General features: G+C 66.7%; 51 protein-coding genes and 2 pseudogenes (2 of these 53 cut by a window edge). 21 read left to right on the top strand and 32 right to left on the bottom strand.

Annotation, left to right across the window (positions count from 1 at the left end; translation table 11 throughout):
* The 9 genes from epsI to AC1DTW_RS02810 all read right to left on the bottom strand — a co-directional run.
* Positions 1–377, bottom strand: the 5' portion of a protein-coding gene (gene epsI, locus AC1DTW_RS02850) for an exosortase-associated protein EpsI, B-type (RefSeq protein WP_477978919.1). 325 nt of this gene lie to the left of the window's left edge; only the first 377 of its 702 coding nucleotides appear in the window; it begins with the start codon at positions 375–377; the stop codon falls past the left edge of the window.
* A gap of 113 nt (positions 378–490) precedes the next feature.
* The gene (locus tag AC1DTW_RS02845; protein ID WP_477978917.1) at positions 491–1,363 is read right to left on the bottom strand and encodes a hypothetical protein; all 873 of its coding nucleotides are present in this window, start codon (positions 1,361–1,363) and stop codon (positions 491–493) included.
* A gap of 26 nt (positions 1,364–1,389) precedes the next feature.
* A complete protein-coding gene (locus tag AC1DTW_RS02840) occupies positions 1,390–2,463 on the bottom strand; it encodes a Gfo/Idh/MocA family protein (RefSeq protein WP_477978915.1) in 1,074 nt (357 codons plus the stop codon).
* Positions 2,460–3,227 carry a WecB/TagA/CpsF family glycosyltransferase gene (locus AC1DTW_RS02835; protein WP_477978913.1) on the bottom strand — a complete coding sequence of 256 codons (768 nt, stop codon included), beginning with the start codon at positions 3,225–3,227 and terminating at the stop codon, positions 2,460–2,462. The genes AC1DTW_RS02840 and AC1DTW_RS02835 overlap by 4 nt, the downstream gene beginning before the upstream one ends.
* Before the next feature lie 68 nt (positions 3,228–3,295).
* Positions 3,296–4,222 carry a glycosyltransferase family 2 protein gene (locus AC1DTW_RS02830; RefSeq protein WP_477978911.1) on the bottom strand — a complete coding sequence of 309 codons (927 nt, stop codon included), beginning with the start codon at positions 4,220–4,222 and terminating at the stop codon, positions 3,296–3,298.
* 183 nt (positions 4,223–4,405) lie between these two features.
* Positions 4,406–5,617, bottom strand: a complete 1,212-nt coding sequence (locus AC1DTW_RS02825) for a glycosyltransferase family 4 protein (RefSeq protein ID WP_477978909.1) — start codon at positions 5,615–5,617, stop codon at positions 4,406–4,408.
* An 18-nt stretch (positions 5,618–5,635) separates the two neighbouring features.
* Complete coding sequence (locus AC1DTW_RS02820) at positions 5,636–6,664, bottom strand: glycosyltransferase (RefSeq protein WP_477978907.1); 1,029 nt, start codon at positions 6,662–6,664, stop codon at positions 5,636–5,638.
* The gene (locus AC1DTW_RS02815) at positions 6,651–7,661 is read right to left on the bottom strand and encodes an acyltransferase family protein (RefSeq protein WP_477978905.1); all 1,011 of its coding nucleotides are present in this window, start codon (positions 7,659–7,661) and stop codon (positions 6,651–6,653) included. Before AC1DTW_RS02815 ends, AC1DTW_RS02820 begins: the two co-directional genes overlap by 14 nt.
* Before the next feature lie 14 nt (positions 7,662–7,675).
* Entirely contained in the window at positions 7,676–9,034 is a 1,359-nt protein-coding gene (locus AC1DTW_RS02810) for an oligosaccharide flippase family protein (RefSeq protein ID WP_477978903.1), read from the bottom strand.
* Between the two features lie 145 nt (positions 9,035–9,179).
* On the opposite strand from AC1DTW_RS02810, the gene AC1DTW_RS02805 reads away from it, so the two are divergent.
* Positions 9,180–10,733, top strand: a complete 1,554-nt coding sequence (locus tag AC1DTW_RS02805; RefSeq protein ID WP_477978901.1) for an O-antigen ligase family protein — start codon at positions 9,180–9,182, stop codon at positions 10,731–10,733.
* Between the two features lie 111 nt (positions 10,734–10,844).
* On the top strand, positions 10,845–11,840 hold the full coding sequence (locus AC1DTW_RS02800) for a glycosyltransferase family 2 protein (protein ID WP_477978899.1): 996 nt from the start codon (positions 10,845–10,847) through the stop codon (positions 11,838–11,840).
* 47 nt (positions 11,841–11,887) lie between these two features.
* On the opposite strand, the gene AC1DTW_RS02795 is transcribed toward AC1DTW_RS02800, so the two are convergent.
* Together AC1DTW_RS02795 and AC1DTW_RS02790 are read right to left on the bottom strand one after the other, a co-directional pair.
* Entirely contained in the window at positions 11,888–12,610 is a 723-nt protein-coding gene (locus AC1DTW_RS02795; protein WP_477978897.1) for a class I SAM-dependent methyltransferase, read from the bottom strand.
* Between the two features lie 33 nt (positions 12,611–12,643).
* A complete protein-coding gene (locus tag AC1DTW_RS02790) occupies positions 12,644–13,801 on the bottom strand; it encodes an acyltransferase family protein (protein WP_477978895.1) in 1,158 nt (385 codons plus the stop codon).
* 411 nt (positions 13,802–14,212) lie between these two features.
* On the opposite strand from AC1DTW_RS02790, the pseudogene AC1DTW_RS02785 reads away from it, so the two are divergent.
* Positions 14,213–15,410, top strand: a pseudogene (locus tag AC1DTW_RS02785) (IS256 family transposase).
* Between the two features lie 60 nt (positions 15,411–15,470).
* Here AC1DTW_RS02785 and AC1DTW_RS02780 read toward each other — a convergent pair.
* The 12 genes and pseudogenes from AC1DTW_RS02780 to AC1DTW_RS02725 all read right to left on the bottom strand — a co-directional run.
* Positions 15,471–15,727: pseudogene (locus tag AC1DTW_RS02780) on the bottom strand (hypothetical protein); the annotation flags it as partial.
* A 21-nt stretch (positions 15,728–15,748) separates the two neighbouring features.
* Positions 15,749–17,440: a right-handed parallel beta-helix repeat-containing protein gene (locus AC1DTW_RS02775; RefSeq protein WP_477978893.1), complete on the bottom strand. Its 1,692-nt coding sequence runs from the start codon at positions 17,438–17,440 to the stop codon at positions 15,749–15,751.
* Complete coding sequence (locus tag AC1DTW_RS02770; RefSeq protein WP_477978891.1) at positions 17,437–17,910, bottom strand: fibronectin type III domain-containing protein; 474 nt, start codon at positions 17,908–17,910, stop codon at positions 17,437–17,439. The genes AC1DTW_RS02775 and AC1DTW_RS02770 overlap by 4 nt, the downstream gene beginning before the upstream one ends.
* A gap of 665 nt (positions 17,911–18,575) precedes the next feature.
* Complete coding sequence (gene rfbA / locus AC1DTW_RS02765) at positions 18,576–19,466, bottom strand: glucose-1-phosphate thymidylyltransferase RfbA (RefSeq protein ID WP_477978889.1); 891 nt, start codon at positions 19,464–19,466, stop codon at positions 18,576–18,578.
* Positions 19,467–19,492: 26 nt separating this feature from the next.
* On the bottom strand, positions 19,493–20,389 hold the full coding sequence (gene rfbD / locus AC1DTW_RS02760; protein ID WP_477978887.1) for a dTDP-4-dehydrorhamnose reductase: 897 nt from the start codon (positions 20,387–20,389) through the stop codon (positions 19,493–19,495).
* A complete protein-coding gene (gene rfbB, locus AC1DTW_RS02755; protein ID WP_477978885.1) occupies positions 20,386–21,465 on the bottom strand; it encodes a dTDP-glucose 4,6-dehydratase in 1,080 nt (359 codons plus the stop codon). Before rfbB ends, rfbD begins: the two co-directional genes overlap by 4 nt.
* Positions 21,462–22,409 (bottom strand): VirK/YbjX family protein, encoded by a 948-nt coding sequence (locus tag AC1DTW_RS02750; RefSeq protein WP_477978883.1) that lies wholly within the window; start codon positions 22,407–22,409, stop codon positions 21,462–21,464. The genes rfbB and AC1DTW_RS02750 overlap by 4 nt, the downstream gene beginning before the upstream one ends.
* 20 nt (positions 22,410–22,429) lie before the next feature.
* The gene (locus AC1DTW_RS02745) at positions 22,430–23,710 is read right to left on the bottom strand and encodes a nucleotide sugar dehydrogenase (protein ID WP_477978881.1); all 1,281 of its coding nucleotides are present in this window, start codon (positions 23,708–23,710) and stop codon (positions 22,430–22,432) included.
* 41 nt (positions 23,711–23,751) lie between these two features.
* Positions 23,752–25,206, bottom strand: a complete 1,455-nt coding sequence (locus AC1DTW_RS02740; protein ID WP_477978879.1) for a mannose-1-phosphate guanylyltransferase/mannose-6-phosphate isomerase — start codon at positions 25,204–25,206, stop codon at positions 23,752–23,754.
* 29 nt (positions 25,207–25,235) lie between these two features.
* A complete protein-coding gene (gene galE, locus AC1DTW_RS02735; RefSeq protein WP_477978877.1) occupies positions 25,236–26,261 on the bottom strand; it encodes a UDP-glucose 4-epimerase GalE in 1,026 nt (341 codons plus the stop codon).
* Positions 26,258–27,517 carry a porin family protein gene (locus AC1DTW_RS02730; protein WP_477978875.1) on the bottom strand — a complete coding sequence of 420 codons (1,260 nt, stop codon included), beginning with the start codon at positions 27,515–27,517 and terminating at the stop codon, positions 26,258–26,260. Before AC1DTW_RS02730 ends, galE begins: the two co-directional genes overlap by 4 nt.
* Before the next feature lie 69 nt (positions 27,518–27,586).
* On the bottom strand, positions 27,587–28,981 hold the full coding sequence (locus AC1DTW_RS02725; RefSeq protein ID WP_477978873.1) for an undecaprenyl-phosphate glucose phosphotransferase: 1,395 nt from the start codon (positions 28,979–28,981) through the stop codon (positions 27,587–27,589).
* A 182-nt stretch (positions 28,982–29,163) separates the two neighbouring features.
* Between AC1DTW_RS02725 and AC1DTW_RS02720 the strand changes: the two genes are divergently transcribed.
* The 8 genes from AC1DTW_RS02720 (at position 29,164) to clsB (ending at position 37,022) form a co-directional block, all read left to right on the top strand.
* Positions 29,164–29,679: a hypothetical protein gene (locus AC1DTW_RS02720; RefSeq protein ID WP_477978871.1), complete on the top strand. Its 516-nt coding sequence runs from the start codon at positions 29,164–29,166 to the stop codon at positions 29,677–29,679.
* Between the two features lies 1 nt (position 29,680).
* Complete coding sequence (ubiB, locus tag AC1DTW_RS02715) at positions 29,681–31,228, top strand: ubiquinone biosynthesis regulatory protein kinase UbiB (RefSeq protein ID WP_477978869.1); 1,548 nt, start codon at positions 29,681–29,683, stop codon at positions 31,226–31,228.
* An 89-nt stretch (positions 31,229–31,317) separates the two neighbouring features.
* Complete coding sequence (locus AC1DTW_RS02710) at positions 31,318–31,686, top strand: FmdB family zinc ribbon protein (protein WP_477978867.1); 369 nt, start codon at positions 31,318–31,320, stop codon at positions 31,684–31,686.
* 25 nt (positions 31,687–31,711) lie between these two features.
* Entirely contained in the window at positions 31,712–32,377 is a 666-nt protein-coding gene (locus AC1DTW_RS02705) for a DUF502 domain-containing protein (RefSeq protein ID WP_477978865.1), read from the top strand.
* Positions 32,378–32,532: 155 nt separating this feature from the next.
* Entirely contained in the window at positions 32,533–34,326 is a 1,794-nt protein-coding gene (aspS, locus tag AC1DTW_RS02700; protein ID WP_477978863.1) for an aspartate--tRNA ligase, read from the top strand.
* A gap of 81 nt (positions 34,327–34,407) precedes the next feature.
* Complete coding sequence (nudB, locus tag AC1DTW_RS02695) at positions 34,408–34,869, top strand: dihydroneopterin triphosphate diphosphatase (protein ID WP_477978861.1); 462 nt, start codon at positions 34,408–34,410, stop codon at positions 34,867–34,869.
* A gap of 10 nt (positions 34,870–34,879) precedes the next feature.
* Positions 34,880–35,689 carry an endonuclease/exonuclease/phosphatase family protein gene (locus AC1DTW_RS02690; RefSeq protein WP_477979165.1) on the top strand — a complete coding sequence of 270 codons (810 nt, stop codon included), beginning with the start codon at positions 34,880–34,882 and terminating at the stop codon, positions 35,687–35,689.
* A gap of 70 nt (positions 35,690–35,759) precedes the next feature.
* Positions 35,760–37,022 (top strand): cardiolipin synthase ClsB, encoded by a 1,263-nt coding sequence (clsB, locus tag AC1DTW_RS02685; RefSeq protein WP_477978859.1) that lies wholly within the window; start codon positions 35,760–35,762, stop codon positions 37,020–37,022.
* A 6-nt stretch (positions 37,023–37,028) separates the two neighbouring features.
* Here the strand turns inward: clsB and AC1DTW_RS02680 are convergent, their stop codons facing one another.
* Complete coding sequence (locus tag AC1DTW_RS02680; RefSeq protein ID WP_477978857.1) at positions 37,029–37,430, bottom strand: DUF805 domain-containing protein; 402 nt, start codon at positions 37,428–37,430, stop codon at positions 37,029–37,031.
* 39 nt (positions 37,431–37,469) lie between these two features.
* On the opposite strand from AC1DTW_RS02680, the gene AC1DTW_RS02675 reads away from it, so the two are divergent.
* The gene (locus AC1DTW_RS02675; protein ID WP_477978855.1) at positions 37,470–38,522 is read left to right on the top strand and encodes a ligase-associated DNA damage response exonuclease; all 1,053 of its coding nucleotides are present in this window, start codon (positions 37,470–37,472) and stop codon (positions 38,520–38,522) included.
* Positions 38,519–40,225, top strand: a complete 1,707-nt coding sequence (locus AC1DTW_RS02670) for an ATP-dependent DNA ligase (RefSeq protein WP_477978853.1) — start codon at positions 38,519–38,521, stop codon at positions 40,223–40,225. The genes AC1DTW_RS02675 and AC1DTW_RS02670 overlap by 4 nt, the downstream gene beginning before the upstream one ends.
* A gap of 6 nt (positions 40,226–40,231) precedes the next feature.
* On the opposite strand, the gene AC1DTW_RS02665 is transcribed toward AC1DTW_RS02670, so the two are convergent.
* Both AC1DTW_RS02665 and AC1DTW_RS02660 read right to left on the bottom strand, forming a co-directional pair.
* The gene (locus AC1DTW_RS02665; RefSeq protein ID WP_477978851.1) at positions 40,232–41,266 is read right to left on the bottom strand and encodes an asparaginase; all 1,035 of its coding nucleotides are present in this window, start codon (positions 41,264–41,266) and stop codon (positions 40,232–40,234) included.
* Positions 41,266–42,762, bottom strand: a complete 1,497-nt coding sequence (locus AC1DTW_RS02660) for a S10 family peptidase (protein WP_477978849.1) — start codon at positions 42,760–42,762, stop codon at positions 41,266–41,268. Before AC1DTW_RS02660 ends, AC1DTW_RS02665 begins: the two co-directional genes overlap by 1 nt.
* A gap of 80 nt (positions 42,763–42,842) precedes the next feature.
* On the opposite strand from AC1DTW_RS02660, the gene AC1DTW_RS02655 reads away from it, so the two are divergent.
* From AC1DTW_RS02655 to AC1DTW_RS02645, 3 genes are read left to right on the top strand one after another with little or no spacing between them, the layout of a single operon-like run.
* A complete protein-coding gene (locus AC1DTW_RS02655) occupies positions 42,843–43,655 on the top strand; it encodes a DUF429 domain-containing protein (protein WP_477978847.1) in 813 nt (270 codons plus the stop codon).
* A gap of 11 nt (positions 43,656–43,666) precedes the next feature.
* Positions 43,667–45,133, top strand: a complete 1,467-nt coding sequence (locus AC1DTW_RS02650) for a potassium/proton antiporter (RefSeq protein WP_477978845.1) — start codon at positions 43,667–43,669, stop codon at positions 45,131–45,133.
* Positions 45,130–47,610, top strand: coding sequence for a ligase-associated DNA damage response DEXH box helicase (locus AC1DTW_RS02645; protein WP_477978843.1), 2,481 nt, complete (start codon positions 45,130–45,132; stop codon positions 47,608–47,610). The genes AC1DTW_RS02650 and AC1DTW_RS02645 overlap by 4 nt, the downstream gene beginning before the upstream one ends.
* Before the next feature lie 21 nt (positions 47,611–47,631).
* On the opposite strand, the gene rocF is transcribed toward AC1DTW_RS02645, so the two are convergent.
* From rocF to AC1DTW_RS02625, 4 genes are read right to left on the bottom strand one after another with little or no spacing between them, the layout of a single operon-like run.
* Positions 47,632–48,549, bottom strand: a complete 918-nt coding sequence (gene rocF, locus AC1DTW_RS02640) for an arginase (RefSeq protein WP_477978841.1) — start codon at positions 48,547–48,549, stop codon at positions 47,632–47,634.
* 31 nt (positions 48,550–48,580) lie between these two features.
* Positions 48,581–49,489: an LOG family protein gene (locus AC1DTW_RS02635; protein ID WP_477978839.1), complete on the bottom strand. Its 909-nt coding sequence runs from the start codon at positions 49,487–49,489 to the stop codon at positions 48,581–48,583.
* A gap of 40 nt (positions 49,490–49,529) precedes the next feature.
* Positions 49,530–50,339 carry an inositol monophosphatase family protein gene (locus AC1DTW_RS02630; protein WP_477978837.1) on the bottom strand — a complete coding sequence of 270 codons (810 nt, stop codon included), beginning with the start codon at positions 50,337–50,339 and terminating at the stop codon, positions 49,530–49,532.
* 6 nt (positions 50,340–50,345) lie between these two features.
* On the bottom strand, positions 50,346–51,128 hold the full coding sequence (locus tag AC1DTW_RS02625) for a GntR family transcriptional regulator (protein ID WP_477978835.1): 783 nt from the start codon (positions 51,126–51,128) through the stop codon (positions 50,346–50,348).
* 125 nt (positions 51,129–51,253) lie between these two features.
* On the opposite strand from AC1DTW_RS02625, the gene AC1DTW_RS02620 reads away from it, so the two are divergent.
* The 5 genes from AC1DTW_RS02620 to AC1DTW_RS02600 all read left to right on the top strand — a co-directional run bounded on the left by AC1DTW_RS02620 (position 51,254) and on the right by AC1DTW_RS02600 (position 55,728).
* The gene (locus tag AC1DTW_RS02620) at positions 51,254–51,535 is read left to right on the top strand and encodes a UxaA family hydrolase (RefSeq protein WP_477978833.1); all 282 of its coding nucleotides are present in this window, start codon (positions 51,254–51,256) and stop codon (positions 51,533–51,535) included.
* Positions 51,536–51,549: 14 nt separating this feature from the next.
* Positions 51,550–52,725, top strand: a complete 1,176-nt coding sequence (locus tag AC1DTW_RS02615; protein ID WP_477978831.1) for a UxaA family hydrolase — start codon at positions 51,550–51,552, stop codon at positions 52,723–52,725.
* Between the two features lies 1 nt (position 52,726).
* Positions 52,727–53,653, top strand: a complete 927-nt coding sequence (locus AC1DTW_RS02610; RefSeq protein WP_477978829.1) for a hydroxyacid dehydrogenase — start codon at positions 52,727–52,729, stop codon at positions 53,651–53,653.
* Complete coding sequence (locus tag AC1DTW_RS02605; protein ID WP_477978827.1) at positions 53,653–54,660, top strand: Ldh family oxidoreductase; 1,008 nt, start codon at positions 53,653–53,655, stop codon at positions 54,658–54,660. The genes AC1DTW_RS02610 and AC1DTW_RS02605 overlap by 1 nt, the downstream gene beginning before the upstream one ends.
* Before the next feature lie 90 nt (positions 54,661–54,750).
* Positions 54,751–55,728, top strand: coding sequence for a Bug family tripartite tricarboxylate transporter substrate binding protein (locus AC1DTW_RS02600; RefSeq protein WP_477978825.1), 978 nt, complete (start codon positions 54,751–54,753; stop codon positions 55,726–55,728).
* A gap of 33 nt (positions 55,729–55,761) precedes the next feature.
* On the opposite strand, the gene AC1DTW_RS02595 is transcribed toward AC1DTW_RS02600, so the two are convergent.
* Together AC1DTW_RS02595 and AC1DTW_RS02590 are read right to left on the bottom strand one after the other, a co-directional pair.
* Positions 55,762–56,523: a HesA/MoeB/ThiF family protein gene (locus tag AC1DTW_RS02595; protein WP_477978823.1), complete on the bottom strand. Its 762-nt coding sequence runs from the start codon at positions 56,521–56,523 to the stop codon at positions 55,762–55,764.
* A gap of 84 nt (positions 56,524–56,607) precedes the next feature.
* Positions 56,608–57,021 carry the 3' end of a S41 family peptidase gene (locus AC1DTW_RS02590; RefSeq protein ID WP_477978821.1) on the bottom strand. The gene runs 1,032 nt beyond the window's last position, so the window shows 414 of its 1,446 coding nt (coding positions 1,033–1,446); its start codon lies off the right edge, out of view — the gene reads right to left on this strand; it ends in the stop codon at positions 56,608–56,610.

Here is a 57,021-nt window from a genome sequence, read left to right as displayed (position 1 = left end):
GGGCCGTCCTCGACCTTGCCAAGCTTGAACCCCTGCGCTGGATAGCAGACTTCGGGTCGATGCGCCTGCAGACCGCCGCGCTGATCGTCGCCATAGGCCATCGACAGCATGATGCGATAGCCCTGCTTGTTCACATAGGTACGCGTCAGCAACTGGCTGTAGAGCTTGTCGAGCAGTTCCTTGGTTTGCGGGTTGACGACCTGAGCGTTCTGCTCCCGAAGCTCGGTCCATTCGCCGAATCCCCTGGGCACCATCGTCTCCAAGGAAACGGCATTGCCATTGTCGGCTGCCTTGGTGCTCGGCCGCGCTGCGATGCCGCCCACAGATGCAGCGCACATCAACACCGCCAGAGTCAGGGCTGTGGAGTTTGCTTTCATGAGATTCTCATGCGATGGCCACTGTCAAGTGAGATTGTGCTGGTTTTTTTGGCTGCGTTCCAAACCCGCTCGGCGCAGGATCTATTCCAGATGCGGAACAGCTCGGCTCCGGATCACGCAGGTACGCGCACGCTCATTTCATCGATCAGCGCCTTCGTCTGCCGGATGTTCGACCGACTCGACGCACCGAAGACGATGGCTTCGATCCTGGCTTGGCCGCACACGTACTCGATCGCCTCGCGCGGCGCGATCGCACCCGATGCGAGCACCGACATCGCCACTGGCCGAAAATGACGCTTCGCGATCGTCTCTTCGTACAGCGCCACGCCGCCGCACATGCGGAAGCCGATCTTGTTGATGTTCGCGCACACGATCGGGTTGTCGATGCCCAGAGCGTCCAGTACATCCAGCAGCCGCGGCACGTTCATCGTGATGTAGCCCGGCTCGGCGCCGTACTTGTTGCGCACGTGATCGTGGAACATGCGGAACGTGTCGTTCATCCTCAGCCCGAGCAGCAAGTCGGTGATCACGTTCTGCATGAAGACGACCGGCGTCGCCAAGCCATGGAACATCTTCATCTCGGCGTCGATCAGCAATTGCATGATCGCCTCGACGTCTTTGTTCGCGAGCGCCACGCCTCCCTTGAGCATCGCGCCGATCGCGCCATCGTGCGGGAGAAACAGGCGCAGCGCCTCGATCATGCCGTGCTCGGTGACCGCGTTCGCATACTTGTGCGCGTACGGCATGCATGGGTAGAACATGTAGTCCGGATACTTGCCAGCGTTAGCGCGAAAGTGATCGCAAACCTCGCTCATCCGGTCGTGCGTGGTGCACATGAAGGTGCGAATGCCCTCTTGGTACGCGGCGTCGAGCACGTCGATGATGGCCTGGGTATTCTGAAAGCGCATCGACTGGGCGCGCGCCTTCTCTTCAGACATGTGGTTGACACCGAAAAACTGGTTGTCACCGAAAAGGACTCGATCCATGAACGTGGTTCCTCGGGTCTGCGCCATCACTTGAACATCCGCGACAGCACGCTTCTGCGCGCCGGCTGGGCATTCGGCGGCAGGTTGCCGGCCGTCTGGCCGACGATCATCGAAACCAGGCGATCGGCATCGAGTGCCGAACGAAAGGTGTTCTCGCCGTCGATGCGCCGGGCCTCGACGCTCTCGGCGAAGTAGTCGATCTGCGCCGAATACTCCTCGCCGCGCAAGTAGTACCAGACCTCTTCGGTCAGGTCGGTCGTATAGCGGATCGTCCAGCCCTTATCCACACCGGGCAGTGCGGCATGTGGCTCGCGCAGGTAGATCTGGCATTCCTGGCGGTCGGCGGTGATGCGGCCATTCGTACCCCACACCGAAATTCTGGTCGACATCTTGCGAAAGCTCTCATCGCTCCAGTTCACGCTCAGCTGGCCGCTAGCACCGTCGGCGTAGCGCAGCGTGCAGTAGATCTCGTCGTCCACGTCCTGCGAAAACACGCCGTGGCGCACCACGCCGTCCACCGCGATGGGTGCGCCGACGACGAAATTGACGAGGTCGATCGCGTGGCAGGCGTAGTCGTACAGGGCTCCGCCACCCTCACTCTTCGCGGAACGCCAGGTGCTGCCCTTAGGCCGCAGCACGACCGGTCCGAAGGCTTCGGCGCGCACGTGGTGGACTCGGCCCAGCGCTCCCGACTTGACGACGCGCGCCGCTTCCTTGAATGCGCCGACGAAGCGGTAGTGATAACCAACCTGGTTCACAAGGCCCTTGCTCTCGGCCAATGACACCAGCTTCTCGCCATCGCTTACGTCGAGCACGAACGGCTTCTCGCAGAACACATGCAGGCCGCGATTCAACGCCTTTTCGACCATCGCCGCATGCAGCTTCGACGGCGTGGCTACCACCAGCGCGTCCAGTGGCTCCTGCTCGAGCATCCGGTCGAAGTTGTCGTAGCACTTCAGGCCCGAATATTTGGTCAGGATGTCGGTGAGGTAGGCGGTCGAGTCGCAGCCCGCTACCAGTTCCAGGCTCGGGTGGGCGCGCAGGATCGCCAAGTGCGACAGCCCCATCTTGCCCAGGCCAATCATGGCGGTACGAATCATCGAATAGGTCCTCTCGAATCGGCAACGGACTCGGCTTGCATCGGCGAGCGGTACAGCCCCGCAGCGTCGAGCAGAAGCAGCCAGAAATACTCCATGTCGCGCAGGTAGCGGCGCCAGTAGCGGCGCGGCTCGGTGGTAATCCGATACAGCCACTCGAGGCCGATGCGCGTCATCCAGCGTGGTGCCCGCTTCACCGCGCCGGCTTCGTAGTCGATCGTCGCGCCCACGCCCATGTAGACCTTCACGTTCGGCATTGCATGGCGGTACTTGACGATCCAAATCTCTTGTTTCGGAGCGCCCAGGCCGATGATCAGGCAGGTGGCGCCGCTGTCATTGATGATGCGGATGACCTCATGGATCTCCTGTTCGTCTTTCACGAACTCCATCGACGGCGAATGCGCGCCCACAACCACCTCACGCCCGACGCGGGCGTTGATGCTCTGCATCGCCTTCTGTGCAATGCCCGGCGCCGCGCCGAGCATGAAGACCTTCACCGCGGGGTTGTCGCGGTGATGGGCGCAGTAAGCGGGCACGATGTCGGAGCCCGAGACCTTCTCCTGAATGCGCCGGCCGACCCAGCCCAGCCCCCAGTACACATACTTGCTGTCCGAGGTGATGAAGTCGGCCTGCCGGTAGGCGTCATAGAAGGCGCGGTTGCGCTGCAGGTGATACAGGTGATCGGGGTTCAACGTGAAGACCACGCCCTCGTCGAGCTCGGCCATCAGCTGCGTCATGGTCAGGTTGTCGACCCACACGTTGAGCATGCGCGAGCGGGGCCAGGGCGCGGCGGGCGGTTGCGGTACCGCTGCGTTGTCCGGTATGGCGGTGTCTTTCATGTTTGGGGGTTGGCGATCGTCGGCGTGCTGCGCTCACGCAGTACCTCATCCACCGCCCGCTGCTTGCCCACCAGTAGGGCGCGCCATTGCCAGTGGCGCAGGAAGCGGCGGAACTCAAGGTTGTCGTAGCGTGGCTTGCGCTGCAACCAGCTCCAGACGTAGCCCCACCACATCGCCAGGCCGGCAATCACGTAAGGCTTTTCCGTGAACCGGTTGACCGCATTCGCCAGCATATAGATCGGGCTCGTGCCCATAAAATACTGCCCGAATCCATGGCGCATCCGGCCGGTGACCCAGCCCTTGTGGCTCGTGCCCTGCGGGCGCAAGTGGGTGAAGCGCAGCTCGGGCACGTCCCAGCTGCAGGCCTGCCAGCCCATCATGCGGCAGCGATGCACGTCGATACCGTCCCACATCACCTCGCGCACGAAGCCGCCGAGTTGCTGGAAGCGGTCGCGGCGATAGAACTTGGTGGCGCCGATCGAGGTCTCGTCGCCGTGTCGCTCGCTCACGAACTCGCCGCCTTCGTGGATGTACGACTTGCCGCTGCAGGTGGCGATGCGCGGGTCGGCCTCCATTCGTTGCATCAGCGTTTCGAAGTAGAGCGGCGGCAGGATCAGGTCGAGGTCGAGCTTGCACAGGTATTCGTAGTCTTCGGGTCGGATGGTCTCGTAGCCGGCGTAGAAGGCCTCGATCACGCCCGGCCCTACTGCACGGGTGCCGCGGTCCTTGCGGGTGACGATGCGGATCCAGTCGTGCTTCGCGGCGTACTCAGCCAGGATTGCCGGAGACTCATCAGTGGACCCGTCGTCCACGATCACCCACAAGGCCGGACGAACGCTTTGTGCGATGACGCTGTCCAACGTCTGGCGCATGTACCGCGCCTCGTTGCGGCCGGGGGAGATGAGTAGGTAGTCGCGGTTCATTGGCGGCGGGAACTGCCGAAGACATTCGTTGGATGGTCACATTCGGCGCGTATGAACCAAAAGCCCGTGACCGTGGACCGCGGAGGATACAACGCCAGTCGTTGATTCTGCCGTGCCTCTTGTCCCCGGAACCCGCCGTCTCGGGAACAATGCGCACCGGTGCCGCCAGTGTTTGGCCGGCTATCAGGCCGGGGGCTCGCGTGACATCAATGCCAGCAGCTTTCCTGCCTCCATGTCCACGTCGTGTGCGGTCCATACGGACCGGTAAGCCCGGTCCCCCATCGCCGCCAGGGTGTCAGGTTTAGTGGCCAGACACGCCTCGATCGCCGTGGCCAAAGCCGCGACGTCACTGGCGGGATACAACCAGCCCGTCTCCCCCTGAATTACCAATTCCGGGATGCCCGAGAGAAACGGTGCAATCACTGGCCTGCGATGCGCCATCGCCTCCATGATGACCACCGGCAGGCCTTCGGAGAGGCTTGGAACCACGAGTGCACGTGCCTGACGCAATTCGCGTTCGATGCCTTGCGCATCGAGCCATCCGGTCATCCGCACCTGCGTTGCCAATCCGCGCTGCAGGATCAGGCGTTCAACCTCCGCACGCATCGGGCCGTCACCGACCAACGTGACTTCCACGATGACTCCGACCGAAAGCAGCCGAGCCGCCGCTTCGATCATCAGCAGTTGCCCCTTCTCCTTCGAGAGCCGACCCACGCATAAGAGGCGCTTGTGCTGGGCACCCGGCGCGACGGAATCAGCACCATACCCAGCCTGCAGGCCACATCTGACCACGGCAACTTTCGGCCACATGGCGTGTGGTATCCAGCGGTAGAACTGGTTGCGACCGAACGAGGACACCGCAGCCACGAAACTCGCGTGCATGACCTTGTCCGCAAGCGCCATCTGGGCCGGTCGGTCCATGATGTCCGAGCCATGCGCCGTGAAGCTGTATGGCGGACCCCCCAATGCGTGGACGAGCAGCGCGACCTCGGCGGGGTTGGTGGCGAAATGGGCGTGCAGATGGGTCACGCCGGCGTCCCCAAGCCACCCTCGCAGTACGCAGGCCTCGAGCAAATAGACCAGGTGAACAGCGAAGCTACGGTCCGAGTCGCGACTCATGCGCAGTGCCAGGCCTGCTGCACGCCAGAGCGAGCGCGGCCTCGTCAGCGCACAGTGCACCAGCGCCTTCAAGAGCCCCACGCCGCGTTCCCGCAGCACGTAGCGCGTGCGTTCGAGTTCGATGCGGTCCTCCACATCGACCAGCTCGTCTTGCCAGCCTCGCAGCGCGTATCGCGTCACCGTGACACCGCGCCGTTCCAGCGCCAGGATCTCGCGCTTGATGAAGGTGTGACTGACTGCCGGATACTGGTTCACCAGATAGGCGACGTGAAGCAACTTTGCCGCTCCCGCTTCTTAGGACTTGTAGTCAAACGACGCCGAAGCAGCCCGTGACCACCGGCTCTTCAAGAACTGCAATTGCCCAGCCAACTCAGGCAGCTTGCCCAGCATCAGAAAAAAACCGCGTTCGGCGCGCGCACGCCATGGTCCGTGAGCTGCCAGTGTGTTGCGCATCACGAGGGCCGGGTACACCGCCAGCATCATCAAGGCCGGTCTGCCCCAACAGCCGAAGGCGATGCCCGTGAGAGAGGGCAACACGACGCACCAGAGCCATGGGCGCACCACCCGGCGAAGATCACCCAACCTGTCGTCACCCAGACGCATGGCCAGGGTATTGGCGTAGCCGAATCCCGTTCGCTTCGCGCGAATCCACCACTGGTGGAATCGGTACATCGCTGCATCGTGCAAGGCCATCGGCGTGGAAAGTCGTGACACGACCCCCCCCTTGGCGCGCAGCCTCGCACAAAGCTCTGCCTCTTCGCCGGCGGCGATGTCGCTGCGGAACCCACCCACCGACTCGAACAGATCTGCGCGCATCATCGCAACGCCGCCGCACGAGGCCGTGTCGCCCGCCGGCCTGGCCCATTCGGCGTCGCACAATCGGTTGTAGACCGATCGATCCGGAAACCGTTCTCTCAGCCGTCCGCAGACGCATGCCACTCGCGGATTTGCTTTGAGGTTGGCGCATGCCGCAGGCAGCCACCCGTCGATGATCTCGCAGTCGCCATCGACAAACTGTACGAATGCCACGTCCGGCCAGCGCTGCCGCAGGCGCTCGAAGCCTCTGTTGCGAGCCCGTGCAGCCGTGAAGGGCATGCTCAAATCCAGCGCGAGGGCTTCGATGCCCCTGGAGGCAGCCATGTCCAACGAGCCATCGGACGAACCGGAATCCACATAGACGATGCGTGAGGTCTTGCCAACGATCGAGTCAAGGCACACGCGCAGGCGGTCGCCCTCGTTCCGGCCGATTACCACCACGCCGAGCGCGCCATCCGGCCCGGGCGCGTCACGTGTGGAACTGCGCACCGCATCATCGTGCAACACGAGCCACCTTTCGCCTCTTGAGCTTGTCTGAGAGTTGTTTGCCTTGTTGGATCCACCAATGCTCGAAATAGAACGTCGACACGTGGGCCAGAGCGAAGGTCAGTAGAAACAGTAAGGGCCGTTTGAGGTACCTCACCCACCGTTCACCCTCAAGCAGCCACGTGAACATGAAGAGGTGGTGAATCACGTACAGGGCATACGATATCGTGGCGACGTATCCGAGGGCACGGCTGTGCAACACCACAAGCAGGCGTGCCGGTGGGTTCAACAGCGTGGTGCCAACCAGAGCCGCTGCGATGTAGGGTCGAAGGTAGTTGGCGAACCCGGTCGATGGATGGCTGGCCACTGCGAGCAATGCCAAGAGGACGTAGGCGTTCAAACCCGCCACAAGCTTCCGAGGGCGGTCGCCGAATTTGCCGGCATGGATCAGGGCTAGAGTGCCCCCGGCCAGAATTTCGTCAACCCGGCGCCAGGTCACGATGTCGACGAGCGCGCCCATCGCCACCCTGTGAAGGGTGATCGCGATACAGACGACGGGCAGCAAGTAGAGCCCCCGCCGACCCCACACGGCCGCCACGATGGCGACGGCCACATAGAACTGCATCTCGACGCACAGGCTCCAAAAGTGACTTGCGATGTCGGTCAGGTGCTGGGGCGGCAGATTCGCATAGAAGAGAAAGTTCGGCAGGTAGTCCGCAGCCATGGTACTGGTGTATGGCAGGGCCACTGCCAATGCCAGCCATGCCAACGGAACAATGCGAAAGAAGCGCCGGATAAGGAAGTCAGGGATGCTCGCGTGAGTCAGCAAAAACCGCGTGATCAGAAATCCGGAGAGCGTGAAGAACAACGCCATGCCCATTGGCCCGGCGGTCTCGTTGACGCGCCAGCTCTTGGGACCAAGGGGCAATAGGTGGGTCGCCAGGACCAGCAGAATGCTGATGCCGCGCCAGCCATCCAAAACAGCGAGATGGTCCGGGACCTTGGAGGGGGAGTTCAAGGAATTGCTTCTGCTCAGACTGCATGCCGAAGCACGAAGGCTACTGCCCAGCCCACAAGAAGTCCAACTGTGAAGATGGGCAAGGCAAGCAGTTCACATCTCAGGTCAAGAAGCCCAAGCCGGTGTTGTAGGGTCAACGCTGCGAGCATGTTGACAAGCGAACTGGCGGCAACGGCAACAACCGCACCGTGAGTCCCTTGCAATAAGTAGCCTGCCGGCACCAAGCAACACAAGGTGACCAGACGAATCCCGTTGAGAACACTCAGCAGTTTGACGCGGCCTGCGGCGATTAGGCACTGGTCGAAGACATCGGTCCGCGTTGCGACAAGTGTCAGTGTGAGCACGCTCAGCATCCAACCTGCTGGTTCGTAACGAGGGTCATATAGCAGCCCAATGATGGGCTCACCCAACATTACCAGCGCTCCCGACACTAGTAAGCACACCAGATCAAGAGGTTTGCGGATGCGGTAGATGGTCTTCCGCAGATCTGCAGGCCTGTCGCGAAATACCTCGCTCAGTGCTGGCAGAACTGTGTAGCCAACCACACGGCCTACCGCCGTCTGAATAGCGCCAGTAATGAGCAGCGCAATCGTGTAAAAACCCATCGACCTGCCGTCAAGCATGCCACCGAGCATCAACCGGTCGCCATTGGCTAGCAGAAAAGTGAAAGACGAGGATAGGAACACCCACTTTCCGAAGAGGAGGATTTCTTGGAACGCCGCACGCTCCCACTCGAACCGATTCGCGGGGCCCGGCAAGATCGCGTGAGTCAGAACTGTTTGCACCAACGCCCCAAAGATCAAGCCTCCGGCGAGCGCCCACACGGTCGGGGAAATCCATGCCCAGACCAGGACGAAGATCGTGCCCGAGAGTTGACTGGTCACCTGGATCTTCACGAAGGTCGCCAGAGACAGTCTTCGGCGGGCCCACCAGGCCTTGGTTGACTCGAAGCCTTCAATCAGCGCACTTACGGAGATCACGGCCACCAGCGGCGGCACCCTGGGGTCAGCATAGACCGAAGTGGCGGGCAACCAGTCGACATCGGAGGCAAACTTCAGTCCGGCCGCTAGCGCGAGGCTGGCGATCATGACGAGGACGCCGCGCCCGATTTGCATCACCCAGCCAACATTCAGAAAGGTTGGCTCGTCACCCCGAGCGCTACGCGTTGCGCCGGCGTTCAGCCCGATGTCGGAGAACATGTGCAGGCCCGTCATGACGACATAGCCGACCGCCATCACGCCGTACAGTTCCGGCGCAAGCAGTCGCGTCAGGATCAGGTTGCTGCCGAGCCGCAGCACTTGCATAAGGCCGTGACCAAAAAGCAGCCAGCCTGCGGCGCGCACAAACCGCTCCTTCAATGCGCTATTGCTCACGTGGACGTACGATTCGCGGTGTAAAGTCTTGCGGCTGTTGATGGATGCCCCGCCTTTTGTGCCTGTTAGCCAGCGAGCAATTGCTGGACGCAACCGAGGGCCCTTTTAAGTCTAGCAGGCCACATGCGCCTTTGAGATCAGCCTGATGTCATTCATCTATAAAGCCCTCGCGGTCGTGATGCTGGTCACGCTGATTTCGTTCATGGTGTTCAAGCCGGCATTCGCGCGCTTTATGTCCGCGGAAGACTTCGCCAGACGTCGAAATCTGTGGCTCTGGTTGTGCGCCACATCGTTCTTGGCGCCAAGCATTTGGCTCTTTGTGCTCCTGGCCGCGCCGGCGATCTTCTTCGCGAGCAGGAGAGACCCAAACCCGGTCGCGATGTACCTCTTCATCCTGCTCGCAGTACCACCGGTGCGGGTCGCCGTTCCCACTTTCGGCTTGGTCGGGCAGGTCTTCCCAATGGACTACCTTCGCCTGCTCTCGTTGACCCTGCTGTTGCCGCTGGCGGTTCGGCTCGTTGGACAGCCCAGGCTAACAGTGCCGGGCGCAGCAGTCTCCGGCAAGAGCATGCTCACCGTCGTCGATGTGCTCTTGTTGAGCTTTCTGGGGCTACAACTTGTCTTGTCGTTTCCGTATGACTCGGCGACGAACATCATCAGACGCGGCTTGCTGATGTTTATAGATGTCGTGCTGCCGTATTTTGTCGTGAGCCGGGCCTGTCGCGGACGCGCCATGATCGCCGAGGCGATGGCCAGTCTCGTCATCGGGGTGGCCGTGCTGGCTCCGTTTTGTGTGTTCGAGTTTTTCAAGGGATGGATGCTCTTCGCGGGCATCGAAACCCAGTGGGCTCAGGGCGAACCAGGCCGCCTGTTTTTCCCGCTGTACCGTGGGCCGTTTCTGCGCGCGCAGACGACGGCCGGTCACTCCATCTTCATGGGCTATTTCATGGCCATGGCTTTCGGGATGTGGCTCTACCTGCAGGGACGCATCGATGCAAGGGGCTGGCGCTGGCTGAGTCTGCTGGCGCTGATGGCTGGCTTGGTGACGGCATTGGCACGTGGGCCCTGGGTGGGTGCGGCGGCGGCCCTGATCACCTACCTCGTCCTGGGACCCAACGCAACTCGGCGTGCGTTCAAGGGGATCGTACTAACCGTGGTTGTGGGCGCTGCGGTGATCGTCTCGCCCTGGCGCGATCAGGTCATTGATTACCTGCCGTTCATAGGCACGGTGGATTCGCAGACCGTGATCGCGCGCCAGGAGCTTGCGGTGGGCTCCTGGTTGCTGATCCAACAGAACCCGTTTTTCGGCTCGCCGTCGTTCTTGGCATACATGGAAGAGTTTCGAACCGGGGAGGGCATCATCGATCTCGTGAACACCTACGCCGTCGTTGCGCTGTCATGGGGGCTTGTGGGCATGGTCCTGTTTGTCGGGGTGTTCCTGGCGTCGATCTGGCGGGTCTTCGCCGTGGTTCGACGCCTGTCCGCAACTGATCCAGATACCGCGCAGATGGGGGTGGCGCTGATTGCCTGCCTCATAGGCACCTTGGTGGTCATCGGCACTACGTCGTTCCTGCACGCAATGCCCTACATGGTCTTTGCGATGACAGGGCTGACCTTCGCCTATGTTCGGCTTGCCGCTGAAGAACCCTTGGGAAGCCACGCCACGCTTGCTGCGGTGCCGCAGGCGCACCGCGCGTAAGTGAGGGGTCCTTATCGTCGCGGCTCAGCGTTAGCGCGCAAAAACCGGAGTCCGGAGAAGAACATCGATCGCACCATCGCAAGTACGGAACGACCTGTTCGAGTGCTCGTCGTGATCGTCAACTACAGAACCGCGGCGTTGACGATCGCGTGCCTGCGATCGCTGGCGCCCGAGGTTGCTGCCGACTCGTCCATCCGAGTCAATGTGGTCGAGAACGATTCGGGGGAGGGCGAAACGATCCGCGCTGCGATCAATCGTCACGGCTGGAGCAGTTGGGCCGAGCTGACCTTAGCGGAACGAAATGGCGGGTTCTCATACGGAAACAATCGCGGCATCGAGCCGGCGCTGCGGTGGCCGGTGCCACCGGCCTATTTCATGCTACTGAATCCGGACACTGAAGTTCGCCCCGGCGCTGTCCGTGCCTTGGTCGAGTTCATGGATGCTCATCCAAAGGTGGGCATTGCCGGCAGCAGTTTCGAGAATCAGGACGGAGCCGATTGGCCCATCGCATTCCGATTTCCGACGCTGGGCGGCCAGTTCGTGCAAGGAATCAGGTCACGCCTCGTGACTCGTTTGATGCCCGGCCAGGTCACGGCCATGAGGATGGGCCGCGAAGCGGTCGACGTTGACTGGGTGTCGGGCGCCAGCATGATCATGCGGCGTCAACTCCTCGATGACATCGGATTGATGGACGAGGGCTATTTTCTCTACTTTGAGGAGGTTGATTTTTGCTTACGAGCCTGGCGTGTCGGTTGGTCTTGCTGGTACGTGCCGCAAAGCCGTGTCATGCACATCTCGGGTCAGAGCACCGGTGTCGCGGCGCCGAACAGAAAGCCAAAACGCATGCCGCTCTACTGGTTCGCTTCGCGTAGCCGCTACTTTGTGAAAAATCATGGCTTGGCATACGCTCGCCTCGCCGACTTGGCGTTTGGGTTGGGGCGATCGCTCTGGACGCTGCGCCGAATGCTACTGAGGCGACCGCCCGAAGATCCGCCGTGGATGCTGGCTGACTTCTGGCGGACGAGTGTTTTGTTCCGGCGTCGGAGCGTTGTAAATCTGTGGATCGACGCACGTCACCAACCGAAACCCTCAAACAAACTGCCTTGACGTGAATACCTATTTTGGATTTTGACGGCTGACCGTTGACATTTAACTCATGGCTGCCGTCGTAGCACGTACAGCAGGTCGGCATGCCGGTCAGAGTATGTTCCGAATGAAAATATACTGACAGCTCGGGTTGTGAAGCCGATCAGCGCTCGCATGATCTTGTTGCGGGGCCCGTCCGTTGCAAACGCGTACTCGGCCTCGACGCGCAAGTTATTCTTGTTGCCGAACGCGTACATGCCTTCCCTAGAAATCACCGGATCAAAATAGGTGCGGTAAGGGCCGTAACCGATGTGCCCGGCGGTCTTGATACCCAGAACGAACCGATAGTAGAAAACATGAAACCAATGCGGGCTTATTCTCGTGATAAGGCCCTTGACGGAGGCGGGGTCGGGAATCTCAATAATAATAATACCATTCGGTTTCAACCACTCCGTCATTCTCAGCAGCACATCCTCGGCCCCCAAGATGTGTTCCAGCACGAACGCGCTGTAGATTACATCGAACCTGCGATCCCCAAAGTTGATCGTTCTCAAATCACCATGGATGGCTTCATCAAGATCCTTCCGGACGTTCTTCCGGATCTCGAGGGCATCTTTGTCGAGATCGACGCCGGTAAGAAGGAACTTCTTTCCGTCAAGCTTCAGGAGCCATCGCTGGCCACAGCCCGCTTCCAGGATATCGATTGAAGACTCGGCGTCGCCTTGCTTGCGAACCATCTCTCCCAGAAATGGCACCTTTTTATTGGAGGCAAGAATCTCAAGCTTGTGCATGTTTGGTGATTTCCATTCTTCAGGTCGCGTAGTCTACGGTTTTGGCGCCGCGGCCCCATGGCTTGATGCCTTGTTCGGCGCCCCCGGCTGCAAGGCGGAATCGCGGGGCGCCGCAAACACGAGCCGCCGGATCGACTGGCTGACGCGGTCTTTCAACTGCAGCGCCCGCTGTTCTATCAAGTGCCACGACAACATGGCCAGCGCCAGTGTGGCACTGCCCGAAATCAACACCATCGACAACACCGATATGCCGGGAACGAGTGCAGCGGTTAGTTGCTGGATGGGGAACGCGTAGATGTACGTTCCATAGGAATAGTCGCCAACTCGGTTGAAGCGACGAACGGCTCCGGCAGGAACATAGGCAAGCCATAGCAGCAGGTAGGCGAAAGTCGCGCAATACGCCACGAAGAACGCCTCGCGGCTCACTAAAGACACGCACAACGCAAGTAGCGCCGCACCCGCCCACCGATGCGACAGGACGACGTGGCGTCGCAGCACATAAAAGGCCGCTCCGGAGAAGAACATGAACGAAAGCCGCAAGCCCGCCTCCGCGGCATCGGGCCTCAGGAAGTGCACCGCGATGTGCGCTATTGCGGCGGCCGCGAATACTGCGAGGACGAGCTGGCCCCAAAGTACTGGTCGCCGCCGCCCCGCCAACTTGGCGAAGAACCACAGCGCCAGCAGCAGCAGGTACATGCGCAATTCCCATGGCATCGACCACAGCGAGCCATTGACGGCTGATCTGTATGGGTTGCTTTCGAACACGCCCGGCAGGACATAGGCGACTCCGAACACCAGAGTCGCATCTTGCACAAGGTACTTGAATGTGCTCAGGTGGGTCAGGTACTCGGCGGCCGGAAGTCGGGTTAGGGCGGTCCCGAGTACAAAGACGGTCAGCCCGAGCATCACCAGCAGCGCTGGGTAGACGCGCAGCACGCGCGCACAAGCGAAATCGAGCGCACTCTTCCTTCTCGCCAGGCTTGCGGCGACGAGAAAGCCGCTGGTGATGAAGAACGCGTCGACTGCAAAGTCGCCGAGGGTCATGCCAAGCCAGTTCCTCAGCGGCTCCATCTTCGGATCACCGGCCGTCAACACAAAGCTGTGCGTGACCATGACGGCCAGCGCCGCGATCAACCGTATCAGGTTGAAATTGTTGTCCTTACCCTCCGCAGCTTCGATGAGTAGTCTCATATGTGGGGAGCGCGCGGGAAGGATTCGTCAGATATTTTTACAGCAGAGAAGTCGGGATCGGTCTGCGGATCCGCTGCTGAGTCTATCGTGGTCTTGCCCCTATGTTCCAGGTCTATTCGCGAAGCACCAGAGGGCGGCTCGCCTGGACTGAGGTGCTGAGTTGTGGTGCCGGCTCGACCCACGCCGGCGCGACGCCTTCGGCCACCCGCAACCCTTTGGCCGCTATCACGCGGTACACACGCCTGGTTGATGTCCCAGGAAGTGGTGTAAGTCTTTCGTCGCGGCAAGGCGCGTAGGGCGTAGCCCGAAGCGGCTTGCCGCGCGGCGACGGCGATCCCGGTCGGGGTGGCCATCGTGGTCCCGGATATGGTTGAGGTGCGACCCACCAACCTGTCCAAGGAGATTTCCACGATGACCACCGCCACTATGGCATTGACCGAGCTGGCCGAGAAGGGAGCTGACGTCGACGTGCTGCGCCAGATGGTTCAGTTCATGGCCCAGCGCCTGATGGAGCTTGACGTCGAGGGGCGCTGTGGCGCTGGCTACGACGAGAAGACGCCTGAGCGCATCAACAGCCGCAACGGCTACCGCGAGCGCACCTGGGACACGCGCGCCGGCAGCGTCGAGCTGAAGATCCCCAAGCTGCGCCAGGGCAGCTACTTCCCCGAGTTCCTGGAGCCGCGGCGCACGGCCGAGAAGGCGCTCACCGCTGTCATCCAGGAGGCCTATGTGCAAGGGCATCTCCACCCGCTCGGTGGACGAGCTGGTCAAGGCGCTGGGCATGAGCGGCGTCTCCAAGAGCCAGGTCAGCCGCCTGTGCGGCGAACTCGACGAGCGCGTGGGCGCGTTCCTGAACCGCCAGATCGAGGGCGACTGGCCGTACCTGTGGATCGACGCCACGTACGTGAAGACGCGCGAGGCCGGGCGCATCGTGAGCGTCGCGGTGATAGTCGCTGTGGGCGTCAATACCGAGGGCCAGCGCGAGGTGCTCGGGCTGAAGGTCGGCGCTTCGGAAGCAGAGCCCTTCTGGACCGAGTTCCTGCGCAGCCTGAACCGCCGTGGCCTGCGTGGCGTCAAGCTCGTGATTAGCGACAGCCACGAAGGCATCAAGGCCGCTGCAGCCAAGGTCCTGAAGGCCACCTGGCAGCGTTGCCGCGTGCACTTCATGCGCAATGCTCTGGCGCACGCCGGCAAGACGCAGCGGCGCATGGTCTCGGCAGCGATCGGCACGGTGTTCGTGCAGGACTCGGCCGATGCGGCACGGGCGCAGTGGCGCTCAGTTGCTGACCAGCTGCGAGGCAAGTTCCCCAAGCTCGGCACGCTGATGGACGACGCCGAGAACGATGTGCTCGCGTTCATGACCTTCCCACGCGCGCACTGGACGCAGATCTATTCGACCAATCCACTGGAGCGACTGAACGCTGAGATCAAGCGGCGTACCAACGTCGTGGGCATCTTCCCCAACGACGCGTCGATCACGCGACTCGTCGGCGCCATGATGCTCGAGCAGAACGACGAGTGGTCACTCAACCGGCGCTACATGCAGCTTGAGGGCCTGCAAACGCTCAGCGATACTGTTCCCACTCGGCTGTCCGCTGTGGCTCGCTGAGTACCGCGTGTCTCAGCCTGTCCGGGCTGTGGACCTACACCACGCGATGGGACACGACCCACGCCTGGCGCTCACACGCGGCGTTGCGGCGCTCGCGCGGTGTCGATTGACCAGCGCACGGGCGCGCCGATAGCCGCAACCTGGCAGCTCGGTGATCTGCGCTCGGATTTCCACGGCTTCACCCACAGATACCGCCATCAATGCGCCTTGTCGTTCGAACTGCGCCACTGGAGCAGCGGGCCGCAAGGGACGAGGGACCAGCGCTTGCGGCGCTGGTCCCTCGTGACTACTTCGATCGTCGCTGTATGTCTAGCGATGCCCCGCGCAATCCGCTGGTGCTATTGGATGCCCATCCCGGTCGGCGAGCTCGGCACAACGGCGGTTGCCCCTCGCTGAAGTGCGCCAATATCCGACACAGTACTACGCCTCACGCCACCGATGCCGAATGCGGAACTCCGCAACGGGTGGCCAGCAGCAATGCTCGGTGAATTGCTTGCCATGACGATCGAAAATTGTGGGGCAACGGGCACACTGATGAGTGGGTCCACAGCTTTCGAGTGAAGGTCGAATCCGGCTGCTTGTTGCGCTGCCATCGTCGTCCGCGTTGAGTCCCAAATGCCGGCGGTCGCAGCGTAGAAGCACAAGTTGTAGTCGAATGCGCTGAATGCTGAGGTCGCCAAGCCTCCCGTGATGAAGCACGAAGTGGCGGAGGTGCTGCCCGTTCCGAAGTAAATCAGATTCGACGCCACGACATGGTTAGTGCCGTCGCGGCTGACGCGAATACCTACGCTGCTAGCGTTCGGGTTCTTGAGGTAGATCGTATTGTTGCGAACAGTCAACTTGTTGTTCAGCGTATTTCCCGCGATAGGGGCGGTGTTGTATTTGGACGGCGCCACCACGCCTGCAGATCCAACTTGCTCCGAATACACGTAGTTGTTCTCGACGGTGCAGTTGTCACACAGATCTACGCCGATTCCCAGCGTGTAGTTGATGATCGTGTTGCCGCGGATCGCCACATTCGTGAACCCCTCCTTCGCGTAGATGCCGCCGTACCCGCCCGAATCCACGGAAATGCCCCAGCACGATGTGCTCAAGGGCACCGTCGGCTCGGAGACCGTGTTGTTCTCAATGGTGATGCCATCCTTGAGGCCATGCACGACGATGGCCACCGCTCGGCAGCCCCCGGGCGTCGGCAATACCGCGGTGTCACTTGCGTACGGTGAGTTGTTCGTCAGCGTATTGCCGCGGATTACCACCTGCTTGGTCGGCACCGCAACATTGTTGACCGCTGCATCGTCCAGGTAAATCTGGTGATCCAACATGCCGACGCCGTTGTTGTCAAACCTGTTGTTCTCGATCAGCGAGTCGTTGCACGAGAGCAGGACTCCCATGCCGCGGTTGTGATGGATGTTCGAGTCGCGGATGACGATGTGCTCCGTCAATCCGTCCGATCCCGTTGCCAGCACGTTGCTGGTGCCTCCGCTGCATTGGATGCCGTTCCGATATCCTTCTATTTCCAGGCGGCGGATCGTCACGTAATCCACGTCTTGGGACATCATTATTGCCGGCAGGAGGGACGTCGTGCCGGTGCCGACCAGATGCAGATCCTGCACCACATAGCCCTCGTCATGGGTTGAATCGCCGGAGTTGACGAGGCCAACGGTGTACGCGGATGTGGTTCCGTTGAGAATGGGATTCGCGGTGGTCGCTGTGGACCACGAGGGCGTGTACGCGCCCAACAAGATCGGGTTGCTGGCACGGCTGTTCAGATTGGACAGGGAGTTGAGATTGCAGGCCGTCTGCGACGACCCCCGGGCGAACAGCACTTGATCGCCGGCTGCGAGCATGGGGAACCTGTTGCTGACCTGGGCGCATGTCTTCCAGGGCGCCGCTGCACTCGTGCCCGCGTTCGCATCATTGCCGGCAACGCATTGCGCGCTTGCACCCGCTCCGCAATCCGAAACGTAGTACGAGGCCGCATTCGCCGCCCCGGTCAGGGCGAAAAGGAGGATGGGGAGAAGGTGTTTCATAGCGATTTGCTCATTTCGTAGCCAAAGCCGCTCTCGCTGCCCGACGAATCGACGGCGGTGACGGTGAAATACCACGTGCCCGTTGCCAAGCCCGTGACGGCGCCGCTCGACGCGGTTGCTCCCGACACGTAAACGTTGCCGGAGTATGTGCCCGGCGCGGCCCCGTAGTAGATGCGGAAGCCCGCCAGCGGATTGACCGTGCTGCCGTCGGCATCGGTGAGCGGTGGCATCCACGCAATGGTCGCCGATCCACTGCCGCCGATAGCGGGCGCAGGCGCGGGCGCAGGCACGGGGGTGGGAGCGGGTGCAGGTGCAGGTGCAGGTGCAGGTGCAGGTGCAGGTGCAGGTGCAGGTGCAGGATCTGTCCACCCCGAGTGCTTGCCGTTGTCGGCGCGCAGCGCCTCGGCGGTGGTGCTTTCGCTGCTGTCGACACCAGCGCCGCCGCCGCAGGCGGCGATGACCGATGCCATCAGTAGGGAGAGACCTAGAGGTACGGAACGAGAGAGTTTGGGAGAGGTTTGCAACATTTCAATGACCTGGAAAGAGAGAGACAGCGCGCGCCAGGCAGCCGGCGGCGTTCCAGTGCATATGGCGAGGTAACCGACGCAGTCGGTATGACGCAGAAGCGTTGCAATCGCGATTGACACTCGATGCACGCGCGGCCCGACTGAAGTCGGTGTGGCGCGGCAGCGTGAAACTGTTATCGAGAGAAGGCGCAGCGGCTTGAGCGGGTGCTTGTAACCGGCGCGGGGAGAGTGTGAGCATGTGTAATCAGTTACCGGGGCACGAGGCGACGAAGGTGCTGTGCGTTTCGTAACCTGACGAGGACGCGCAGCGCGTGCTCCCAAAAGGTGCAGGTCCCATGCCACGCGGAGAACTGCCGCGATCCGTCGAGAAATTCGCGGCCAGGCGGCCGTTCGACCCCTAAGGCGTTGCCCGTCGTTACAAGCCTGACCGCGGACGCCGAGCGGCCGAACGCGGCGTTACAGGAGGGACGGGTCGCGTAGGCCATCCCGGCCCGGACCGCTATCCCTAGATTCGCATTGAGCGACCGGCGCCTGTAACGCCGACGTTTTCAAACCACAGGCCGTGATTTCCGCTGTGGTAGCCGGCGCACCGCGTCGCCCAGAGAGACTCAATAAGCCCGGTCTGTGAGGACTCGCTTCAGGTAGTGGCCGTACCCGTTCTTCAGCATCGGCGCAGCCAGGGCTTCGAGTTGCCCGGCGTCGATCCACCCGGAACGGTAGGCAATCTCTTCCGGGCAGGCCACTTTCAAACCCTGGCGCCGCTCCAGGGTCGCGATGAACTGACCTGCCTCGAGCAGGCTGTCATGCGTTCCGGTGTCGAGCCAGGCATAGCCGCGGCCCATGATTTCGACATTCAGCTGGTTCTGGCGCAGGTAGGTCGCATTGACGTCGGTGATCTCGAGCTCGCCGCGCGGCGAGGGCTTGATGCTCGCGGCAATGTCGCAGACCTGCGCGTCGTAGAAATACAGCCCGGTGACCGCATAGTTGCTCTGCGGCGCCTTCGGCTTTTCTTCGATGCTCAATGCGCGGCGCTGCTCGTCGAAGGCGACAACGCCATAGCGCTCGGGATCGTGCACGTGGTAGGCGAACACCGAGGCCCCATCGCTGCGCTGCGCCGCGGCGCGCAGCAGGTCCTGCAGCGCGTGACCGTAGAAGATGTTGTCGCCCAGCACCAGCGCGCTGGGCCAGCCGGCGATGAACTCGCGGCCCAGGATGAAGGCTTGCGCCAACCCGTCGGGGCTGGGTTGCACGCAGTAGCGGATGTCCAAGCCCCACTGTGCGCCGTCGCCGAGCAGCGCCTCGAAGCGCGGTATGTCCTGCGGCGTGCTGATCAGCAGGATTTCGCGGATGCCGGCGAGCATCAGCGTGGCCAGCGGGTAGTAGACCATCGGCTTGTCGTACACCGGCAGCAGCTGCTTGCTCATCGCGAGCGTGGCGGGGTGCAACCGGGTGCCGGAGCCCCCCGCGAGGATGATGCCTTTGCGTTGTGTGGCGGCCATGTTGTGAGAGTCTCGGGGCGGGGAGTTCAGTTCGACAGTTCGGTCAGCATGCGTTCTACGCCGCTTTGCCACGGTGGCAAGGTCAGGCCGAAGGTGTCGCGCAGCTTGCGCGTGTTCAGGCGCGAGTTGGCGGGTCGCCTCGCGGGCGTCGGGAAGGCGCTGCTCGGCACCGGGACAACGGCCTCCGGCGCGACGCGGATCGGCTGGCCGGCCGCGCGCGCAAACTCGATCACATGGCGCGCATAGCCGTGCCAGCTGGTTTCGCCGGCCGCCACCGCGTGGTAGGTGCCGGCGAGCTCGGGGCGCGTGCTGGCGGCACGCAGCGCGTGCGCGGTCAGGTCGGCGAGCAGGTCGGCGCCGGTCGGCGAGCCGATCTGGTCGTCGATCACGGTCAGGCGGTCGCGCTCCTTCGCCAGCTTCAGCATCGTCTTCGCGAAGTTGCCACCGCGCGCCGCATAGACCCAGCTGGTGCGGAAGATCAAATGCCGGCAGCCGCTGGCGCGGATCGCCTGTTCGCCTTCGAGCTTGGTCGCACCGTAAACGCTGAGCGGGCCGGTCGGCGAGTCTTCGGACCACGGCGTGCTGCCGCTGCCGTCGAACACGTAGTCGGTGCTGTAGTGCATCAGCCAGGCGCCGAGTGCGGCGGCCTCGCGCGCGAGCACGGCGGGCGAGCCGGCGTTCAGCGCGCGCGCGAAATCGGGTTCGCTCTCGGCCTTGTCGACCGCGGTGTGCGCGGCCGCATTGACGATGATCTGCGGCGCGATCGCACGCACCGTCGCGGCCAGCGATTCGGGCTGCGAAAAGTCGGCGGTCCACGGCGGCGCGCTATCGAAGTCGAGCGCGATCACCTCGCCCAGCGGCGCGAGAGCGCGCTGCAACTCCCAGCCGACCTGGCCGTTCTTGCCGAGCAGCAGGATCTTCACGCGCTTGCGCGGGCGGTCTCGCGCGCGCTGTAGTTCGTGTCGACCCAGTCGCGGTAGGCGCCGCTCTGCACGCGCTCGACCCATGCCGCGTTGTCGAGGTACCAGCGCACCGTCTTGCGGATGCCGGTGTCGAAGGTCTCGGCCGGCCGCCAGCCGAGCTCGCGCTCGATCTTGCGCGCGTCGATCGCGTAGCGGCGGTCGTGACCCGGCCGATCGGTCACGTGGGTGACCAGGCGGCGGTAGCTGCCGGCGGGGTCGGGCCGCATCTCGTCGAGCAGCGCGCAGACAGTCTGCACGATCTCGATGTTGGGCTTTTCGTTCCAGCCGCCGATGTTGTAGGTCTCGCCGAGCCGGCCGCGCGCCAGCACCTCGCGGATCGCGCTGGTGTGATCTTTCACGTAGAGCCAGTCGCGCACTTGCTGGCCGTCGCCGTAGACCGGCAGCGGCTTGCCTGCCAGCGCGTTGACGATCATCAGCGGGATCAGCTTCTCGGGGAAATGGAACGGCCCGTAGTTGTTCGAGCAGTTGGTCGTCACGACCGGCAGCCCATAGGTGTGATGCCAGGCGCGCACGAGGTGGTCGCTCGCGGCCTTGCTCGCCGAGTACGGGCTGTTCGGTTCGTAGGCGTGGTCTTCGGTGAACGGCGAATCGTTCTTGCCGAGCGAGCCGTAGACCTCGTCGGTCGAGACATGGTGGAAGCGGAACGCGGCCCTCGCCGGCGCATCGAGCGCGGCCCAGTGCGCCCGGGTCGCCTCGAGCAGTGTGAACGTGCCTTCGACATTGGTCTTGATGAATGCGCCGGGGCCGTGAATGCTGCGGTCGACATGGCTCTCGGCCGCGAAGTGCACGACCGCGCGCGGCCGATGCTCGGCGAGCAGCCGATCGAGCAGCGCGCGATCGCAGATGTCGCCTTGCACGAACACGTGCCGGGGGTCGCCCTTCAACGATGCGAGGCTCTCGAGGTTGCCGGCGTACGTCAGTGCGTCGAGGTTGACGACCGGCTCGCCGGTGGCCGCCAGCCAGTCGAGGACGAAATTCGCGCCGATGAAGCCGGCGCCGCCAGTGACGAGGATCATGGATTCGGCGGTTCAGTTTGGGTCGATGCGGACGCCGAACCGAAGCGCGAAGAGATATCGGCCGACAACTTGTCCATCAGTGCGTATCGGCGTCGATAGAGCGGCCGGCTCTTGGTGGCAATGTCCTCCATCGGGCGGATGATGGGGAGGGAGCCCAGGCGATAGAAACCGTCCCCGTCCGGCATGCCGCCGTGCTCCTGCCAGATTTCGTCGTAGTTCAAGTGCAGCTTCTCCGATTTCGATCTTGCAAAGAAAGGATGACGATGGTGGCGCTGTTCTTCGCTGACGCACAGCACGCGCTTTACGCCCAGGTGAAAGGTCAGAAACTGGAAGGCCTTGATCAGGAAATCCCGCGTGCGCATGCGTTCCAAACCCTTGGAGATCTCGCGATATTTCTCCAGCGCCGAGTCGACATTCGATCCCTGAATGCCGCCGACGTACGCCACTCGCTCGCCATCCTGAATGCCGAACGAAAAAGACAGCGACATCAAACGTTCCTCATTCAGAAACTGATTGAAGACCAAGCTGCCCTCACGGAGGCACCAGGGTGCGCGATCGATGACCAGTCTGAGGCCTGCGGACGCCTCCGACATGTCCGTGACCAGCAGGGATTCCGTCGGGGAGATCGCCACCGCGGCCATGTCAGTATTCATGGCCTGCCAATGCTGCGACAGGGCTTCGAAACGCTGCAACACCGACCAGCCGGAATGAATGTACGGCCAGACAACGAAGCCCATCAATTGCGGGCGCGCGTCAAGATCGCGCAGCAGCAGGCGATTTTCAGTGCGAGCGAAGAAGTCGTTGAGCGCATCCTGAACCTTCAGGCAGGCCACAACGAAGCGCAACTTCGCCCGCAAGTCGCGGACGCCCAAGCCCGGAAAGGCCGCGTTCGCGGACCGTACAAACAGTCGAAGCCCGAGCCCCGGGTTGCCGCGGCTATGCATCTTCCTCTCCCCAAACAAGATCAGAGCCGCCAGACCGCCAAGCCGGCGCCACGTAGCGCCACGGCATCGAAGCCCGCCTTCACGTCAACGAAGCAGCCGTTCTTGACGATCTTGCGGCCGATGTCTTCGAGTCCGAGTTGACGGTACTGCTTGTGCGCGACCGCCGCGACGATCGCGTCGGCCCGCGGCAGTTCGTTCCACGGCGTCAGCGTCACACCGTACTCGTGCAGTGCTTCGTCGGGATCGCCTTCCGGGTCGTGCACGAACACCTCGACCCCGAACGCACCGAGCTCGTGGATGATGTCGACCACCTTGCTGTTGCGCAGGTCGGCGCAGTCTTCCTTGAAGGTCAGGCCGAGCACGTTGACTTTCGCGCCCTTGACGTAGCTGCCGCTGGCGATCATCTGCTTGATCGTCTGCTCGGCGATGTACTTGCCCATGCCGTCGTTGATGCGGCGCCCGGCGGTGATCACCTGCGGGTGGTAGCCCAGCATCTCGGCCTTGTGCGTCAGGTAGTAAGGGTCGACGCCGATGCAATGGCCGCCGACGAGCCCCGGCTTGAACTTCAGGAAATTCCACTTCGTGCCGGCGGCCTCGAGCACCTCGCTGGTATCGATGCCGATCTTGTCGAAGATGATCGCGAGCTCGTTCATCAGCGCGATGTTCAGATCGCGCTGGGTGTTCTCGATCACCTTGCAGGCTTCGGCCGCCTTGATGCTCGAGCAGCGGTGCACGCCCGGCTTGACGACCATCTCGTAGAGCTGCGCGACTCGCTCGAGCGTCTCCGGTGAATCGCCGGAGACGACCTTGACGACGTTCGTCAGCATGTGCTCGCGGTCGCCTGGGTTGATGCGTTCGGGGCTGTAGCCGACGAAGAAGTCCTGCTTCCACTTCAGGCCCGAGCTGGCCTCGAGCACCGGGATGCAGACTTCCTCGGTCGCGCCGGGGTAGACCGTCGATTCATAGATCACGGTGGCGCCGCGCTTGAGGTGCGGGCCGACGCTGCGACTCGCGCCGATGAGCGGCCCGAAGTCGGGGATGTGCGCGGCGTCGACCGGTGTCGGCACCGCGATCAGGATGAAATCGGCCTCGCGCAGCGCGGCGGGGTCGCTGGTGTACTCGGCATGCGTCGCCAGCGCCATTTCGGCGTCGGGGATCTCGCGCGAGGGATCGGTGCCGGCGCGGCACTTCGCGACCTTGTCTTCGACGATGTCGAAACCGATCGTGCGGCAATGCTTGCCGAACTCGACGACGAGCGGCAGGCCGACGTAGCCCAAGCCGATGACGGCCACTGTTTGCATGTTCTGTTCATCCCTCTTGTGGTTTTGAGTCGCGCCGAGCATCAGGTCGGAGGCGCGCGCCCGTAGGTGTCTTCGAAGCGCACGATGTCGTCCTCGCCGAGGTAGCTGCCCGACTGGACCTCGATGATCTCGAGCGGCACCTTGCCCGGGTTCGCGAGCCGGTGCGTCGTGCCCAGCGGGATGTAGGTGCTCTGGTTCTCGGTCAGCAGGATCACCTGGTCGCCATTCGTGACCTCGGCCGTGCCGCTGACGACGATCCAGTGCTCGGCGCGGTGGTGATGCATCTGCAGGCTCAGGCTCGCACCCGGCTTGACCATGATGCGCTTGACCTGGAAGCGTGCGCCCGCGTCGATGCTGTCGTACCAGCCCCACGGGCGGTGCACCTGCCGGTGCAGCGTGTGCTCGCTGCGGCCCGCGCCATGCAGCTGGCCGACGATGGCCTTCACGTCCTGGCTGCGCGCGCGGTCGACGACCAGCACCGCGTCCGGCGTCTCGACGACGACCACGTTGTCGAGCCCGACGACGCCGACCAGCCGGCTCGTCGCATGCACGAGCGTGTTGCGGCTGTCGCTGACGAGCGCATCGCCGTGCGTCGCGTTGCCGGCCGCATCCTTGGGGCTGACCTCCCAGACGGCGTCCCAGGCGCCGAGGTCGGACCAGCCGGCGTCCATCGGCACCATCCGGATGTCGAACTCGGGCGATTCGGGGCAGCGCTCCATCACCGCGTAGTCGACCGACTCGCTCGGGATCGTCGCGAAGGCCGCGCGATCCGGGCGCACGAAGCTGGCGTCGGTGCTGCGGCCGGCCCACGCGAGCCGGGTCGCGTTGTGGATGTCGGGGCGGAACTGCTGCAGCGCCGCGAGCCACACCGATGCGCGGACGACGAAGTTGCCGCTGTTCCAGAAGTAGCCGCCATCGGCCAGGTAGCGCTGCGCGGTCTCGAGATCGGGCTTCTCGACGAACTGCGCGACGTTCAGTTCGCCGGCCGAGGCCTTCGCGCAGCGCAGGTAGCCGAAGCCGGTCTCGGGCCCGGTCGGCGCGATCCCGAGCGTGACGATCGCGCCGCCGGCTGCCGCGCGCACCGCGCGTTGCAGCGCGCTGGTGAAGGCCGCTTCGTCGACGTACGCGTGATCGGCCGCGGTGACGACCAGCACCGGATCCTTGCCGCCCTCTTGCGCATGCAGTGCGGCCAGCGTCATCGCCGGCGCGGTGTTGCGGCCCATCGGCTCGAGCAGCACGGTGGCGGGCGGCAACGCCAGCTCGCGCAGCTGGTCGAGCACCAGAAAGCGGTGCTCCTCGTTGCCGACGATGCACGGTGCCGCCACTTCGATGCCCGCATCGCCCAGCGACGCGAGGCGCATCGCGGCCTGCTGAAACAGGCTGCGATTGCCGTGCAGCACGAGGAACTGCTTCGGATGCTGGGCGCGCGAGAGCGGCCACAGGCGAGTGCCGCTGCCGCCGGCCATGATGACGGGTTGAACCGGGATCGAGGTCATGATGAAGTCAGAGGTTTGGGAGTGGGGGCTCAGCCCGCCAGACCGTTCGGGTTCATGCGTTGCCAGCGCCAGCTGTCGGCGCACATCGCATCGAGGTCGCGGGTGGCGCGCCACTGGAGCAGGTCGTTTGCCAGCGAGACATCGGCGTAGCTCGCGTCGACGTCGCCGGGGCGGCGCGCGACGAACTCGCAAGGCACGCTGACGCCGCTGGCGCGCTCGAACGCGCGCACGACCTCGAGCACGCTGTGGCCGCGGCCGGTGCCGAGGTTCGCGGTGATCGAGCGCCTGCGGTCGAGCAGGTAGCGCAGCGCCTGCACATGGCCGTCGGCCACGTCGAGCACATGGATGTAGTCGCGCACGCCGGTGCCGTCGGGCGTGGCGTAGTCGTTGCCGAAGACCTGCAGCCGCTCGCGCCGGCCGACCGCGACCTGCGCGACGAAAGGCAGCAGGTTGTTCGGAATGCCGCGCGGGTCTTCGCCGATCTGGCCGCTCGCATGCGCGCCGACCGGGTTGAAGTAGCGCAGCAGCGCGATCGACCACGCCGGATCGGCGCGCTCCAGGTCGCGCAGGATGTTCTCGCCGATCAGCTTGGTCGCGCCATACGGATTGGTCGCCGACAGCGCCGAATCCTCATGCACCGGCAGCGTTTCGGGCTTGCCGTAGACGGTCGCGCTCGAGCTGAACACGAGCGTCTTGCAGCCGTGATCGCTCATCGTCTGCGCGAGGGTCAGCAGGCCGCCGATGTTGTTGGCGTAGTAGGCGAGCGGCTTCGCGGTGCTCTCGCCGACCGCCTTGAAGGCGGCGAAGTGCACGGCGGCGTCGATCTGCCCGGCATCGAACACCGTCGCCATCGCCGTGGCATCGCAGACGTCCGCGCGCACGAACTCGGGTTCGCTGCCGCTGAGCGTGCGCAAGCGGTTCAGCACCTCGGGCGAGCTGTTCGCGAAGTTGTCGACGCCGACGACGCGAAAGCCCGCCGCCAGCAGGCTCAGCCAGGTGTGCGAGCCGATGAAGCCGGTCGCACCGGTCAGCAGGATGCGGGGCGCTGCGGTCATCGCATCGTGAGCTGGACCGAGCAGCTCGCGACGTTGGCGCTGTACGCGAATCCCGCGCCGCCCGAGACGCTGCGCGTCTCGCGGTCGACATTGCAGGCGAGCTGCCAGGCGCGGGCGATCGCATACGTGGCACTGAGTGTCGCCTTGCGCACGTTGTCGCTCGATTCGGAGCCCGGCCCGGTCGCGCCGCCGGCCGTCACCGTGCTGACGATCTTGGCGTGTCGATAGGTGTAGCCGGCGTTGACGTTGATCTTCGCGGTGGCGGCGTAGGTCGCGGTCAGGGACACGGCATCGCTGACCTGGCTGTTCTGGTTCAGCCCGATGACCGGCGTGCTGCCCGCGGAGCCCGCGACGTTGAAGAACGAACCGTTGGTTCCGGCGTCGCGGCTGTAGGCGAGCTTGAACGAGGTCTTTCCGGTCGGCGCGTAGTGTGCCGAGAGCGCGCCGGTCAGGCCCGAGAAGTCTTGGCCGACCGCGCCCGAGTTCGTCTGCCGGGTCCAGCTCAGGCGCGCATCGACGCCGGTCTGCGGGCTGTACTGCCAGTCGACCGAGAGGTCGAAGTTGCGGCCGTTGCTGGTGCTCTCGCTGGTGCCGGTGGTCGTCACGAGCCCGTTCGGCAGCACCGTGCGCGTGAAGCGCACGCCGGCGCCGACCTGCAGGTCGGGATTGATGCTGTATTTCGTGCCGAGGCTGCCGACATCGGCCGACGAGTTCGAGTTCAGCGTGGTCGGCGTCGAATAGCGCGCGCGGCTGTGCGCATAGTCTGCGACGAGGGCGAGGCGGCCCGCACCGCCCCAGCGAATACCGGCCCCCACCCGATCGGTTTTCAGCAGGTTGCGCTCGGTCGTCAGGGCGGCCGAGTTGCCGTCGAAGGCGGCGAGGCTCTGGTTCGCCGAGACATCGAAATTGCCGGAGAGCTTTTCGATCGTGGTCCAGTCCCAGCCGGCGTCGAGGCCGTAGCTGGTGTTGTCGAGCTTGGTTTCATCCTGGTACTTGTTGTAGCGAATGTTCGCCGAACCGTGCAGGCGCTGGCGCCCGATCGGCTGGTCGAAGCCACCGAGCAGCCCGGTGCTCGAATAGTTGTCGCCGGGCCCATCGGGCACGCGGTAGACGTTCGAATCGTGCGTCAGCGCCTGGCTCACGCCGAGGTACCACGGGCTGGGCTCGTCCGCCGCCGCTGCGCCGCTGGCGAGCGCGGCCAGGGCAGCGATCAGATGGCGATGGCAGGGCCTGCGGGTCTTCTTGCGAACTTGCATGCGGTGCTCCAGGTTGACTGACAGAGTGGGTCGCCGATCATGCCGCGATACCGCGCGGCCGGGCGTCATTCAGTAAGCGTGGCGGTCGAAGAACACGAGCCTGATCGTGCGCACGATGATCTGCAGGTCCAGCCCCAACGACCAGTTGCGCAGGTACTCCAGATCGTATTCGACGCGCGCCTGCATCTTCTCGATCGTATCGGTCTCGCCACGGTGGCCGTTCACCTGGGCCCAGCCGGTGATGCCCGGCTTGACCTTGTGGCGCACCATGTAGGCCTTGATCAGGCGGCGATATTCCTCGTTGTGCGCCACCGCGTGCGGGCGCGGCCCGACGATGCTCATGCGACCTTGCAGCACGTTGATGAACTGCGGCAGCTCGTCGAGCGAGGTGCGCCGGATGAAGGCGCCGAAGCGCGTGATGCGCGGGTCGTCCTTCGTCGCCTGGTGAACGACCGGGCCATTGTCTTGGGAGCGCATCGAGCGGAACTTGTAGACGACGATCTCGCCGCCGTCCAGCCCGTTGCGGCGCTGGCGGAAGATCACCGGGCCCGGCGAGCTGAGCTTCACGCCGATCGCCGTGACGAGCAGCACCGGCGCGATCAGGATCAGGATCAGGCTGCCGAGCACGATGTCGCTGAACCGTTTCATGAGTTCATTCGTGCCGGTGAACGGCGTCTCGCAGATGCCGACGACCGGCACGCCGTTCATGTCCTGCAGCCGACCCTGGATGATGCTGATGCCGAACACATCGGGCACGAAGAACAGCGACGCGGTCGTGCCCTGGACCTCTTCGAGCAGTTCGACGATGCGCGGCTGCGAGCCGAGCGGCAGCGTGATGTAGACCTCGCGGATGCCGTGCTCGCTCGCGTGGGCGGCGACGTCCTTCAGGCCGCCCAGACGCTGCGCGCTGGCCTCCTGGTGCAGGCGATCATCGGTGCGGTCATCGAAGTAGCCGACGAAGTCGACGCCGTACTCTGCGCTCTCGGCCAGCGCCTTCGCGACCTTCACGCCGAGCGCGCCGCCGCCGACAACGACCGCGGTGCGCCGCGCGGCCGGCCGCGCGGACAGCCGCTGCACCACCAGCTTGCCGATCCACACCGCGAGCCACTGCAGGATCGGCGTCGCGACCACCCAGTTCAGCAGAACGTCATTCTCGAAGTAGTGCAGGCTGCGCGTCGCGTAGCCGCACAGCGCGAGGATCGCGACCAGCGAGACCCAGGTCGAAAGGATGTCGACACCGGCGGCGATCAGGTTGTCGCGGAAGCGGTTGCGTCCGGGGAAGGTCAGCGCAAAGACCAGCAGGCACAGCGTCAGCGCAGGCCGATCGATCGGTTCATCGGCATAGACCGTCGCGAACAGAAACGTCAGCACCGTGATGCCGGGCTCGAGAAACGCCGCGACGAGCGACGTCACCGACTGGGGTGCGCTGTAGAACGTTCTCTTGTAGCTTCGGTCTTCAAACATGGATTCGTGGTGGCGCGCGGGCCCGACCAAGGTTGCCTTCAGCGGCGCCTCGGCGCACGGCGCGGCAGCTGCATTCCCCTCGGTCCTGCAGCGACGCGTGACGGCGGATTCTCCATCAAAAGCAAACCGTCTCATCCCTCGGCCGCGGGGGGGCGGCGAGGGCCCGTGCCTACAATCCGTGCATGTTTCACAGCCTCAACTCGCTGCTCGGCAGCGCGGCCATCGAACGCCTGACCTTGCTCGCGAACCACGTGCTCGCGTCGGAGCCGGTCGCGACCGAGCGCCTGCGCGCGCATGCCGGGCGTTGCATGCAGTTGCAATTCGAGGGCTGGCCGAGCCTGTTGCCGGCGCTGCCGCCGAGCGCCTTTCGGGTCACGCCGGCCGGGCTGATCGAGTGGTGCGGCATCGAGGCGATCGCCGAGCCGGATCTGCGCGTCAGCATCGACGCGTCGAACCCGGCGCTCGCGATGGCGCAAGCGCTGGCGGGCACGCGCCCGAAGGTCGAGGTGGCGGGCGACGCGGCCTTCGCGACCGACTTGAACTGGCTCTTCGACAACCTGCGCTGGGATGTGCAGGACGACCTCGCCCGGATCGTCGGCCAGGCCCCGGCGCGCGAGATCGCGCGCATCGCCGGCGGTGTCGCCGCCGGATTGCGCGAAGCGGTGCGCACGTTGACCGGCCTGGTTGCGCGGTCTTGAAATGAGGCATATCGCGCGGCTGATCGTCATCACGATCACGGTTCTGCGCTACGGGCTGGACGAGCTGGCACTGTCCAGCTTCCGCCAGCGCTGGGTGCGGGCGCTGGTGCGCGTGATGACGCTGGGGCGCAAGCTCGATGCACCGCGCGGCGAGCGCCTGCGGCTCGGCCTCGAGCGGCTCGGCCCGATCTTCGTCAAGTTCGGGCAGGTGCTGTCGACGCGCCGCGACCTGCTGCCGGCCGACCTGGCCGACGAACTCGCGAAGCTGCAGGACGCCGTGCCGCCGTTCCCGGCCGAGCAGGCCCGCGGGCTGGTCGAGCGGGCCTTCGGCCGGCCGATCGACGCGATCTTCGCGCGCTTCGATGCCGAACCGGTCGCCAGCGCGTCGATCGCGCAGGTCCACTTCGCGCGGCTGAAGGATGGCCGCGAGGTCGCCGTGAAGGTGCTGCGCCCCGGCATGCTCGCCGTCATCGACGACGACCTCTCGCTGATGCGCACGCTCGCACGCTGGGTCGAGCGCTTCTCGGCCGACGGCAAGCGCCTGAAGCCGCGCGAGGTCGTCGCCGAGTTCGCGAACTACCTGCACGACGAGCTCGACCTGGTGCGCGAGGCCGCGAACGCCGCGCAGCTGCGCCGCAACATGCAGGCGCTGAACCTGATCATGGTGCCCGAGATGGTCTGGGACCTGTGCACCCAGGGCGTCATCGTGATGGAGCGCATGAACGGCGTGCCGATCAGCCAGACCCAGCGCCTGCGCGAGGCCGGCGTCGACATCCCGAAGCTCGCGCGTGACGGCGTCACGATCTTCTTCACGCAGGTCTTTCGCGACGGCTTCTTTCACGCCGACATGCACCCCGGCAACATCCAGGTCAGCGTCGCGCCGGAAACGTTCGGTCGCTACATCGCGCTCGACTTCGGCATCGTCGGCACGCTGACCGAGGTCGACAAGGAGTACCTGGCGCAGAACTTCATCGCGTTCTTCCGGCGCGACTACAAGCGCGTCGCCGAACTGCACGTCGAGTCCGGCTGGGTGCCGTCGGCGACTCGCGTCGACGAGCTCGAGGGCGCCATCCGCGCGGTCTGCGAGCCGCACTTCGATCGGCCGCTGAAAGACATCTCGCTCGGCCAGGTGCTGCTGCGCCTGTTCCAGACCTCGCGCCGCTTCAACGTCGAGATCCAGCCGCAACTGGTGCTGCTGCAGAAGACGCTGCTGAACGTCGAGGGGCTGGGCCGCCAGCTCGATCCCGAGCTCGATCTGTGGAACACGGCAAAGCCGTTCCTCGAGCAATGGATGAACAAGCAGGTCGGCTGGCTCGGGCTGCTCGAAGGCCTGCAGCGCGAGGCGCCGCGCTACGTGCAGTTGCTGCCGGAGCTGCCGCGCCTGATCCACCAGGCCTTGCTGCCGCGCGCGCCGACCGAGCAACGGCTGCTCGAGGCGCTGCTCGTCGAGCAGCGCCGCACGCGCCGGCTGCTGCAAGCGATCATCGGCGTCGTCGGCGGCGCGCTGCTCGGGCTGCTGGGTGCGCAATTCTGGATGCACTGGCGCTGATCGCTCGGCGAGGCCCGACGGCGCACCCACGGGTCGTATAATTCGTGGTTTTCCTTTTCGAATTTCCCTTTTAAATCAAAGGCTTGGCCATGCCGATCTATGCCTATCGCTGCTCCGCCTGCGGGCACGCGAAGGATGTCCTGCAGAAGATGTCCGATCCGGTGCTCACGGTGTGCCCGGAATGCGCTGCACCGACCTTCGTCAAGCAGCTGACCGCGGCAGGCTTCCAGCTGAAGGGCTCGGGCTGGTACGTGACCGACTTCCGCGGTGGCGACAAGGGCACGCCGGCCGGCGGCGACAAGGCCGATGGCGTGAAGAACGGATCGGACAACAAGAGCGAACCGGCCGCGGCCTCCGCGGCCGCCCCTGCAGCCGCGAAGAGCGAGGCCGCTGCCACGCCGGCAGCAGCTCCCGCACCGGCCGCCGCGCCGGCGACGCCGTCGTCCGGCGCCAAGTGAAGGCGCGCGGCGCCCAAGGATCGCAGTGAAGAAATACCTCATCGCCGGGCTGCTCGTCTGGCTCCCGCTGGCCATCACGATCTGGGTGCTGCAGGCCGCGCTCGGCGTGCTCGATGGTGTCTTCGGCTGGTTCCTGATGGCCGGCAAGGCGATCCTGCCGGCCGCGGCCGAACCGGCGATCGACATGCTGCTGAAGGTCCCCGGCCTCGGCGTGATCGTGATGCTGCTCGGGCTGCTGCTGACCGGCGTGTTCGCGACCAATATCGTCGGCCAATGGTGGCTGCGCCAGGGCAGCCGCGCGCTGAGCAAGATCCCGATCGTCAAGTCGATCTACAACTCGGTCAAGCAGGTCTCGGACACGCTGTTCTCGAGCAACGGCAATGCCTTTCGCGAAGCGGTGCTGGTCCAGTATCCGCGCCAGGGCAGCTGGACGATCGCATTCGTCACCGGCAAGCCGGGCGGCGAGGCCGCGCTGCACCTGCCGGGCGACTACCTCAGCGTGTATGTGCCGACGACACCGAACCCGACCTCGGGCTTCTTCCTGATGGTGCCGCGCGCCGACGTGATCGTGCTGCAGATGAGCGTCGACGAGGCCCTGAAGTACGTGATCTCGATGGGTGTGGTCGCGCCGCCGATGCATGGCGGCGCCGTCGCGCCGGTCGTCGTGATCGCCGAGCCGGCCCGAAATTGACCGGGCCGAGCGGCATGGCGACCGCCCGGCCCGTGGCCCTGCGATGCAGCGGCGAAGCGCCTTCCCCCAAATTCCCTGCCCGAATTTCGAACCGACGCTGCGCGCGAGCGCGTCGTTCCCGACAACCAATCTGCCCTGCGCAGTGGAGTGACTTGATGCGAACCACCTATTGCGGCCTCGTCAGCGAAACGCTGATGGGCCAGACCGTGACCTTGATGGGCTGGGCCCACCGCCGCCGCGACCACGGCGGCGTGATCTTCATCGACCTGCGCGACCGCGAAGGCATCGTCCAGGTCGTCTGCGACCCGGATCGCGCCGAGATGTTCAGGCATGCCGAAGACGTGCGCAACGAGTTCTGCCTGAAGATCGTCGGCAAGGTGCGCGCGCGCCCCGACGGCACCGTCAACGCCAACATCACGAGCGGCAAGATCGAGGTTCTGTGTCTCGAGATCGAGGTGCTGAACCCGAGCATCACGCCGCCGTTCCAGCTCGACGACGACAACCTCTCCGAGACCACGCGGCTGACGCACCGCGTGCTCGATCTGCGCCGCCCGCCGATGCAGCGCAACATGATGCTGCGCTACCGCGTCGCGATGGAGGTGCGCAAGTTCCTCGACGCGCAAGGCTTCATCGACATCGAGACGCCGATGCTGACGAAGAGCACGCCCGAGGGCGCGCGCGACTACCTCGTGCCTTCGCGCGTGCACGACGGCATGTTCTTCGCGCTGCCGCAGTCGCCGCAGCTGTTCAAGCAGCTGCTGATGGTCGCGGGCTTCGACCGCTACTACCAGATCACCAAGTGCTTCCGCGACGAAGACCTGCGTGCCGACCGCCAGCCCGAGTTCACGCAGATCGACATCGAGACCTCGTTCCTGACCGAGGAAGAGATCCGCACGATGTTCGAGGGCATGATCCGCAGCACCTTCCAGCACGCGATCGGCGTCGAGCTGCCGGCGTTCCCGGTGATGAAGTACGCGGACGCGATGCACCGCTTCGGCTCCGACAAGCCGGACCTGCGCGTCAAGCTCGAGTTCACCGAGCTGACCGACGTGATGAAGGACGTCGACTTCAAGGTCTTCTCGGCCCCGGCGCTGATGGAGGGCGGCCGCGTCGTCGCGCTGCGCGTGCCCGGCGGCGCCGAGATCAGCCGCAGCGAGATCGATGCCTACACCGAGTTCGTGAAGATCTACGGCGCCAAGGGCCTGGCCTGGATCAAGATCAACGATCTCGCGAAGGGCCGCGAAGGGCTGCAATCGCCGGTGGTCAAGAACCTGCACGACGCGGCGCTCGCGAAGATCCTGGATCGCAGCGGCGCGCAGAACGGCGACCTGCTGTTCTTCGGCGCCGACCGGACGAAGGTCGTCAACGACGCGATCGGCGCGCTGCGCGTGAAGGTCGGCCACAGCGATTTCGGCAAGGCGCGCGGCCTCGTCCAGGGCGTCTGGGAGCCGCTGTGGGTCGTCGACTTCCCGATGTTCGAGTACGACGACGCCGCGCAGCGCTGGAGCGCGGTGCACCACCCGTTCACGTCGCCGAAGGACGGCCACGAAGACCTGCTCGAGACCGATCCGGGCGCGGCGATCTCGAAGGCCTACGACGTCGTGCTCAACGGCATCGAACTCGGCGGCGGCTCGGTGCGTATCCACCGCGAGGAAGTGCAGAGCAAGGTGTTCCGCGCGCTGAAGATCGACGCCGAAGAGGCGCAGCTGAAGTTCGGTTTCCTGCTCGACGCGCTGCAGTACGGCGCGCCGCCGCACGGCGGCATCGCGATCGGCCTGGACCGTTTCGTGATGCTGATGACCGGGGCCGAATCGCTGCGCGACGTGATCGCGTTCCCGAAGACGCAGCGCGCACAGGATCTGCTGACGAACGCGCCGAGCGCGGTCGACGAGAAGCAGCTGCGCGAGCTGCACATCCGCCTGCGCAACGTGCAGGGAGCCGGTGTCTGAGGCAACGGTCACACGGCTGATGCAGAATCAAAGGGCGCGATTTCTCGCGCCCTTTTTCTTGCCGCCGAGAGTGCCTTGTCCGTGATCAAGCCGCCCAAAATCCCCGAATCGGTGCTCGTCGTGATCCACACCGCCGAGCTCGAGGTGCTGCTGATCGAACGTGCCGACCACGCCGGCTACTGGCAGAGCGTGACCGGCTCGAAAGACGCGCCCGACGAGCCGCTCGCGGTGACCGCGCGGCGCGAAGTGTTCGAGGAAACCGGCATCCGGATCGGCTCGCCCGAAGTCCCGCTCGAGAACCTGCGCGACTGGCGGTTTCGCAATGTCTACGAGATCTATCCGGTCTGGCGGCATCGCTATGCCGCCGGCGTGACGCACAACACCGAGTTCGTCTTCGGTCTGCGCGTGCCGGGCCGTGTGCCGGTCGTGTTGAGCCCGCGCGAGCATCTGGCGCACGCATGGCTGCCGTGGCGCGAGGCCGCCGACAAGTGCTTCTCGCCATCGAACGCGCAGGCAATTCGGCAGCTGCCGCGACACGCGTGACGCCATGGCAATGCGCCTGCCCGCCGCCCCCGCCCATGTCGTGCACAGCACGCAGCACCCGAGCCACGTGCTGCGGGTTGCGACCTACAACATCCACAAGGGCGTGCGCGGTGTCGGCCCGCGCAAGCGGCTGGAGATCCACAACCTCGCGCTCGGCATCGAGGCGCTCGACACCGACCTCGTGTTCCTGCAGGAGGTGCGTTTCCTGAACCGGGCCGAGGCGAAGAAGTTTCCCGACACCGTGATCGGCTGGCCGCGCATGCCGCAGGCCGACTACCTCGCGCCCGAGGGCTATGAGGTTGCGTATCGCACCAACGCGACGACGACGCACGGCGAGCATGGCAACGCGCTGTTGTCGCGCTGGCCGCTCGGCGACATCGGCCACCACGATGTCTCCGACCACCGCTTCGAGCAGCGCGGCCTGCTGCATGTGCCGGTGCACTGGAACGGCGTGCTGGTGCATGCGATCGTCGCGCACTTCGGGCTGATCCATGCCAGCCGGGTGCGCCAGGTCGAGCGCCTGGCGAGGTTCATCGAGGCCGAGGTGCCGAAGGACGAGCTGCTGATCGTCGCCGGCGATTTCAACGACTGGGGCGCCAAGCTCGACACGCCGATGCGCGGGTTCGGCCTGCGGCGCGCCGGCGTGCCGGGCGATCCGCCGGCGCGCTTCAACACCTTTCCGTCGCGCATGCCGGTGTTCTCGATGGACCGCATCTACGTGCGCGGGCTGCAATGCCTGTCGACCTCGGTGCCGCGCGGAGCGGCGTGGGCGCGCATGTCGGATCACCTGCCGCTGATCGCCGAGCTCGCGCTCGCATGAGCCCCGCCCGGCCGCCCGAAGGGGCTCGATCCCGCTTGGCGGGACCGGCCGAAGGCCGCAGGGTGCACTCATGAGCGTCACGGACGCTCGCACCCGCGCGCTGCGACCCGATCACCAGCTGCGGCTGATGAAGGGCGCCGAGGTCTTCTTCCCGGCGCTGTGCGAGGCGATTGCCAATGCGCGCGCCGAGGTCCTGCTCGAGACCTACATCTTCGACTTCGGACGTTCGGTGACCGCCGTCGCGCAGGCGCTCGAGGACGCCGCGCGGCGCGGCGTCTGCGTGCGGGTCGTCGTCGACGGCGTCGGCACCGGCGACGTGCCGGCGCCGTGGCAGCGGCGCTGGGCCGACGCCGGCGTGCACTGGCGCATCTTCAATCCGGCGCAGGGCTGGCGCCTGCTGCTGCCGAAGCGCTGGCGCCGGCTGCACCGCAAGCTGTGCGTGGTCGACGGCAGCATCGGTTTCTGCGGCGGCATCAACCTGCTCGACGACTATTTCGACCCGAACCACGGTGCACTGGTGCAGCCGCGCTTCGATTTCACGGTGCGCGTCTGCGGGCCGCTGGTCGCCGACATGCACGACACGATGACGCGCCTGTGGGCGCGCCTGCAGGTCGCGCGCGAGGCGCAGCAGCTCGACGTTGGCGGCGCGCTGCAGGCGGTGCTCGATGCGGCCCGCGCCGGCACCGACATGCACGACGAGCCGGATGCCGACGACGACGAAGACTATCTGCCCGAACAACCCGGCGGGCAGGGCGCGCTGGCCGCGCTGGTGCTGCGCGACAACGTCAGCTTCCGGCGCAGCATCGAGGGCAACTACCGGCTCGCGATCGGCCTGGCGCGCAGCGAGATCCTGATCGCCAACGCCTACTTCATCCCCGGCGTTCAGCTGCAGCGCGCGCTGCTGCGCGCGGCGCGGCGCGGCGTGCGCATCACGCTGCTGCTGCAAGGCAAGTACGAGTACTTCATGCAGTACCACGCGAGCCGTGCGGTCTATGCCGCGATGCTCAGCGCCGGCATCGAGATCATCGAGTACGACGCCAGCTTCCTGCACGCGAAGGTCGCGGTGATGGACGCGCAGGGCGGTTCGCTCGCGACCGTCGGCTCGTCGAACCTGGACCCGTTGAGCCTGCTGCTCGCGCGCGAGGCCAACATCTTCGTGCGCGACGAGGCCTTTGCCGGCGAACTGCGTGCCCACCTGCTCGAGGCGATCGCGAAAGGCCGCCGCGTCGCGCCCGACGCGATCACGCGTTGGTCGGTCGTGCTGCGCGGGTTGAACTGGGTCGCCTACGCGCTGATGCGCGGGCTCGTGTTCGTCTCCGGCGAGCGCTACTAGAAAGACCTAGAACTCGCCGGTGAGATCCCGGCCGAAGCGGTTCGGGCCGACCGTGCCGCGCAGCAGCCCGTTGGCGATCAGCGTCCAGACGATCCCGATCAGCGGGATCAGGTAGACCAGCGCCCACCAGCCCGACTTGTCGCGGTCATGCCAGCGCTTGACGCTGACCGCCGCGCAAGGCCAGGCGAGCAGCAGCGTCGTCAGCATCTCGGCGCGGCGCTCGGAGACGCCGACGATGCCCAGCAGCATCTCGGCCATCACCGACACCAGCAGCGGCCCGAGCACGCCATAGAGCCAGAACACCTTGCGCGGCACGCGGCCGCGGAAGCTGAACACGATCTGCGGTGTCGACATCGGGTCGTCGAAGCCGGGTCGAGGTGCCAGGTGCGGCGCGGTGAGGGTGCTCATGTCGGGTCGGATCCAAGCTGCGGTTGCTACGATGTTCGCATGGACCCCGTCGACGACCTCGTCGTGCTGCGCCCGGAAGGCCTGTACTGCGCAGCTGGCGACTTCTACATCGACCCGTGGCGGCCGGTCGAACGCGCCGTGATCACGCACGCGCATGCCGACCACGCGCGGCCGGGCCATGCGCACTACCTGGCCGCAACGCCCGGCGCCGGCGTGCTGCGCGCACGCCTCGGTGCGATCGACCTGCAGACGCTGGACTACGGCGAGCGCGTCGACCACTTCGGCGTGCGCGTCTCGCTGCACCCCGCCGGCCACGTGCTCGGCTCGGCGCAGGCGCGGCTCGAGCATCGCGGCCGCGTCTGGGTCGTCTCGGGCGACTACTTCGTTGCCGGCCACGTCGACGATCCGCTCGATGCGAACCCGACCTGCGCGCCCTACGAGCCGGTGCGCTGCGACTGCTTCATCACCGAAAGCACCTTCGGGCTGCCGATCTACCGCTGGGCGCCGCAGCGCGAGCTGTTCGGTGCCATCAACCGCTGGTGGGCCGCGAACGCCGCCGCCGGCCGCGCGAGCCTGCTGCTCGGCTACAGCTTCGGCAAGGCGCAGCGCATCCTCGCCGGTGTCGATGCGGGCATCGGCACGATCGTCGTGCACGGTGCGGTCGAGGCGCTGAACCAGGCCTATCGTGCCGCGGGCGTCGCGCTGCCGCCGACGAAGTCCGTCACCAGCATCACCGACCCGGCCGAGCTGAAGCGCGCCCTCGTGATCGCGCCGCCCTCGGTGCAGGGCTCGGCCTGGACGCGGCGCTTCGGCGACCACAGCGACGCGTTCGCGAGCGGCTGGATGCAGCTGCGCGGCGCGCGCCGCCGGCGCTCGGTCGACCGCGGCTTCGTGCTCAGCGACCACGCCGACTGGCCCGGGCTGCAGCGTGCGATCGCGGCGACCTCTGCTTCGCGCGTGATCGTCACGCACGGCTACGAGAGCGTGATGGTGCGCTGGCTCAGCGAGCAAGGCCTGCAGGCCAGCGCGTTCGGCACCGAGTACGGCGACGAGCGGGAAGCCACCGAAGAGGCGCGCGAGGCCGGCGCATGAAGGCCTTCGCGCGGCTCTTCAACGAGCTCGACGCGAGCACCGCGACGGGCGCGAAGGTCGATGCGCTGAAGCGCTACTTCGCCGCCGCGAGCCCGGCCGACGCCGCCTGGGCCACCTACTTCCTCGCCGGCGGCAAGCCGCGCCAGGTCGTGCCGACGGCGGTGCTGCGCGCGCTCGCGTGCGAGCGCGCCGGCATCGCGCCATGGCTGTTCGAGGAGTCCTACCAGGCGGTCGGCGACCTCGCCGAGACGATCGCGCTCGTGCTGCCGCCGGCACCGGCGCTCAGCGATGTCGGCCTGGCCGAGTGGGTCGAGCAGCGCCTGCTGCCTCTGCGCGGCACCGAGCCGATCGCGCAGGCCGAGCGCATCGCGCGCTACTGGGACGAGCTCGACACGACCGGCCGCTTCCTGCTGACGAAGCTGATCGGCGGCGGCTTCCGGGTCGGCGTCAGCAAGCTGCTGGTGCAGCGCGCGCTCGCCGAGCTCGCGGTGCTCGATGCGAAGCTCGTCGCGCAGCGCATGATGGGCTACACCGACGCCAAGCAGATGCCCGACGCGGCACGCTACGCGGCGCTGCTGACGCCCGATGTCGGCGGCCCGGCCGAGGCCGGCCAGCCGTATCCGTTCTTTCTCTCGCACCCGCTCGACGCGAGGCTCGACGAGTTCGACGCGCGGCTCGGCCCGCCGGCCGACTGGTTCGTCGAGTGGAAGTACGACGGCATCCGTGCGCAGCTCGTGAAGCGCGCCGGCAGCGTCTGGATCTGGTCGCGTGGCGAGGAGCTCGTGACCGAGCGCTTCCCGGAGATCGTCGCGCAGGCGCAGCGGCTGCCCGACGGCAGCGTGCTCGACGGCGAGATCGTCGCGTGGAGAGACGGCGCGCTGGCGCCGTTCGGCCTCCTGCAGCAACGCATCGCGCGCAAGACGCTGACCCCGCGCGTGCTCGCCGATGCGCCGGTCGCGTTCATCGCCTACGACCTGCTCGAGTGGGCCGGCGTCGATCTGCGCGGCGAGCCGCAGGCGGTGCGGCGCACGATGCTCGAGACGGCCGTGCGCGAGGCCACGGATCTGCAGCTCTCGCCGATCGAGCTGCGCGACAGCTGGGCCGAACTCGCCGGCCTGCGCGAATCGTCGCGCGAGCGCGGCGTCGAAGGCTTCATGCTGAAGCACCGCGATGCCCGCTACGGCACCGGCCGCCGCAAGCAGGAAGACCTGGCCGGCGGCACCTGGTGGAAGTGGAAGATCGAGCCGCTCAGCGTCGACGGCGTGCTGATCTATGCGCAGGCCGGGCACGGCCGTCGCGCCAGCGTCTACACCGACTACACCTTCGCGGTCTGGAACCGCGCACCGCTCGATGCGGCCGAGGCGCAGGCCGCCGTCGATGCGATCGCGCAGCGTTCGCCGTCACGGCCGGATGCGCTGCAGCTCGTCGCGTTCGCGAAGGCGTACTCGGGCCTGACCGACGAGGAGTTCCGCCGCGTCGACCGGGTGATCCGCGCCAGCACGATCGAGAAGTTCGGCCCGGTGCGCAGCGTCAAGCCGTCGCTGGTGTTCGAGCTCGGCTTCGAGGGCATCAACCGCAGCCCGCGCCACAAGAGCGGCATCGCCGTGCGCTTCCCGCGCATGCTGCGCATCCGCGACGACAAGCCGCTGCACGAGGCCGACACGCTGCAGACGCTGGAGGCGCTGCTGGCGCTGGCCGGCTGACGATCTTCAGTGCAGTGCACGCAGGATCGGCGTCGCCCTCAGGCCGCCGACCTCGATCCCGTTCCAGTTCTTCAGCGTGACCTCGCTGAACGAGCGCATGAACGCCGCGTCGCCGTCGTCGAGCGCGACGAAGGCCTCGACGACCGCCGCCATCACGACCTCGGCGGCGCGCGCGTTGTTGCCGTCGTCGATCTTGATCGCGACGCCCAGACCGCGCTCCGGCAGCGCGGCGCAGAACACGCCCTCGGCGCCGACCTTGCAGCACACGCGCGTGCCGAGCCGCTGCATCACGTGGGTGTCGAAGCGGCCGCTGCCGGCGACCATGAACGGTGCCCTCGCGACCGCCGCGCGCAGCCGCTGCGCCGCGCGCGCATGCTCCGCGCTCAGGCCCATGCCGGTGCCGACGCGTGCGAACGCGTGCGCGAGGTGGCGCAGCGGGACCGCGAAGGTCGGGATCGAGCAGCCGTCGATGCCGCGCGGCGTGTTCGTCAGGTCGTAGCCGGTCGCGGCCTGCAGCGCCGCGCTGACCTCGCGCATCACCGGGTGCTCGGGCTTCACGTAGCCGCGCACGTACTGCCGCAGGTCCGGGCGGCCGCCGTGCAGCGCGCAGGCCAGGCACAGAAAGCCGGCATGCTTGCCCGAGCAGTTGTTGTGCAGCGCCGTCGGCCCACGCTGTTGCGCCGCGAGCGCGCGTGTCGCGGCCTCGTTGTAGGGCCAGTGCGCGCCGCACTCGAGCGCGTCCGGGTCGAGGCCGGCCTTCGCGAGCATGCGCGCCGCGGTCTGCGCATGCAGGTCTTCGCCGCCATGCGAGGCACAGGCGAGCGCGAGCTCGTCGTCGCTCAGGCCGAGCCGGTCGGCCGCGCCGCTGGCGACCAGCGGCAGCGCCTGCAGCAGCTTCACGGCCGAGCGCGGAAAGATCGGCCGCTCGATGTCGCCGAGCGCGGCGACCACGGCGCCGTCGGCATCGAGCACCGCCAGCGCGCCGCAGTGCGCGGATTCGATCGCGGCTCCGCGCATCACGTCGACGAGGATCGGATTCATCACAACACGCCTCTGACGAAGGTCCGCAGGTCCTGCGCCATCCGCGCCAGCGACGGCTGGTGGATGTACATCATGTGCCCGGCCTCGAAGTAGCTGACGCTGACCTTGTCGCGCGCGCCATCGCGCAGCCCAAGGTGGTTGACGGTGTAGTCGCCGGCCGCGTGCGGCGTGCCGAGGTCGTAGTAGCCGCTCGCGACGTAGACCCGCATGTGCGGGTTCGCCTGCATCGCCTTGCGCAGGCTCGCGCCGATGTTGACGTAGCGGTTCTCGAAGCCCTTCCAGCTCCACTTGTCCCAGATCGGCGCGTGCACCACGTAGGGCGCGTCGGTGTCGAACTTCAGCGTGTCCTTCAGCAGCCGGTTGATGCCGGCGGCATAGGCGCCGAGCACCGCGTTCATGAACGGATCGGTCTCGGGGTGCTCGCCGGCATCGTCGCGGTCCCGGCCGACGAAGCGCGAATCGAGGCGGCCGACGGTCTGGCCGCGGCCGCGCAACAGCTCCTTGAAGTAGCGGAACGGCTCGGGCCGCAGATCGGTCTTGTGCGCGTACTCGGTCGACAGGCCGGTGAAGCGCGCGAGCTGCGCGGCGATCTGGTCGCGCTCCACGCCATCGAGCCTCGAACCCCGCAGCAGCGCGGCGCTGTAGGCGCCGAGCGCGAAGACCTCGGCGGCCGCGACGACCTCGGCCAGCGGCTTCTGCTGCAGCTCGGGTGCGAGTGCCTTGTGGTACCAGGCGGTGGCCGCGTAGGTCGGCAGGAACAGCGCATACGGCAGCTCGTTGCCTTCGTCGAAGCTCAAGGTCTGCAGGTCCATCGCGAGCGAGACCAGCATCACGCCGTTCAGGAAGATGTCGTGCTTGCCCTGCAGGTGCAGCGAGAGCCCGGCGGCACGCGTCGTGCCGTAGCTCTCGCCGATCAGGTATTTCGGGCTGCCCCAGCGGCCGTAGCGCGTCAGGTACAGGCGGATGAACTCGCCGACCGAATCGAGGTCGCGCTGGTATGCGTGGTACTCGTTCGGCTTCTCGCCCTCGGCCATGCGCGAATGGCCGGTGCCGACCGGGTCGATGAAGACGAGGTCGCTGTCGGTCAGCAAGGTGTGCTCGTTGTCGGCCAGTGCGTACGGCGGCGGTGGTGCATTGCCGAACTCGTCGCAGACGACGCGCTGCGGCCCGAGAATGCCGAGGTGCAGCCAGACGCTGCTCGACCCCGGGCCGCCGTTGAAGCTGAACGTGACCGGGCGCTGCCCGGGCGGCTCGGTCTTCAGCGTGTACGCGGTGAAGAAGAAGCTCGCGGTCGCCTTGTCGGGCTTGGCCGGCGGCGCATCCTTCGCGTCGTAGCTCGGCGTGTAGTCGCGCAGCACGATCGTGCCGCAGGTCGCGGTGTACTCGAGCGTCGTGTTGCCGACGACGAGCCGGTGCTCGGTGACGACGATCCGCTCCTTCGGCTCGGCGGTTGCGGGCGGGGGCGTCGTGGGGGTCGTGTTGTCGGCTGCGGCCATCGGTGTGGGTTCGTTAGAGTCCGGACATGGAGCCGACTCTAACTGTGCCGACGGCCGGCGGTGCGCCACAAGCTTTCCCGATGCTGGCCGGCATCGACTTCACCAGTCGGCCGACGTTGCGCAAGCCGATCACGATCGCGCTCGGGCATGTCGCAGACGGCGCAGTGCAGCTCGCGCGCATCGATGCGCACGCCGAGTTCGCCGGTTTTGCGCGCTGGCTGGGCACGCCGGGGCCCTGGCTCGGCGTGTTCGACCTGCCGTTCGGGCTGCCGCGCGAACTCGTCGCCACGCTGCAATGGCCGATGCAGTGGGCGCCGCTGATGCGCCACTACGCGGCGTTGTCGCGCGACGAGATCCGCAGCGCGTTCGCGGCGTTCTGCGATGCGCGCCCGGTCGGCGCGAAGTTCGCGCACCGCGCGGCCGACGGGCCGGCGGGATCGTCGCCGTCGATGAAGTGGGTCAACCCGCCGGTCGCGTTCATGCTGCATGCCGGCGTGCCCTTGCTGATCGACGCCGGCGTGCACCTGCCGGGGCTGCATGCGGGCGACGCGACGCGCATCGCGCTCGAAGGCTATCCCGGCCTGCTGGCGCGCGAGCTGCTCGGCGCACGCTCGTACAAGAGCGACACCCGCGCGAAGCAGACGCCCGAGCGGGAGCGTGCGCGCCTCGATCTCGTCGATGCGCTCGGCCAGGGCCGCACGCGCCTGGCGCTGCGCCTCGCGCTCTCGCCCGCGCAACGCGCCGAGCTGATCGCCGACGCCGGCGGGGACCGGCTCGACGCGGTGCTGTGCCTGATGCAGGCGGCGTGGGCGAGCGCGCGCCCGAACCACGGCCTGCCGGACGTGATCGACCCGCTCGAAGGCTGGATCGTCAGCGCGGCGACGCTCTGCTAAGGTCGTTCGCGATGCACGCGTTCAACCTGCTGCTGCTCGCCGGCGGGCTGCTCGTCTTCACGAGCCTGCTCGCCGGCGTGCTCTCGACCCGCCTCGGCCTGCCGTTCCTGCTGGTCTTCCTGGTGGCCGGGATGGTCGTCGGCGTCGACGGGCCGTTCGGCGTGAGCTTCGACAACGCGCAGCTCTCGGCCTGGGTCGGCAACGCGGCGCTCGCGATGATCCTGCTCGAAGGCGGCATCAGCACGCGGATGGAAACCTTCGATGCCGGCTTCCGCCCGGCGCTGGTGCTCGCGACCCTGGGTGTCGCGCTGACCGCCGCGCTGGTCGGCGCGGCCGCGACGGCGGCGATGCACATCGACTGGCGCCACGGTTTGCTGCTTGGCGCGATCGTCGGCTCGACCGATGCCGCCGCGGTGTTCTCGCTGCTGCGCCAGACCGGCGTGCGGCTGGCCGAACGGGTCTCGGCGACGCTGGAGATCGAATCGGGCCTGAACGACCCGATGGCCGTGTTCCTCGTGCTTGCGCTGATCGCCACGTTGAAGGCCGATGCCGGCGTCATCGAGATGCTGTGGCTGTTCGCGCGCCAGGCCGGCTTCGGCACCGCGATCGGGCTGCTCGGCGCCTGGGGCGTCGCGTGGCTGCTCGGCAGACTGCCGCTGACCGTCGAGAACGGCGGCGTGCTGTCGCTGATCATCGTCTCGGCCGGCATGGCGGTGTTCGCGACGGCCGGGCTCGTCGAAGGTTCGGGCTTTCTCGCGATCTACCTGTTCGGGCTGCGCCTGCGCGCGAAGGCCGAACCGGCCGCGCATGCCGCGTCGTCGGCGCTCGACGGCTTCGCGTGGGCCGCGCAGGCGACGATGTTCCTGCTGCTCGGCCTGCTCGTCTCGCCACACGACATGCTGCCGCATCTGGCGTCGACGCTCGTCGTCGCGGCGGTGCTGATGTTCGTCGCGCGGCCGCTGGCGGTCTGGCTGTGCCTGTGGCCGATGGGGTTCCACGCACGTGAGCGGCTGTTCATCGGCTGGGTCGGCCTGCGCGGCGCGGTGCCGATCGTGCTCGCGCTGTTCCCATTGATCGAGCGGGTCGAGGGCAGCTACCGCTTCTTCAACGCGGCCTTCGTCGTCGTGCTCGCCTCGCTGCTGTTGCAGGGCACGACGCTGGGCTGGGTCGCGAGGCGCTTGCGCGTCGTTCTGCCGCCCGCGACGCCGCCGCCGGAGCAGCGCGCGGTGCAGGGCCTGCTCACGCTCGACGCTGAGCTGCCGCTGGCCGACGTGTTCGCGTTCTTCCAGCTGCCGCTGCCCGAGAGCGGTGGCGCAACCTTGCGCGACTGGATGGCGGACAGTCTGGCCCGCGACCACGTCGAAGGCGACAGCATCGACTGGCACGGTGCGCACTTCAGCGTGATGCGCCTGCACGAAGGGCGCATCGCGCGCGTCGGCCTCAGGCTCGCGCCGCGGGCGACGTCGGCGCCAGCGTGAGCGAAGCGGGCGAACCCGATCCGACCGCGCGGGCGCAGGCCTGGTTCGCGCAGCGCGGCTGGGCGCCGTTCGCGTTCCAGCACGAGGTGTGGTCGGCGATGGCGCAGGGCCGCAGCGGCCTGCTGCACGCGAGCACCGGTTCGGGCAAGACCTACGCGGTGTGGTTCGGCGCGCTCGCCCGCGCCGCGGCTCTGAACATCCCGCTCGACGGCCCACACGCGCCGCCGCTCGGCGTGCTGTGGCTGACGCCGATGCGCGCGCTCGCCGCCGACACGACGCGGGCGCTGCACGCCCCGCTGACCGAGCTCGGTGCGACCTGGAGCCTCGGGATGCGCACCGGCGACACGCCGGCCGCGGAGCGCGCACGCCAGGACCGGCGCTTCCCGACCGTGCTCGTGACGACCCCCGAGTCGCTGAGCCTGATGCTGACGCGCGAACCGGCGCGCGACGAGCTCGCGACGATTCACACCGTGATCGTCGACGAGTGGCACGAGCTGATGGGCAACAAGCGCGGCGTGCAGGTGCAGCTCGCACTCGCGCGCCTGAAGCGCTGGAATCCGGCGCTCGCGATCTGGGGCCTGAGCGCGACGCTCGGCAACCTGCCCGAGGCGATGCAGGTGCTGCTCGGCCGGACCGCGGGCACGCTGGTGCAGGGCCGCATCGACAAGGCGCTGGTGATCGACACGCTGCTGCCCGAGCAGCCCGGGCGCTTCTCGTGGGGCGGGCACCTGGGCCGGCAGATGCAGGGGCCGGTCGTCGCCGAGATCGAGCGTTCGGCGACCACGCTGGTCTTCGTCAACGTGCGCTCGCAGGCCGAGATCTGGTACCAGCTGCTGCTGCAGGAGCGGCCCGAGTGGGCCGGCGTCGTCGCGCTGCATCACGGCTCGCTCGACAAGGAGGTGCGCGAGTGGGTCGAGCTCGGCCTGAAGGAAGGGCGGCTGAAGGCGGTCGTCGCGACTTCGTCGCTCGACCTCGGTGTCGATTTCCTGCCGGTCGAGCGCGTGCTGCAGATCGGTTCGGCGAAGGGCGTCGCACGGCTGCTGCAGCGCGCCGGCCGCAGCGGCCATGCGCCGGGCCGCGCGAGCCGCGTCACGCTGGTGCCGACGAACACGCTCGAGCTGGTCGAAGCGGTCGCCGCGCGGCGCGCCGCGCAGGCTGGGCGGATCGAGAAGCGCGCGACGCCCGAGAAGCCGCTCGACGTGCTGGTGCAGCACCTCGTCACGGTCGCGCTCGGCGGCGGCTTCAGGCCGGCCGCGCTGTTCGCCGAGCTGCGCGGCGCACACGCGTATCGCAGGCTGTCGAAAGGCGAGTTCCAGTGGGCGCTGGACTTCGTCGTGCAGGGCGGCGCGAGCCTGGCCGCCTACCCCGAGTACCACCGCGTGCGCCAGGTCGACGGCGTCTATCGCGTGCCCGATCGCGGCATCGCGCGGCGCCACCGGCTGCAGGTCGGCACGATCGTCTCCGACTCGGTGATGCAGGTGAAGTACCTCAGCGGCGGGCGCATCGGCTTCGTCGAGGAAGGCTTCGTCGCGCGGCTGCGCGCCGGCGACTGCTTCGTGTTCGCCGGCCGCACGCTCGAGTACGTGCGCACGCAGGAGATGACTGCCTACGTGCGGCGCGCCGACAAGCCGCGCGGCGTGATCACGAGCTGGGCCGGCGCGAAGATGCCGCTGTCGAACGAACTCGCCGACGCGGTGCTGGAGGTGCTCGCCGGCGCCGTGCGCGGCGACCGGATCGACACGTTGGGCGAGCCCGAACTCGAGGCCGCGCGGCCGATGCTCGAGACGCAGCTGCGCCTGTCGAAACTGCCGACGCCGACGACGCTGCTGGTCGAGCGCTTCGAGTCGCGCGAAGGGCATCACCTGTTCGTCTACCCGTTCGCCGGCCGCAACGCGCACATCGGCCTGGGCAGCCTGCTCGCGTGGCGGCTCGCGAAGGACGCGCCGAACACCTTCAGCATCTCGATCAACGACTACGGCTTCGAGCTGCTCGGCGCCGAGCCGATCGCGCCGGCGCAGCTGCTCGACAAGAGCCTGTTCAGCGACACCGAGCTGCTGCACGACGTGCTCGCGAGCCTGAACAGCAGCGAGCTCGCGCGCCGGCGCTTTCGCGAGATCGCGCGCGTCGCCGGGCTGATCTTCACCGGCTACCCGGGCCAGCCGAAGAGCACGCGCCAGCTGCAGGCCTCGAGCTCGCTGTTCTACGAGGTCTTCGCGAAGTACGACGCCGGCAACCTGCTGCTGACGCAGGCGCAGACCGAGGTGCTGAGCCAGGAACTCGACATCAGGCGCCTCGCCGCGAGCCTCGCGCGCATGCGCCGCCAGCGCATCGCGTTCGTCGACCTGAAGGTGCCGAGCCCGTTCGCGCTGCCGCTGATGGTCGAGCGCTTTCGCGAGAAGCTCTCGACCGAGAAGCTGAAGGACCGGCTGGATCGGCTGCTGAAGGACATGGAGCGTGCGGCCGACGCGGCGGACTGATGGACTGCGTCAGCGCGCTCACTATCTGCGCATCAGCGTGCTCTTCCCGAACAGGCTCTCGATCAGGTCGACCGCGACGATCGCGGTGCCGTTGCGCACGTCGAGCGCAGGGTTCAGCTCCATCACGTCGAGCGAGGCGAGGCGGCCGGTGTCGGCGATCATCTCCATGCACAGCTGCGCCTCGCGGTAGGTCGGGCCGCCCTGGACCGTGGTGGCGACGCCGGGGGCGATCGACGCATCGAGAAAATCGACGTCGAAACTGACGTGCAGGTGCGTGTTCGCGTCGATTGTCGCGAGCGCGAGTTCCATCGCGTGGCGCATCCCCATCTCGTCGATGTAGCGCATGTCGAAGACGTCGAGCCCGGCCTCGTGCACGAGCCGCTTCTCGCCCGGGTCGACGCTGCGGATCCCGATCTGGCGGATCGATTTCGGACTCAGCGCCGGCACCGTGCCGCCGATCTCGATCAGGGCCTGCGGGCCATTGCCGCACAGGCACGCGACCGGCATGCCGTGGAGGTTGCCGCTCGGCGTCAGCGTGTGGGTGTTGAAGTCGGCGTGCGCGTCGAGCCAGAGCACGCGCAGCTTCTTGCCGGTCTCGCGGCAGTGGCGCGCGACCGCGCTGATCGAGCCGATGCCCAGGCAATGATCGCCGCCGAGCAGGATCGGCAGCCGGCCCTGTTGCAGCTCGGCATAGACGGCTTCGTGCACGGCCTGGTTCCAGGCGACGACCTGGTTCAGATGCCGGTAGCCGTCGACCGGCGGCTGCCACGGGTTCGCCGGTCCGGCGAGGTTGCCGCGGTCCAGCACCTCGAGGCCGTGGCCTTCGAGCACCGGGCCGATGTTGGCGACGCGCAGCGCCTCGGGCCCCATGCTGGCACCGCGGCTGCCGGCGCCGATGTCGGTCGGCGCGCCGATCAGGCTGATCTTCGTGTTGCTCATGCGTGTACCTTCTCGTCGTCGACGCGGGTCGTCACAGGTCGACCGCCGGCAGGTCCTTGCCGTTCTCGCGCAGCTCGAAACCATATTCGGCCTCGAGCAGGCCCCAGGCCTCCTCGGCCGTCTCGACGAAGCGGAACAGCTGCAGGTCGAGCGCGCTGATCATGCCGCTCTCGACGAGCAGCTCGAAGTTGATCAGGCGGGTCCAGAAATCGCGGCCGAACAGCAGCACCGGGCGGCGCCGCGATTTGCCGGTCTGGATCAGGGTCAGCGCCTCGAACAGCTCGTCGAGCGTGCCGAAACCGCCGGGGAAGCACACCAGCGCGACCGAGCGCATCAGGAAGTGCATCTTGCGCAGGCCGAAGTAGTGGAACTGGAAGCACAGCTCCGGCGTGATGTACGGGTTCGGGGCCTGCTCGTGCTGCAACACGATGTTCAGCCCGATGCTCTTGCCGCCGACATCGAACGCGCCGCGGTTGCCGGCCTCCATGATGCCGGGGCCGCCGCCGGTGACGACGTACAGCGGCGTCTCGAGCTGCTTCGACTTCTGCGCGACGAGCGCGCCGAAACGCCGTGCCTCCTCGTAGTACGGCGACATCGTCAGGTGGCGCTGCGCGATCGCCAGCGCGGCGGCGTCGCCGGCCGAGCCGGCATCGTCGACCAGGCGTTGTGCGACCTCGGGCGGCACGATGCGCGCGCTGCCGAAGATCACGACGGTCGACGCGATCCCCTGCTCGTTCATGATCAGCTCGGGCTTCAGCAGCTCGAGCTGCATGCGCACCGGCCGCATCTCTTCGCGCAGCACGAACGGGGTGTCGGTGAACGCCAGCTTGTAGGAGCTTTCGGGGCCCTCGTAGCGGGTCAGCGACTTGGTCGCGTCTTTCGCGGCGGCGTCCTGCTGCGCGGTCGGGAAGTTGCGACCGGCCAGAGTGGTTTTGTCCATGTGCGCAGCTTAAGGCAACTGGGATGCCTGTTCGCGCGGATCAGGGCTCGGCGAGCAGGCTCAGGAACGGCTCGAACAGCTGCGGCGTGCAGGCCAGCAGCGAGCGGCTGGCCTGCAGCGGCAAGCCGTCGCGCGAATGGATCAGCGCGCCGCTCTCGCGCAGCAGCACGGTGCCAGCGGCGGCGACCCAGGGGTCCAGGTCGTGCTGCCAGAACGCATCGATCCGGCCCGCGGCGAGGTAGGCGAGCTCCAGCGCCATCGAGCCGGAGCGCCGCACGCCGCTGAAGGCGCGCAGCACGCGGCCGAGCTCGGCCATGTAGACCGGCATGCGCGGGCTGGCCGGCTTCGGGAACACCGTCGCGGCGAGCGACTCGATCGCGCTGCGCGGTTTCGCGCAGCGGATCGGCAGGCCGTTCAGCACCGCGCCGCGGCCGCGGATCGCGCCGAAGAACTCGTTGCGGCACGAGTCGTAGATCACGCCGACCTGCGGTTCGCCGGCTTCGACGAACGCGATCACGACCGCGTACTGCGGGTAGCCGCGCAGGTAGTTGGCGTGGCCGTCGAGCGGCTCGATGACCCAGTGCGGGCGGCCGTCGGCGCGCAGCGCCGCCGCGTCGTCGGTTCGCGCGTCGCCGATGAAGTCGTGCTGCGGGAACTGCTTGCGCACCACATCGCGGATCAGCGTCCGCGCCTCGTGGTCGATGGCCGCGACGACCTCGCCGGGCGGCTTGTGCGTGATGACGATCTCCGACAGCCGCGCGCGCGAGGCTTGCAGATGCGTTCCGGCCGCATAGGCCGCCTGTTCGGCGATGCGGGCGGCTTTCTGAAGGTCGGTCGTTGCGTCGGTCATGTCACGTCAGTCGTATTTGCCAGCGGGTCGGGACAACAGGTTCACGTAGTCGTGATGCGCCGTGTTGATGATCGAGATTCGATGTTCGACCGGGCGGTCGCCGAAGGTCAGCGCGGTGCGGCGCACCTGCATGACCGGCTGGCCGACGGCCAAGCCGAGCACACGCACCGCATGGCGGTCGGCCGCGGTGGCGCGCGCGCGTTCCTTCGCACGCAGCACGCTGATGCCGAAGTCCGACTGGTACAGCTGGTAGATCGTGCCGGGGCGCTCGCGGAAGCGCTTCTCGGTCAGGCCCTTGAAGAGCGTGGACGGCAGCGTCAGGCGGTCGTAGATCACCGCCGTGCCCTGCAGCCGCAGGCGATTCTCGATCTGGATCACCGGATCGCCGGCACGCAGCTGCAGCGCCTCGGCCGGCTCGTCGTCGGCGCGCAGGCGCTCGAACGAGACCAGGTCGATCAGCGGCGCCTCGCGCAGACCGTCGGCGCGCTCGACGTGGAAGAACTGGAACAGGAAGCGATCGGTGCTGTGCGTCGCGACGAAGGTGCCGCGCCCCTGGCGCCGCACCAGGATGTGCTCGGCGGCGAGTTCGTCGACCGCGCGCCGCAGCGTGCCGATCGACACGCCCATCGCGCCGGCGATCTCGGTCTCGCTCGGCAGCGTCTCGCCCGGCGCACAGCTGCCGGATTCGATCGCGCTCAGCAGCGAGCGCTTGACGACCCGGTACAGCGGCATGCCGGCGGTCTCGGGCGCGATGGCCTCGAAGCGCGGAGCGGACGTGGCGGTCTGCATGATGCAACGAAGTGTACATGCAGATCATTTGTGTGAAATAGGTCATCTAGATGACAGGTTTGACAGTGGGTGGCGCCGACCTAACATCGCGCTCTGTCCCGAACTGCCCACCGAGGAGGCCGCAGATGATTCACTTCGTATTGCACGACGCGCGCGACACCGTCGCCGTCGTGGTCGTGGAAGGCGTGACCGCCGGCACGCCGATGACCGGCTGGATCATGGATGAAGACAAGACGATCGAGGTCCGGGCCCGCCAGGACATCCCGATCGGCCACAAGGTCGCGCTGAAAGACATGGCTGTCGGCGACACCGTGCTGAAGTACGGCATCGACATGGGCAAGGTGGTCGCGCCGATCAGGGCGGGCGAGCACGCTCACGTGCAGAACATCAAGACCAAGCGCTGGTAAGCCGGAGACCCATCATGGCCATCGTCACCAAGAACACCACCTTCCTCGGCTACCGCCGCGAGAACGGCCGCGTCGGCGTTCGCAACCACGTCATCGTGCTGCCGCTCGACGACCTGTCGAACGCCGCGGCCGAGGCCGTCGCCCACAACATCAAGGGCGCGATGGCGATTCCGCACCCGTATGGTCGCCTGCAGTTCGGCGCCGACCTGGACCTGCACTTCCGCACGCTGATCGGCGCCGGCTGCAACCCGAACGTCGCGGCCGTCGTCGTGATCGGCATCGAGGACAGCTGGACCCAGAAGGTCGTCGACGGGATCAAAGCGACCGGCAAGCCGGTCGTCGGCTTCGGCATCGAAGGCCACGGCGACCACGACACGATCCTGCGCGCCAGCAAGGCCGCGCGCGACTACGTGCAATGGGCCAGCGAGAAGCAGCGCGAGGCCTGCGCGATCAGCGAGCTGTGGGTCTCGACCAAGTGCGGCGAGAGCGACACGACCAGCGGCTGCGGCGCGAACCCGACCGTCGGCAACGCCTTCGACAAGCTGCACCCGCTCGGCAACTACCTGTGCTTCGGCGAAACCTCCGAGATCACCGGCGGCGAGAAGATCGTCGCCGAGCGTTGCGCGACCACCGAGGTGCGCGACCGGTTCATGTTCATGTTCGACCGCTACCAGGACATGATCAACCGCCACAAGACCAGCGACCTCTCCGACTCGCAGCCGACCAAGGGCAACATCGCCGGCGGCCTGACGACGATCGAGGAAAAGGCGCTCGGCAACATCCAGAAGATCGGCAAGAAGTGCACGGTCGACGGCGTGATCGACAAGGCCGAGATGCCGACCCATCCGGGCCTGTGGTTCATGGACTCGTCGTCGGCCGCGGCCGAGATGGTGACCCTGTGCGCGGCGTCGGGCTACGCGCTGCACTTCTTCCCGACCGGCCAGGGCAACGTGATCGGCAACGCGATCGTGCCGGTCATCAAGATCTGCTCGAACCCGCGCACGGTGCGGCTGATGAGCGAGCACATCGATGTCGACACCTCCGGGCTGCTGCAGCGCGAGATCAACCTCGACCAGGCCGGCGACAAGCTGCTCGAATGCATGCTGCGCACCGCCAACGGGCGCCTCACGGCCGCCGAGGCGCTCGGGCACCGCGAGTTCGTGCTGACGCGGCTGTTCGAGTCGGCGTGAGATGAGCCGCATCGTCATCACCGAGTTCATGGACGAGCGCGCCGTCGCGCAGCTCGCCGCGGCGCACGACGTGCTGTACGACGCCACGCTCGTCGACGACCCGGCGCGCCTGCATGCCGAAGCGGCCGGCGCGGACGCGATCGTCGTGCGCAATCGAACCCAGGTGCGCGGCGAGTTGCTCGCGGCGCTGGCACGATGCCGCGTCGTCGGGCGCCTCGGCGTCGGCCTGGACAACATCGACGTGGCGGGCTGCGAGGCGCGCGGCATCGAGGTGATCCCGGCGAGCGGTGCGAACGCGCTGAGCGTCGCCGAATACGTGATCGCGAGCGCGATGCTGCTGCTGCGCGGCGCTTATCAGGCGAGCGCCGAGGTGGCAGCCGGCCGGTGGCCACGCCATGCGCTGAGCAGCGGTCGCGAGATCGGCGGCAAGACGCTCGGGCTGGTCGGCTTCGGCTCGATCGGCCAGCTGACGGCGCGGCTCGCGCACGGCGTCGGCATGCAGGTGATCGCGCACGACGCGATGCTCGACGACGCGGACCCGGTGTTCGGGCAGGCGGGCGTCGCGTCCGTGGGGCTGGACGAGCTCACGGCGCGTGCCGACGTCATCAGCCTGCACGTGCCGCTCGTCGCTTCGACGCGCAATCTGTTCGACGCGGCGCGCATCGCTGCGATGAAAGCCAGTGCGGTGCTGATCAACTCGGCGCGCGGCGGCGTCGTCGACGAGGCGGCGCTCGCCGCGGCCCTGCGCAGTGGCCGGCTCGGCGGCGCGGCGCTCGATGTGTTCGAGACCGAGCCGGTGCCCGCCGGCAGCGTGTTCGCCGGCTGTCCGAACCTGCTGTTGACGCCGCACATCGCCGGCCTTTCCGGTGAAGCGAACGAGCGCGTGTCGTCGCTGATCGCGCAGCGCGTGCTGCAGGCACTCGGCTGATGGCACGGCTCACGCTCGAAGAGGCGCGCAGCCTCGCGGCCGCCGCGCTGCAGGCGGCCGGCGCGAACCTGTTGATGGCGCAGGCGACGGCGCGCGCGCTGGTGCTGGCCGAAGCGCAGGGCCTCGCGTCGCACGGCCTGGGCCGGGTCGCGCAGTACAGCGCGCATTTGCGCAACGGGCGCGTGAACGGCGCGGCCGTGCCGGCGATCGTCAAGAGCAAGGGCGCCGCGGCGCTCGTCGACGCGCAGGAGGGCCTGGCCTTCGCGGCCTGCGAGCTCGCGGTGCGCGAGGCGATCGAGCGGGCGCGCGAATTCGGCATCAGCGTCGTCGGCGTGACGAACAGCCACCACTGCGGCGTCGTGATCGATCACCTGCGCGCGGCGGCGGATGCCGGCATGGTCGGCCTCGGATTCTCGAACTCTCCCGCGGCGATGCCGGCGGCCGGCGGCAAGCACCCGATCTTCGGCACCAACCCGATCGCCGCGATCTTTCCGCGGCGTGACGACGCGCTGCCGCTGATGATCGATCTGAGCCTGTCGGAGGTCGCGCGTGGCAAGCTGATGGTCGCCGCGAAGGAGGGCAAGCCGATTCCCGCCGGCTGGGCGCTCGACGCGCAGGGCCTGCCGACCACCGACCCGCAGGCCGGCCTCGAAGGCTCGATGCTCGCGATCGGCGCGGTGTCGAGCCCGAAGGGCGCGATGCTCGCGCTGGTCGTCGAGTTGCTGGTCACCGCGCTGATCGGCGCGAACTTCGGCTTCGAAGCCTCGAGCTTCTTCGTCGACGCCGGCAACCGGCCGCGCATCGGCCAGACCTTCATCGTGATCGACCCCGACGCGCTCGCCGGCCGCGAGGGCTTTCTCGACCGCGTCGAGGTGCTGGTGCGCGAGATGCTCGTCGACGACGGCGTGCGGCTGCCGGGCGCGCGGCGCGAGGCCTTGCTCGCGAAGGCGCGGGTCGAGGGCCTGGCCATCGGCGACGCGTTGCTGAGGAGTCTGCAGACCGCCTAGAAGATTTTCGGGGAACGTTATGCCGAACCCGGCTTGCAGCATGCCGCAGCGCGCGGCAGCATGCGGACCGGTTCACAGGAGACGAGACGAATGCAACGACGAGACTTGATGCTGGGCGCGCTCGCGCTGCCGGTAACCACGCTGCCCGGCGCAGCGTGGGCGCAGGGCGGCGACTACCCGAAGGCGGGCGCGACCTTGCGCTACATCGTGCCGTTCCCGCCCGGTGGGCTGACCGACGCGATGGCGCGACTGGTCGGGCAGCAACTCGGCGAACGCTGGAAGGTCAACGTCGTGATCGATAACCGGCCCGGCGGCGGCGGTCAGATCGGCGCCGATGCGGCGGCGAAATCGGCGCCCGATGGCGCAACGCTGCTCGCGATCACGCTGACGCACGCGGCGAACTACACGCTGTTCCCGAAGGCACCGTACAACCTCGTCAAGGACCTGAAGCCGGTCGCGCTGATGGCAGGCTCGCCGATGCTGATCGTCGTGCCGGCCGGCAGCAGGATCCAGAGTTTCCACGAGCTGATCGCGGCGGCGAAGGCCGGCAAGCTGAATGCCGGTTCGAGCGGCAACGGAACGCCGCCGCACCTGACGCTGGCGCTGTTCAACGACATCGCGAAGACCGAAATCCAGCACGTGCCCTACAAGGGCGGCGCGCCGGCCATCACCGACCTGATCGGCGGCCAGCTCGACGTGGTCTTCTCGAACTTTCCCGAGTCGATCGCCCATGTGAAGAGCGGCAAACTGCGCGCGTTGGCGCTGTGCAGCGCGGCGCGGCACCCGACGGTGCCCGAGGTGCCGACGACCGTCGAGGCCGGCATGCCGGCGCTGCTGGTGGACAACTGGACCGCGATGATGGTGCCGGCCGGCACATCGGACGCCGTGGTCGCGAAGCTCGGCAGCGAGATCGTCAAGATCCTCGCCAGCCCGGAGATCGAGGAACGCGCGCGGACCCAGGGCTTTCGGGTCGACGCGCGCGAGCCGCAGGCCTTTGCTGTCTTCCTGAAGAGCGAGACCGAGCGTTGGGCGAAGGTGATCGTCGCGGCGAAGATCACCGCCGAGTAGGTCGGCGCGACCCGAGCGTCCGCGCCGACCGGCTCAGGCCTCGGCGGCGCGGTGCCCGCACACCGGGCAGCCGGGCGTGCGGCGCAGCGCGATCTCGGTCCATTCCATCGTCCGCGCATCGAGCATCTGCAGCCGGCCCGCCAGCGAGCTGCCGACGCCGGCCAGCAGCTTCAACGCCTCGGCCGCCTGCAGGCTGCCGATGATGCCGACCAGCGGCGCGAACACACCCATCGTCGCGCAGCGCACTTCCTCGAACACCGCCTCGGCCGGGAACAGGCAGGCGTAGCAGGGCCTGGTCGCGTCGCGCGTGTCGTAGACCGAGATCTGGCCATCGAAGCCGATCGCGGCGCCGGAGACGAGCGGCTTGGCGTGCGCCACGCAGGCGGTGTTGACGGCGTGACGCGTCGCGAAGTTGTCGCTGCAATCGATGACCACGTCGGCCGCGGCGACGAGCGCCATCAGGCGCGCGGCGTCGGCACGCTCTTGCAGCGCCTGCACGCGCACCTCGGGGTTGATCGCCTGCAGCGTCTGTGCCGCGGACTCGGCCTTCGACCGGCCGATGCGTGCGACGTTGTGGACGATCTGGCGCTGCAGGTTGGTCAGGTCGACCGTGTCGTCGTCGACGATCGTCAGCGTGCCGACCCCGGCCGTCGCGAGGTACAGCGCGACCGGCGAGCCCAGGCCGCCCGCGCCGATCACCAGCGCGTGCGCGGCAAGCAGGCGCTGCTGGCCCTCGATGCCGAGCTCGTCGAGCAGGATGTGGCGCGAGTAGCGCAGCAGCTGTTCGTCATTCATCGGCCGAGCATACAAACAAAGCGCAGGGAGCACCGCCCGCAAAAACGCCCGCGGATCGCGCGGGCGTTCTGAGGCAGAGCGGGATCAGTTGACCGTCTCGGCCTCGGGCTTGCGCTCGACGGCGGTCTTGCTGACCAGCACCGGCTTGCCCTTCAGGCGATTCATCGCCTGCGTGAGCTGGAAGTCTTCCGGCGTGCCGAACTCAGGCGGCGGTTTCGGCGGCGTGGCGGCGCGCTTCGCGGCTTCTTCCTCGAGCCGTTTGCGCGCTTCGTCGCGGGCCTTCTCGCGCGCCTCGTCCTTCTGCTCGGCGCCCTGGCCGCTTTGCAGGTGCTTCTCGAGGTCGGCCTCGCGGGTGCGCAGTGCAGCGAACAGGTTGCCCTCGGCGGTCTCGTCGAGCATCACGTCGGGCACGATGCCCTTGGCCTGGATCGACGCACCACTCGGCGTGTAGTAGCGCGCGGTCGTGATCTTCAGCGCGGTCTCGGGCGAGAGCTGGCG

The sequence above is a fragment of the Rhizobacter sp. P5_A1 genome, from assembly GCF_056400745.1.
The sequence above is the reverse complement of the archived record's forward strand: the minus strand, read 5'-3'. Positions and strand labels throughout refer to the sequence as shown.

Coding starts and splice junctions, on each gene's coding strand:
- AC1DTW_RS02845 (WP_477978917.1), bottom strand. CDS start 1,363: ATGGATCGAGTCCTTTTCGGTGACAACCAGTTTTTCGGTGTCAACCAC.
- AC1DTW_RS02840 (WP_477978915.1), bottom strand. CDS start 2,463: ATGATTCGTACCGCCATGATTGGCCTGGGCAAGATGGGGCTGTCGCAC.
- AC1DTW_RS02835 (WP_477978913.1), bottom strand. CDS start 3,227: ATGCTCAACGTGTGGGTCGACAACCTGACCATGACGCAGCTGATGGCC.
- AC1DTW_RS02830 (WP_477978911.1), bottom strand. CDS start 4,222: ATGAACCGCGACTACCTACTCATCTCCCCCGGCCGCAACGAGGCGCGG.
- AC1DTW_RS02805 (WP_477978901.1), top strand. CDS start 9,180: ATGTCATTCATCTATAAAGCCCTCGCGGTCGTGATGCTGGTCACGCTG.
- AC1DTW_RS02795 (WP_477978897.1), bottom strand. CDS start 12,610: ATGCACAAGCTTGAGATTCTTGCCTCCAATAAAAAGGTGCCATTTCTG.
- AC1DTW_RS02790 (WP_477978895.1), bottom strand. CDS start 13,801: ATGAGACTACTCATCGAAGCTGCGGAGGGTAAGGACAACAATTTCAAC.
- AC1DTW_RS02775 (WP_477978893.1), bottom strand. CDS start 17,440: ATGAAACACCTTCTCCCCATCCTCCTTTTCGCCCTGACCGGGGCGGCG.
- AC1DTW_RS02770 (WP_477978891.1), bottom strand. CDS start 17,910: ATGGCATCGGTCATCGCCGCCTGCGGCGGCGGCGCTGGTGTCGACAGC.
- rfbA (WP_477978889.1), bottom strand. CDS start 19,466: ATGGCCGCCACACAACGCAAAGGCATCATCCTCGCGGGGGGCTCCGGC.
- rfbB (WP_477978885.1), bottom strand. CDS start 21,465: ATGATCCTCGTCACTGGCGGCGCCGGCTTCATCGGCGCGAATTTCGTC.
- AC1DTW_RS02750 (WP_477978883.1), bottom strand. CDS start 22,409: ATGCATAGCCGCGGCAACCCGGGGCTCGGGCTTCGACTGTTTGTACGG.
- AC1DTW_RS02745 (WP_477978881.1), bottom strand. CDS start 23,710: ATGCAAACAGTGGCCGTCATCGGCTTGGGCTACGTCGGCCTGCCGCTC.
- AC1DTW_RS02740 (WP_477978879.1), bottom strand. CDS start 25,206: ATGACCTCGATCCCGGTTCAACCCGTCATCATGGCCGGCGGCAGCGGC.
- galE (WP_477978877.1), bottom strand. CDS start 26,261: ATGACCGCAGCGCCCCGCATCCTGCTGACCGGTGCGACCGGCTTCATC.
- AC1DTW_RS02730 (WP_477978875.1), bottom strand. CDS start 27,517: ATGCAAGTTCGCAAGAAGACCCGCAGGCCCTGCCATCGCCATCTGATC.
- AC1DTW_RS02725 (WP_477978873.1), bottom strand. CDS start 28,981: ATGTTTGAAGACCGAAGCTACAAGAGAACGTTCTACAGCGCACCCCAG.
- AC1DTW_RS02720 (WP_477978871.1), top strand. CDS start 29,164: ATGTTTCACAGCCTCAACTCGCTGCTCGGCAGCGCGGCCATCGAACGC.
- ubiB (WP_477978869.1), top strand. CDS start 29,681: ATGAGGCATATCGCGCGGCTGATCGTCATCACGATCACGGTTCTGCGC.
- AC1DTW_RS02710 (WP_477978867.1), top strand. CDS start 31,318: ATGCCGATCTATGCCTATCGCTGCTCCGCCTGCGGGCACGCGAAGGAT.
- aspS (WP_477978863.1), top strand. CDS start 32,533: ATGCGAACCACCTATTGCGGCCTCGTCAGCGAAACGCTGATGGGCCAG.
- AC1DTW_RS02690 (WP_477979165.1), top strand. CDS start 34,880: ATGCGCCTGCCCGCCGCCCCCGCCCATGTCGTGCACAGCACGCAGCAC.
- clsB (WP_477978859.1), top strand. CDS start 35,760: ATGAGCGTCACGGACGCTCGCACCCGCGCGCTGCGACCCGATCACCAG.
- AC1DTW_RS02680 (WP_477978857.1), bottom strand. CDS start 37,430: ATGAGCACCCTCACCGCGCCGCACCTGGCACCTCGACCCGGCTTCGAC.
- AC1DTW_RS02675 (WP_477978855.1), top strand. CDS start 37,470: ATGGACCCCGTCGACGACCTCGTCGTGCTGCGCCCGGAAGGCCTGTAC.
- AC1DTW_RS02670 (WP_477978853.1), top strand. CDS start 38,519: ATGAAGGCCTTCGCGCGGCTCTTCAACGAGCTCGACGCGAGCACCGCG.
- AC1DTW_RS02665 (WP_477978851.1), bottom strand. CDS start 41,266: ATGAATCCGATCCTCGTCGACGTGATGCGCGGAGCCGCGATCGAATCC.
- AC1DTW_RS02660 (WP_477978849.1), bottom strand. CDS start 42,762: ATGGCCGCAGCCGACAACACGACCCCCACGACGCCCCCGCCCGCAACC.
- AC1DTW_RS02655 (WP_477978847.1), top strand. CDS start 42,843: ATGCTGGCCGGCATCGACTTCACCAGTCGGCCGACGTTGCGCAAGCCG.
- AC1DTW_RS02650 (WP_477978845.1), top strand. CDS start 43,667: ATGCACGCGTTCAACCTGCTGCTGCTCGCCGGCGGGCTGCTCGTCTTC.
- rocF (WP_477978841.1), bottom strand. CDS start 48,549: ATGAGCAACACGAAGATCAGCCTGATCGGCGCGCCGACCGACATCGGC.
- AC1DTW_RS02635 (WP_477978839.1), bottom strand. CDS start 49,489: ATGGACAAAACCACTCTGGCCGGTCGCAACTTCCCGACCGCGCAGCAG.
- AC1DTW_RS02630 (WP_477978837.1), bottom strand. CDS start 50,339: ATGACCGACGCAACGACCGACCTTCAGAAAGCCGCCCGCATCGCCGAA.
- AC1DTW_RS02625 (WP_477978835.1), bottom strand. CDS start 51,128: ATGCAGACCGCCACGTCCGCTCCGCGCTTCGAGGCCATCGCGCCCGAG.
- AC1DTW_RS02620 (WP_477978833.1), top strand. CDS start 51,254: ATGATTCACTTCGTATTGCACGACGCGCGCGACACCGTCGCCGTCGTG.
- AC1DTW_RS02615 (WP_477978831.1), top strand. CDS start 51,550: ATGGCCATCGTCACCAAGAACACCACCTTCCTCGGCTACCGCCGCGAG.
- AC1DTW_RS02610 (WP_477978829.1), top strand. CDS start 52,727: ATGAGCCGCATCGTCATCACCGAGTTCATGGACGAGCGCGCCGTCGCG.
- AC1DTW_RS02605 (WP_477978827.1), top strand. CDS start 53,653: ATGGCACGGCTCACGCTCGAAGAGGCGCGCAGCCTCGCGGCCGCCGCG.
- AC1DTW_RS02600 (WP_477978825.1), top strand. CDS start 54,751: ATGCAACGACGAGACTTGATGCTGGGCGCGCTCGCGCTGCCGGTAACC.
- AC1DTW_RS02595 (WP_477978823.1), bottom strand. CDS start 56,523: ATGAATGACGAACAGCTGCTGCGCTACTCGCGCCACATCCTGCTCGAC.